This window comes from Sphingobacterium hungaricum, from assembly GCF_015210005.1.
GTDB classification, from domain to species: domain Bacteria; phylum Bacteroidota; class Bacteroidia; order Sphingobacteriales; family Sphingobacteriaceae; genus Sphingobacterium; species Sphingobacterium hungaricum.
The window spans coordinates 2,437,365-2,495,035 of record NZ_MU158698.1; the positions used below are offsets into that span (position 1 = coordinate 2,437,365).

51 protein-coding genes (2 of these 51 cut by a window edge) are annotated in these 57,671 nt (G+C 39.1%); 34 read left to right on the top strand and 17 right to left on the bottom strand.

Features of this window, described 5'->3' with window-relative positions:
- Positions 1 to 1,072: the 3' portion of an MFS transporter gene (locus C4F49_RS13825; RefSeq protein ID WP_196936435.1), read on the top strand. The gene continues 131 nt to the left of window position 1, outside the view; 1,072 of the gene's 1,203 nt are visible here — the last part of the coding sequence; its start codon lies off the left edge, out of view; its stop codon occupies positions 1,070 to 1,072.
- Between the two features lie 46 nt (positions 1,073 to 1,118).
- Here C4F49_RS13825 and C4F49_RS13830 read toward each other — a convergent pair whose 3' ends face one another.
- Positions 1,119 to 1,856, bottom strand: a complete 738-nt coding sequence (locus C4F49_RS13830) for a 3-keto-disaccharide hydrolase (RefSeq protein WP_196936436.1) — start codon at positions 1,854 to 1,856, stop codon at positions 1,119 to 1,121.
- Positions 1,857 to 1,912: 56 nt separating this feature from the next.
- Between C4F49_RS13830 and folB the strand changes: the two genes are divergently transcribed.
- From folB to C4F49_RS13870, 8 genes are all read left to right on the top strand, one after another.
- Positions 1,913 to 2,278, top strand: a complete 366-nt coding sequence (gene folB / locus C4F49_RS13835) for a dihydroneopterin aldolase (protein ID WP_196936437.1) — start codon at positions 1,913 to 1,915, stop codon at positions 2,276 to 2,278.
- Between the two features lie 173 nt (positions 2,279 to 2,451).
- Positions 2,452 to 2,895 (top strand): Hsp20/alpha crystallin family protein, encoded by a 444-nt coding sequence (locus C4F49_RS13840; protein WP_196936438.1) that lies wholly within the window; start codon positions 2,452 to 2,454, stop codon positions 2,893 to 2,895.
- A 161-nt stretch (positions 2,896 to 3,056) separates the two neighbouring features.
- Positions 3,057 to 3,755: a hypothetical protein gene (locus C4F49_RS13845; protein WP_196936439.1), complete on the top strand. Its 699-nt coding sequence runs from the start codon at positions 3,057 to 3,059 to the stop codon at positions 3,753 to 3,755.
- Positions 3,756 to 3,982: 227 nt separating this feature from the next.
- The gene (locus C4F49_RS13850) at positions 3,983 to 6,049 is read left to right on the top strand and encodes a beta-L-arabinofuranosidase domain-containing protein (RefSeq protein ID WP_196936440.1); all 2,067 of its coding nucleotides are present in this window, start codon (positions 3,983 to 3,985) and stop codon (positions 6,047 to 6,049) included.
- 219 nt (positions 6,050 to 6,268) lie between these two features.
- Entirely contained in the window at positions 6,269 to 6,907 is a 639-nt protein-coding gene (locus C4F49_RS13855) for a TetR/AcrR family transcriptional regulator (RefSeq protein WP_196936441.1), read from the top strand.
- A 33-nt stretch (positions 6,908 to 6,940) separates the two neighbouring features.
- Entirely contained in the window at positions 6,941 to 8,290 is a 1,350-nt protein-coding gene (locus C4F49_RS13860) for a TolC family protein (RefSeq protein WP_196936442.1), read from the top strand.
- Between the two features lie 5 nt (positions 8,291 to 8,295).
- Entirely contained in the window at positions 8,296 to 9,348 is a 1,053-nt protein-coding gene (locus C4F49_RS13865; protein WP_196936443.1) for an efflux RND transporter periplasmic adaptor subunit, read from the top strand.
- A gap of 19 nt (positions 9,349 to 9,367) precedes the next feature.
- A complete protein-coding gene (locus tag C4F49_RS13870) occupies positions 9,368 to 12,418 on the top strand; it encodes an efflux RND transporter permease subunit (protein WP_196936444.1) in 3,051 nt (1,016 codons plus the stop codon).
- Between the two features lie 604 nt (positions 12,419 to 13,022).
- Here C4F49_RS13870 and C4F49_RS13875 read toward each other — a convergent pair.
- Positions 13,023 to 14,414 (bottom strand): arginine decarboxylase, encoded by a 1,392-nt coding sequence (locus C4F49_RS13875; protein WP_196936445.1) that lies wholly within the window; start codon positions 14,412 to 14,414, stop codon positions 13,023 to 13,025.
- 109 nt (positions 14,415 to 14,523) lie between these two features.
- Here C4F49_RS13875 and argS point away from each other — a divergent pair, with 109 nt between their 5' ends.
- From argS to C4F49_RS13890, 3 genes are read left to right on the top strand one after another with little or no spacing between them, the layout of a single operon-like run.
- Positions 14,524 to 16,302 (top strand): arginine--tRNA ligase, encoded by a 1,779-nt coding sequence (argS, locus tag C4F49_RS13880; protein ID WP_196936446.1) that lies wholly within the window; start codon positions 14,524 to 14,526, stop codon positions 16,300 to 16,302.
- Between the two features lie 7 nt (positions 16,303 to 16,309).
- Positions 16,310 to 17,383: an oxidoreductase gene (locus C4F49_RS13885; RefSeq protein WP_196936447.1), complete on the top strand. Its 1,074-nt coding sequence runs from the start codon at positions 16,310 to 16,312 to the stop codon at positions 17,381 to 17,383.
- Entirely contained in the window at positions 17,383 to 18,573 is a 1,191-nt protein-coding gene (locus C4F49_RS13890; protein ID WP_196936448.1) for a BaiN/RdsA family NAD(P)/FAD-dependent oxidoreductase, read from the top strand. The genes C4F49_RS13885 and C4F49_RS13890 overlap by 1 nt, the downstream gene beginning before the upstream one ends.
- Before the next feature lie 21 nt (positions 18,574 to 18,594).
- Here C4F49_RS13890 and C4F49_RS13895 read toward each other — a convergent pair whose 3' ends face one another.
- A complete protein-coding gene (locus tag C4F49_RS13895) occupies positions 18,595 to 19,410 on the bottom strand; it encodes a M23 family metallopeptidase (protein ID WP_196936449.1) in 816 nt (271 codons plus the stop codon).
- Between the two features lie 211 nt (positions 19,411 to 19,621).
- Between C4F49_RS13895 and C4F49_RS13900 the strand changes: the two genes are divergently transcribed.
- The 8 genes from C4F49_RS13900 to C4F49_RS13930 all read left to right on the top strand — a co-directional run bounded on the left by C4F49_RS13900 (position 19,622) and on the right by C4F49_RS13930 (position 30,826).
- Complete coding sequence (locus tag C4F49_RS13900) at positions 19,622 to 21,520, top strand: TlpA disulfide reductase family protein (RefSeq protein WP_196936450.1); 1,899 nt, start codon at positions 19,622 to 19,624, stop codon at positions 21,518 to 21,520.
- A 93-nt stretch (positions 21,521 to 21,613) separates the two neighbouring features.
- Complete coding sequence (locus C4F49_RS13905; protein ID WP_196936451.1) at positions 21,614 to 22,198, top strand: RNA polymerase sigma-70 factor; 585 nt, start codon at positions 21,614 to 21,616, stop codon at positions 22,196 to 22,198.
- 140 nt (positions 22,199 to 22,338) lie between these two features.
- The gene (locus C4F49_RS13910) at positions 22,339 to 23,391 is read left to right on the top strand and encodes a FecR family protein (protein WP_196936452.1); all 1,053 of its coding nucleotides are present in this window, start codon (positions 22,339 to 22,341) and stop codon (positions 23,389 to 23,391) included.
- 169 nt (positions 23,392 to 23,560) lie between these two features.
- Positions 23,561 to 26,545: a TonB-dependent receptor domain-containing protein gene (locus C4F49_RS13915; RefSeq protein ID WP_196936453.1), complete on the top strand. Its 2,985-nt coding sequence runs from the start codon at positions 23,561 to 23,563 to the stop codon at positions 26,543 to 26,545.
- Positions 26,546 to 26,675: 130 nt separating this feature from the next.
- Positions 26,676 to 27,527, top strand: a complete 852-nt coding sequence (locus C4F49_RS13920) for a DMT family transporter (RefSeq protein ID WP_196936454.1) — start codon at positions 26,676 to 26,678, stop codon at positions 27,525 to 27,527.
- A gap of 59 nt (positions 27,528 to 27,586) precedes the next feature.
- Positions 27,587 to 28,885, top strand: coding sequence for a CitMHS family transporter (locus C4F49_RS13925; RefSeq protein WP_196936455.1), 1,299 nt, complete (start codon positions 27,587 to 27,589; stop codon positions 28,883 to 28,885).
- 49 nt (positions 28,886 to 28,934) lie between these two features.
- Positions 28,935 to 29,372 carry a phosphoenolpyruvate carboxykinase (ATP) gene (locus C4F49_RS18105; protein ID WP_262894787.1) on the top strand — a complete coding sequence of 146 codons (438 nt, stop codon included), beginning with the start codon at positions 28,935 to 28,937 and terminating at the stop codon, positions 29,370 to 29,372.
- On the top strand, positions 29,333 to 30,826 hold the full coding sequence (locus C4F49_RS13930) for a phosphoenolpyruvate carboxykinase (GTP) (RefSeq protein ID WP_262894788.1): 1,494 nt from the start codon (positions 29,333 to 29,335) through the stop codon (positions 30,824 to 30,826). Before C4F49_RS18105 ends, C4F49_RS13930 begins: the two co-directional genes overlap by 40 nt.
- A gap of 254 nt (positions 30,827 to 31,080) precedes the next feature.
- On the opposite strand, the gene C4F49_RS13935 is transcribed toward C4F49_RS13930, so the two are convergent.
- The 3 genes from C4F49_RS13935 to C4F49_RS13945 all read right to left on the bottom strand — a co-directional run bounded on the left by C4F49_RS13935 (position 31,081) and on the right by C4F49_RS13945 (position 33,785).
- Positions 31,081 to 31,821 (bottom strand): SDR family oxidoreductase, encoded by a 741-nt coding sequence (locus tag C4F49_RS13935; RefSeq protein ID WP_196936456.1) that lies wholly within the window; start codon positions 31,819 to 31,821, stop codon positions 31,081 to 31,083.
- Positions 31,822 to 31,841: 20 nt separating this feature from the next.
- Positions 31,842 to 33,002: an MFS transporter gene (locus C4F49_RS13940; protein ID WP_196936457.1), complete on the bottom strand. Its 1,161-nt coding sequence runs from the start codon at positions 33,000 to 33,002 to the stop codon at positions 31,842 to 31,844.
- A 186-nt stretch (positions 33,003 to 33,188) separates the two neighbouring features.
- Complete coding sequence (locus C4F49_RS13945) at positions 33,189 to 33,785, bottom strand: DUF937 domain-containing protein (RefSeq protein ID WP_196936458.1); 597 nt, start codon at positions 33,783 to 33,785, stop codon at positions 33,189 to 33,191.
- Between the two features lie 78 nt (positions 33,786 to 33,863).
- Here C4F49_RS13945 and C4F49_RS13950 point away from each other — a divergent pair, with 78 nt between their 5' ends.
- The 5 genes from C4F49_RS13950 (at position 33,864) to C4F49_RS13970 (ending at position 37,179) form a co-directional block, all read left to right on the top strand.
- Positions 33,864 to 34,973: a DUF2891 domain-containing protein gene (locus C4F49_RS13950; RefSeq protein ID WP_196936459.1), complete on the top strand. Its 1,110-nt coding sequence runs from the start codon at positions 33,864 to 33,866 to the stop codon at positions 34,971 to 34,973.
- Between the two features lie 211 nt (positions 34,974 to 35,184).
- The gene (locus C4F49_RS13955; protein ID WP_196936460.1) at positions 35,185 to 35,382 is read left to right on the top strand and encodes a hypothetical protein; all 198 of its coding nucleotides are present in this window, start codon (positions 35,185 to 35,187) and stop codon (positions 35,380 to 35,382) included.
- Between the two features lie 795 nt (positions 35,383 to 36,177).
- Positions 36,178 to 36,663, top strand: coding sequence for a CinA family protein (locus tag C4F49_RS13960; RefSeq protein WP_196936461.1), 486 nt, complete (start codon positions 36,178 to 36,180; stop codon positions 36,661 to 36,663).
- 145 nt (positions 36,664 to 36,808) lie between these two features.
- The gene (locus C4F49_RS13965; protein ID WP_196936462.1) at positions 36,809 to 37,018 is read left to right on the top strand and encodes a hypothetical protein; all 210 of its coding nucleotides are present in this window, start codon (positions 36,809 to 36,811) and stop codon (positions 37,016 to 37,018) included.
- Between the two features lie 17 nt (positions 37,019 to 37,035).
- Positions 37,036 to 37,179, top strand: a complete 144-nt coding sequence (locus C4F49_RS13970) for a hypothetical protein (protein ID WP_196936463.1) — start codon at positions 37,036 to 37,038, stop codon at positions 37,177 to 37,179.
- Between the two features lie 172 nt (positions 37,180 to 37,351).
- Here the strand turns inward: C4F49_RS13970 and C4F49_RS13975 are convergent, their stop codons facing one another.
- Genes C4F49_RS13975 through C4F49_RS13990 form a run of 4 tightly spaced genes read right to left on the bottom strand, consistent with a single transcriptional unit; the run spans position 37,352 to position 40,753 of the window.
- Positions 37,352 to 38,584 carry a chloride channel protein gene (locus C4F49_RS13975; RefSeq protein ID WP_196936464.1) on the bottom strand — a complete coding sequence of 411 codons (1,233 nt, stop codon included), beginning with the start codon at positions 38,582 to 38,584 and terminating at the stop codon, positions 37,352 to 37,354.
- Positions 38,585 to 38,621: 37 nt separating this feature from the next.
- On the bottom strand, positions 38,622 to 38,999 hold the full coding sequence (locus C4F49_RS13980) for a DUF423 domain-containing protein (protein ID WP_196936465.1): 378 nt from the start codon (positions 38,997 to 38,999) through the stop codon (positions 38,622 to 38,624).
- Between the two features lie 21 nt (positions 39,000 to 39,020).
- Complete coding sequence (locus tag C4F49_RS13985) at positions 39,021 to 40,139, bottom strand: MBL fold metallo-hydrolase (RefSeq protein ID WP_231388318.1); 1,119 nt, start codon at positions 40,137 to 40,139, stop codon at positions 39,021 to 39,023.
- Between the two features lie 26 nt (positions 40,140 to 40,165).
- Positions 40,166 to 40,753: a PhnA domain-containing protein gene (locus C4F49_RS13990; RefSeq protein WP_231388319.1), complete on the bottom strand. Its 588-nt coding sequence runs from the start codon at positions 40,751 to 40,753 to the stop codon at positions 40,166 to 40,168.
- A 122-nt stretch (positions 40,754 to 40,875) separates the two neighbouring features.
- Between C4F49_RS13990 and ypfJ the strand changes: the two genes are divergently transcribed.
- The gene (gene ypfJ, locus C4F49_RS13995) at positions 40,876 to 41,742 is read left to right on the top strand and encodes a KPN_02809 family neutral zinc metallopeptidase (RefSeq protein WP_196936466.1); all 867 of its coding nucleotides are present in this window, start codon (positions 40,876 to 40,878) and stop codon (positions 41,740 to 41,742) included.
- Here the strand turns inward: ypfJ and C4F49_RS14000 are convergent, their stop codons facing one another.
- The 4 genes from C4F49_RS14000 to gyrA all read right to left on the bottom strand — a co-directional run bounded on the left by C4F49_RS14000 (position 41,743) and on the right by gyrA (position 47,752).
- Positions 41,743 to 42,729 (bottom strand): LuxE/PaaK family acyltransferase, encoded by a 987-nt coding sequence (locus tag C4F49_RS14000; protein WP_196936467.1) that lies wholly within the window; start codon positions 42,727 to 42,729, stop codon positions 41,743 to 41,745. It abuts the gene before it with no gap.
- Between the two features lie 129 nt (positions 42,730 to 42,858).
- Positions 42,859 to 44,025 carry a tetratricopeptide repeat protein gene (locus C4F49_RS14005; RefSeq protein WP_196936468.1) on the bottom strand — a complete coding sequence of 389 codons (1,167 nt, stop codon included), beginning with the start codon at positions 44,023 to 44,025 and terminating at the stop codon, positions 42,859 to 42,861.
- Positions 44,026 to 44,046: 21 nt separating this feature from the next.
- Positions 44,047 to 45,156, bottom strand: a complete 1,110-nt coding sequence (locus C4F49_RS14010; protein ID WP_196936469.1) for a tetratricopeptide repeat protein — start codon at positions 45,154 to 45,156, stop codon at positions 44,047 to 44,049.
- Positions 45,149 to 47,752, bottom strand: coding sequence for a DNA gyrase subunit A (gene gyrA, locus C4F49_RS14015; protein ID WP_196936470.1), 2,604 nt, complete (start codon positions 47,750 to 47,752; stop codon positions 45,149 to 45,151). The genes C4F49_RS14010 and gyrA overlap by 8 nt, the downstream gene beginning before the upstream one ends.
- 331 nt (positions 47,753 to 48,083) lie before the next feature.
- Here gyrA and serC point away from each other — a divergent pair, with 331 nt between their 5' ends.
- The 4 genes from serC (at position 48,084) to lysA (ending at position 52,845) form a co-directional block, all read left to right on the top strand.
- Positions 48,084 to 49,151, top strand: coding sequence for a 3-phosphoserine/phosphohydroxythreonine transaminase (gene serC, locus C4F49_RS14020; protein WP_196936471.1), 1,068 nt, complete (start codon positions 48,084 to 48,086; stop codon positions 49,149 to 49,151).
- A 15-nt stretch (positions 49,152 to 49,166) separates the two neighbouring features.
- A complete protein-coding gene (locus tag C4F49_RS14025) occupies positions 49,167 to 50,114 on the top strand; it encodes a D-2-hydroxyacid dehydrogenase (RefSeq protein WP_196936472.1) in 948 nt (315 codons plus the stop codon).
- Between the two features lie 250 nt (positions 50,115 to 50,364).
- A complete protein-coding gene (locus C4F49_RS14030; RefSeq protein ID WP_196936473.1) occupies positions 50,365 to 51,678 on the top strand; it encodes an aspartate kinase in 1,314 nt (437 codons plus the stop codon).
- Positions 51,679 to 51,690: 12 nt separating this feature from the next.
- Positions 51,691 to 52,845 carry a diaminopimelate decarboxylase gene (lysA, locus tag C4F49_RS14035; protein ID WP_196936474.1) on the top strand — a complete coding sequence of 385 codons (1,155 nt, stop codon included), beginning with the start codon at positions 51,691 to 51,693 and terminating at the stop codon, positions 52,843 to 52,845.
- A gap of 121 nt (positions 52,846 to 52,966) precedes the next feature.
- On the opposite strand, the gene C4F49_RS14040 is transcribed toward lysA, so the two are convergent.
- Positions 52,967 to 53,344, bottom strand: coding sequence for a DUF1304 domain-containing protein (locus C4F49_RS14040; protein WP_196936475.1), 378 nt, complete (start codon positions 53,342 to 53,344; stop codon positions 52,967 to 52,969).
- Positions 53,345 to 53,502: 158 nt separating this feature from the next.
- On the opposite strand from C4F49_RS14040, the gene C4F49_RS14045 reads away from it, so the two are divergent.
- Complete coding sequence (locus C4F49_RS14045) at positions 53,503 to 53,877, top strand: ribosomal maturation YjgA family protein (protein WP_196936476.1); 375 nt, start codon at positions 53,503 to 53,505, stop codon at positions 53,875 to 53,877.
- Positions 53,878 to 54,177: 300 nt separating this feature from the next.
- Here C4F49_RS14045 and ku read toward each other — a convergent pair whose 3' ends face one another.
- Positions 54,178 to 54,936, bottom strand: coding sequence for a non-homologous end joining protein Ku (gene ku, locus C4F49_RS14050; protein ID WP_196936477.1), 759 nt, complete (start codon positions 54,934 to 54,936; stop codon positions 54,178 to 54,180).
- A 126-nt stretch (positions 54,937 to 55,062) separates the two neighbouring features.
- Positions 55,063 to 55,917 (bottom strand): AraC family transcriptional regulator, encoded by an 855-nt coding sequence (locus C4F49_RS14055; RefSeq protein WP_196936478.1) that lies wholly within the window; start codon positions 55,915 to 55,917, stop codon positions 55,063 to 55,065.
- Positions 55,918 to 56,059: 142 nt separating this feature from the next.
- Here C4F49_RS14055 and fucP point away from each other — a divergent pair, with 142 nt between their 5' ends.
- The 3 genes in view from fucP to C4F49_RS14070 are tightly spaced (at most 6 nt apart) and all read left to right on the top strand, a layout consistent with a single transcriptional unit that may run on beyond the window.
- The gene (gene fucP / locus C4F49_RS14060; protein WP_196936479.1) at positions 56,060 to 57,319 is read left to right on the top strand and encodes an L-fucose:H+ symporter permease; all 1,260 of its coding nucleotides are present in this window, start codon (positions 56,060 to 56,062) and stop codon (positions 57,317 to 57,319) included.
- A gap of 6 nt (positions 57,320 to 57,325) precedes the next feature.
- On the top strand, positions 57,326 to 57,655 hold the full coding sequence (locus C4F49_RS14065; protein ID WP_196936480.1) for an L-rhamnose mutarotase: 330 nt from the start codon (positions 57,326 to 57,328) through the stop codon (positions 57,653 to 57,655).
- 1 nt (position 57,656) lies between these two features.
- A protein-coding gene (locus tag C4F49_RS14070; RefSeq protein ID WP_196936481.1) for a UxaA family hydrolase crosses the window boundary here: on the top strand, positions 57,657 to 57,671 show its start. The gene runs 1,650 nt beyond the window's last position; the window shows 15 of its 1,665 coding nt (coding positions 1-15); its start codon is at positions 57,657 to 57,659; its stop codon lies beyond the right edge, outside the window.

Genomic DNA, 57,671 nt, shown 5'->3' on the forward strand with positions numbered 1-57,671 from the left:
AGATTCCTTTGAATTAAGTTTCTTTAAGATCGGAGTGATCACGTTCGTGTTTCAGCTGGCATCATCAATATTTCAGCCGGTAGTTGGTTATTTTTCGGATAAACGCCCCATGCCTTACGGATTGGCGATCGGTATGCTGTTTTCATTTATGGGAATCGTGTTGCTGTCGCAAGCCTGGACTTTCGAATTGGTATTAGTTTCTGTGGCTTTGATCGGCACAGGTTCATCCATTTTTCATCCGGAAGCATCCAAAATTACCTTTCTAGCTTCAGGAGGTCGAAGAAGTTTCGCGCAATCTGTTTTTCAGGTTGGAGGAAATCTAGGAAGCGCCTTGGGTCCTCTGTTAGCTGCATTGATTATCGCTCCCTACGGGCAGGGAAATATCCTGTGGTTTGGCTTGATTGCTTTTGTCGCCGTTATAATTTTGTTTAAAATCGGAAATTGGTATAAGCCAAAAGCTTTACGGATTCGCGTATTGAAAAGGCAGAATGTTGTAGCAGCTTCGGAGAAGTCAGATTTGCCCAGAAGAACGGTTGTGTTCGGAATTATCATTTTGTTAACCTTGATTTTTTCAAAATTCGTGTACACGGCAGGAATTACGAGCTACTATACTTTTTATTTGATTGATAAATTTGACGTAACGGTTCAAGATTCTCAGATTTACTTATTCATCTATCTTTTTGCGGTAGCATCAGGAACATTGATTGGAGGTGCGTTAGGTGACCGCTTTGGGCGGAAGAAAATTATCTGGATGTCTATTTTGGGCGCGGTTCCATTTGCGTTAGCTTTGCCTCATCTGAATTTGATCTGGACGATAATTTTCAGCGGATGTATCGGCTTTATTATCTCCTCTGCGTTTCCGGCGATTATTGTCTATGCAACGGAACTTTTGCCAGGAAAAGTTGGAACGATATCAGGTCTGTTTTATGGATTTGCATTCGGGATTGCAGGCCTTGGCTCCGCATTACTGGGTCAAGTTGCCGATAACACAAGCATTGAGTATGTATTTCGCTTGTGTGCTTATTTGCCTTTGCTGGGTTTCGTGGCTTTGTTGCTGCCGAAAGCAAAGTAAAAAAAATGTAGAGAAACATCGCATGTTTCTCTACAGAAGATTTTCTTTATAAAGGTCTGATCCAAATATTTCTATAGTGAACCAAATCTCCATGGTCTTGAAGCTGAATAGGCCCTGTGCTCTGCGCTTTTAGTTTCGGAAGTCCGATATATTCTGTCGTTCCTTCAATTTGCGTATTGTTCTGCACTAAAACCCCATTGTGTAAAACCGTTACCGTTCCTTTACCGACTAATTGTTTGTCAGCATTAAAACGTGGCGCTTTGAAAATAATATCATAGCTGTGCCAGCCGTCTGAGCCTGAGCGAACTTCAACCAATGGAGGGCGTTGTTTGTATAAACTTCCCGCTTGGCCGTTCACGTAAGTTGGGTTATCGTTATTGTCCAGAACTTGAATTTCATACAGTCCTTGGATCAGCACACCGCTATTCCCGCGCCCTTGTCCTTCGCCCTTGATGACTTCTGGACTTTTCCATTCAATATGCAATTGGAAATCCTCGAAATTTTCTTTCGTCTGTATATCTCCAGATCCTGGCTTTACTGTGAAAATGCCATTCTCTACTGTCCATGGAGCAGCTTCGCCTTTTGTTTTTGTCGAAGTCCATTCGGCAAGATTCTTACCGTCGAACAAAACTTTTGCATCACTTGGCGCTACTTGGGATGCGGCTTGAACAACGCGAGGTTTTGGTTCATAAAACTCCGTGTCAGCAGGTTGAAATTTTGTCTGAGCCGATAAAGAAAAACAGCTGATAGCTGAAATGCTGAATAAGATTGATTTTATTTTCATGGTCTAAATTTACGTTATACAATTATAATGAATATTTTTATAGCATATTAAAGTTTATGGCTACAATTACCCAAACAGTTTCCTTAGTTGATGCACGTTTTTTCTCTCCGATCGGTTTTTATCCTGAAGAGCAAATTTTAGGAAATGAATTTTTCGTTACTGTTTCCGTCAGTTTTCCTTTTGTCAATGAAGAGACCGAGGAGCTTACGAACACCCTGAATTACGAGAAGTTGTATGAGGTCGTTTCAAAAGTCATGAGTCCTAAACGAAAATTGTTGGAATCTGCAGCAGAAGAAATTCTGAAGGCGATCATTTCGCTGCAACCTACATGCCAGCGGGCGCATGTAAAAATAAAAAAATCAAATCCGCCTTTTGGTGGAGATCTGAGCTCTTCCCAAGTGGAGCTCCATTATGAAAATTGATGCCTTTTTTGCATTCAACATGATTTTAGTCAAGACATTTAGTCAGCTTAAAATAGATTAGACTGTCGTTTTGTCGCTTTTAAGTTTCTTTTTTGATTTGGTATGCCGATTGATTTAGGTTATTCATTAATAATTAAAAAGAAAAATTTAAAAATTTAAAGGAGAGCATAATCATGGCATTAATTAAATTCCCAACAAAAACAGTAAACACAGACAGTGTTAATCCATTTGTAAACAGTGTGTTTGATAATTTATTTAACGATTCGTTTATCACCGATCGTTTGGTGACTCGCGTTCCTGCGGTAAACATTACGGAGACTCAGGATTCGTTTTCAATCGAATTAGCGGCTCCGGGTTTGCAAAAATCGGATTTCAAAATCAATGTGGACAAAAACGTATTAACAATCTCGGTGGAGAAGAAAGACGAAGCTGTTGTCGAAGAAAAATTGTACAGTAAAAAAGAGTACAGCTATACTTCGTTCACACGTTCATTTTCTTTACCAGATTCAGTAAATTATAGCAACATCGACGCATCATACATCGATGGTGTGTTAGCTGTAACAGTGGGCAAAAAAGAAGAAGCAATTATTGCAAAAAGGTTGATAGAGGTTAAGTAAGGTTAGTTTTTTGTTTTTATAGTTGTGAAGCCTCTGCATTCGTGCAGGGGCTTTTTTTGTTTCTTTAGATTCTGTTGAAGCATCTGACTTGCATTTATTCAAGACTTTAAGAAAACAACCACACCCACTTATACGTTTAGATGCTAAGACTATAAATTGCCATGAACAAAATTCTATTAGTTGCCTTGTTAAGTGTTGTCGTGAGCTGTGAAAATAAAAAAACATCATCACAAAAAGTTGATTCCTCGAAAGTATATACCTATGACTTCCAATCTGATTCCATAAATCCGATCGATGTAAGCGCTTATTATTCAAATGAAGAGTTTAAATTGGAGAAACAATTGATTCCAATCAACAAGGAAGAGTTTGATAAAGACTCGGCTGATTTTACTAATAATTTTATATCAAAGCCTGATTTATTGAAAGACCGCGATTCTTTGGCATTGCCGTATGGCACTATAAAATTTATTAAGCGGAAGCAACGCGACCGAGATGATTTCACAGATTATCGGTATATGGGATTTGCGCCTAATTTAGATAGTCACTTACTTAGTATCGACTTGTATGACGGTTCTTATACGCTTATCCTAAATGATAAACTGTATACATACGGGGTGGTCGATGGCGAACCTATCTTTTCCTTAGACAATAAGAACTTTGCCACATTCAGGAATGATGAAGGGCACTCTTCCTCATTAACGCTTTATGCGATATCAGAACAATCCTTCAGCTTCGAAAAATTCCTATGGTCGGATGAACACCTGATTGAGTCTGTTTTCTGGAATAGCGAAAATAAACTAGTCATTAGTTTACTAGCTATTGAAAGCGGAGCAACAACTTATTATAAAATCAACATCTAAAATCTTTGCTTTTTAACGCCCAAGAATCTCTTTGGCTACAATCTGTAATCGAGAAATAGCAACAATACTTCTTCCAGTTTATCCAATCCCATTTTGATAAGCTTGATAATATCTGTAGTTTTATGGAAGTAGTTTTGTTGATGGAAACATGCAATGCATATGTTTAAATAAATGCTTAAACCTACAGCCTGACCGTCACTGATTTTTCTATATCCTATTTTTACGCTATGAAAAAGTACCACCTTCTGTTAATTAGTCTATCGCTTACTTTTCTTTGCAAGGCGCAAACCCAAAATCGGAGTCCATTGATTGAGAAACCATATTTGGAATTGCCGTTGGGACAGATTAAAGCGAAAGGATGGTTAGAAGAACAGCTTATACGGATGAGGGATGGGCTGACGGGTAATCTTGATGAGCGATACGAGGCCGTTATCGGTTCGCGGAATGGTTGGTTAGGTGGCGATGGCGATGCATGGGAACGCGGACCTTATTGGGTCGATGGGCTTGTGCCTCTGGCATATATCTTAAATGATCAGCAACTGATCAATAAAGCAAAACCTTGGATTGAATGGACATTAACCAATCAGCGCGAAGATGGCTACATCGGGCCGAAACCGCTGAAAGAGAAAAGTAAATCCGAGCCTGGTATTCAAAAGGAACCGGTTGAAGATTGGTGGCCAAGAATGGTGATGCTGAAAGTGTTGATGCAATACCATGAAGCGACAAAAGATCCCCGAGTGATTTCCGTGTTGACGAACTACTTCCGCTATCAGCTTGAGGAATTGCCCGAAACGCCTTTAGATCAATGGTCTTTTTGGGCAAATAGAAGGGGAGCCGACAACCTGATGGTTGTATATTGGCTTTACAACCTTACGGGGGACCAGTTTCTGCTGGATTTAGGGCATTTGATTTATAAACAGACCTTTCCATTTCAAACGGTTTTCACGAACTCCCATAGCCTGAAGCCGACAGGGGTTGATCACCTTTATCCATACAATGTGTCCAATCGCTATCCTTTTAATCAGGAATTGATCAAAAATATGCATGTTGGGCAACAACAAAGTTTTCATTGTGTTAACCTCGCGCAAGGAATCAAGACGCCGGTTATTTATTATCAGCAGTCACCAGATCCGGCATTTATTTCTTCCGTGAAGCAAGCTTTTGCCGACATCGATATTTTTCATGGGCAAGCCCAAGGCATGTTTGGTGGCGACGAACCGATGCATGGAAATGCACCTACACAAGGTGTGGAGTTCTGTTCGGTGGTGGAAATGATGTATTCGTTAGAAAGCATGTTGCCGATAACTGCTGATGTCGCTTTTGCCGATCATTTGGAAAAGATTGCATTTAATGCATTGCCTACACAGGCCACGGATGATTTCAATCATCGGCAATATTTTCAGACCGCTAATCAAGTGCTGATTTCAAAAGCTAACCGCAACTTCTATGAGGACCATGCGCATCAGGGTACAGATCAATGTTTCGGCTTGCTGACAGGTTATCCATGTTGCACAAGCAACATGCATCAAGGATGGCCAAAGTTCGTTCAGAATCTTTGGTACCAAACAGCCGATGGTGGTGTTGCAGCTTTGGTCTATGCGCCGAACGAACTGACTACACGATTGCCTAACGGCCAGCAAGTACATATTTCGGAGGAAACGAATTATCCATTTGAGGAATCGATTCGCTTTAGAATTAGCCTTGACAAGGAATCCGCATTCCCTTTACATCTTCGTATTCCTTCATGGGCTAAGCAAGCGCAGGTTTTTATCAATGGTGAATTGCAAAGCATCGAACTGAAGCATGGAACGATTGCCAAGATAAACAGGAATTGGAAAGATGGCGATCAGGTTGAGTTGCTCTTGCCGATGAAAATTACGACTAGCCGCTGGGCGGAAATGTCGGTAGCGGTTGAAAGAGGGCCGCTTATTTATGCGTTGAAAGTGGAAGAGGAATGGAGTAAGGTCGCTGATAAGCAATTTGATGACTACTACGAAGTATATCCCAAAAGCGATTGGAACTATGGATTGATTGATCAAGCTTTAAAAAATCCCGAAGCTGGTTTTGAAGTTGTTATTTCAAATAATACTACGGACTATCCCTGGAACCATGAGAATACGCCTATTCTTTTAAAAACAAAAGCGAAGAAAACTCCCTCTTGGAAATTGTATAACCATGCCGCTGGTCCGCTTCCTCTTCCATTTCCTGAAACAGAAGGCGAGGCTGTGGATGTTGTGCTGATACCTTATGGAAGCTCAACGCTACGGATTTCCCAATTTCCGGTAGTACGCTAAGATTTCGCTGTCGCTGGATCGAAAAGGCTAGGATTGGTCTAGCCTTGAATTTTGCTATTTTAATGGGTTATTTAATACCACCAGAACATTTTTAGTTAAGCTATATTTTAGATCGTATTGTTTACTGAGTAGCCAATAGCAATTTTCAATTGTCATCAATTTGTCTTTATTCGAAATAATCTAAATTTACTTAACACTGTTAATTACTTTTGTCCTGTTATGGGAATAAAAGAAAGAAAGCAAAAACATAAAGAAGATCTTCGTTCTAAAATTTTAGAGGCAGCAAAAGAATTATTTGTGAAGGAAGGTTTCGAGGCAACTTCAATACGTAAGATTGCCGCCAAGATTGAATTTAGCCCAACAACCATTTACCTATACTATAAAGATAAGAATGACATTGCCTACGCCTTGCATCAAGAAGGCTTTAGTCTCTTGCGGACGCAATTTCTGCCATTGATGCATGTAGAATCAGCATTTGAACGATTAAAAGCGATCGGCAAAGCTTATATTGATTTTGGTTTTAAAAACCCTGATTACTACTTTGTTATGTTTATGCTAAAGGATCCGATGGATTTTGTTAATCAGAATTGCGGCGACGAATGGGAAGAAGGAGAGCGCGTGTTTGATTTTCTTGAACAAACAATCGTCGACTGTCAAGCCGAAGGCTATTTTAAAGATATGGATAAAGAACTCATGGCCGTAAATGCCTGGACCTCTGTGCACGGTATGGTTTCCTTGTACTTGATGGGACATTTGAAAAAAGTCGCGGAAGTAAAAAACCTGCAGATCGAGAACGAAAACCTGATCGAAGAATCATTCAAGTTGTATATAGACCTCTTGGCTAGGACCAAACAATAAAAAATTTTTGTCAAAAAATAAACACTGTTAATAATGAGAACAGCATTAATAATTTTAAGTTTTTTAGCTCTTTTTCTTCTGCCGGAAAAAAGCCGAGCCCAGCAAGTGGATGATTATATCCAATTGGGTTTAAAAAATAACCTCGTGTTGGCGGAGAAGAACCTCAGTTTGGATAAAGCCTTGAATGGATTAAAAATGGCGAAGAATATGTATTTGCCGACCATTGGTTTTGATTTCACCTATACGCATGCTGATGGCGGAAGGAGCATTGATTTACCGGTTGGTGATATGCTTAATCCGGTATACAACACACTGAATCAGATCACGCAGTCGAATGCTTTCCCCAACATTGCCAACGAGCAAATTACTTTTCTTCCGAAACATTATTACGATGCGAAAATTAGGACAAGCATGCCATTGTTTAACGCTGACATCAAGAACAATAAGGCTATTAAAGAGCAGGTCGTCACGCTTGGCCAAAAGGAAATCGAGATTTATAAACGGGAACTGGTCAAAGACATCAAAGAAGGCTATTATACCTATATGAGCGCTGCGGATGCCGTGGCTATCCATGAATCAGGATTGCAATTGGCTCGAGAAAGCAAGCGTGTAAATGAAAAATTGTTGGATGCAGGAAAAGGGCTTCCAGCTTATGTCATTCGAGCCGATGCTGAAATTGCGCAAGGCGAAGCGAAAATAGTCGAAGCAAAACAGCAACAACAGAATGCGAAACTGTATTTCAATTCCCTATTGAATCGAGATCCTCAGGATGCAATTGAACTTGACTCGACGCTTTTATCGAATAAAACTACCGTTCCGGATTTGAATTCTACATTCGCGGAACGCGAAGAACTGGATGCGCTGGAGACCAATATCCATATCCAGGAATTATTGGTTAAAATGGACAAGCAGGTCTTTTTGCCAAAATTAAATGCTTTCGTGGACTTGGGTTCACAGGCAGAACAGATGCGTGTGAACAGCCAGTCGCAATATTACCTTGTCGGCGCGCAGTTGTCCATCCCTATATTTGCGGGCAACCGAAATAAACTGAAGATTCAGGAAAGCGAAATTTCAGTTGCTGAAGCAAGGAATAAATTGGATCAAGCCAAACAGCAGCTGCAGCTTGCCGTTCAGGTAGCTAGCAACGATGTGATTGCAGCGCATCGGAACTATGAATCATCGAAAATTCAGGTGAATGCAGCCGCAACTTACCAAAGGCTGATCCAGCGCGGTTTTAATGAAGGGGTCAATACCTATATCGAAACCATTGACGCGCGCAATCAATACACTTCTGCTCGTTTAGCTAACAATATTTCTACGTATCGCTTATTAGTTGCCCTAGCTAAGCTAGAGCGCGAGAGCGCTGCTTATCCTTTAGATTAATCACTATGAAAACTACACTTTATTTATTTGGTATTTTATCAGTTTGTACTGTTTTTCTTGCCGCATGTGGTCATTCGGACACGAAATCCGCTATCGTAGTTCCCGATACCATTCCGGTTACGCTGATGGCCATGGAAAATACCTTAGCCAACAACCAGGTTCAGGCAACGGGCGTTTTTACAACTGATGATGAAACGCTTTTAGGCTTCAAAAACGGAGGCGTCATCAATAAGATTTATGTCAAAGAAGGTGATGCGGTTCGCAAAGGACAATTATTGGCTACCGTCAACCGGAATGAGGTCGATGCTAAAGGCGCACAAGCCAAGTTGGGCGTAGAAAAAGCACAGCGTGACTATGACCGCGTCCGAAAATTATACCTCGATAGCGTTGCCACGTTGGAACAAATGCAAAATGCCAAAACGGCTTTGGATTTTGCGAAGCAAGACCTAAATACCGTGGGCTATAACCAGGCTTATTCGCAGATTCATGCTTCCGTCAGCGGTTATGTATTAGCAAAACTGGCGAATGAAGGTCAAGTCGTCGGGCCTGGAACTCCTGTGCTTCAGATCAATGGCGCAAGCAATGCAAATTGGATGCTGAAAGTTGGCGTCAGCGACCGCCAATGGAATCAGATTCAGAACGGTGACTTGGCGACGATTCAGTCCGATGGCTTAAATGCAGCAGTCGAAGCCTATGTTTTTAAAAAATCGGAAGGCTTAGATCCACAATCGGGAACATTTTCTATTTTCTTGAAACTAAAGGATAAACCGGAAAATAAATTGGCATCTGGAATGTTTGGCAAGGCAACCATTCAGACGAAGGTCAACAAAAGTGAATTCATCAAGCTTCCTTACGAATCCTTATTGGATGCTAACGCGAATGAAGGCTATATCTTCATTACCGAAGATGGGAAAACAGCCAAAAAAGTAAAGGTGCAGGTTAAGGCAATCGAACATAATGATGTGTTGATCGAAGCAAATTTACCGCAAAGCCAAGGCATTATCGTTTCTGGAAGTCCGTATTTGATGGATGGATCATTTATAAAAATAACTAAATAACTCACTCATCCCAAAGCACATGAACTTAATTAGTTATCCTATAAAGAACTATCAATTTACCCTAATTATGGTATTGATGGTGATGGTCGTCGCTTTTTCGACCGTGATGACCATGCCTCGGGCAGAAGATCCTGACACGCAACCACCGACATTTCCGGTTATTGTTGTCCATCCGGGCACCACGCCTGCGGATATGGAGCAGCTGGTTGTAAAACCGTTGGAAGCGCGCTTCAATAGCCTCGACAACATCAAGAAAATCAAGACCACAATCAACAATGGATTAGCTTTTATTTTTGTAGAGTACGAATATGAATCTGATTACCAAGAGAAATACCAAGAGCTTGTTCAGGAATTAACGGCCGCTCGTTCAGAATTGCCTCCCAACATCTATCGAGCGGAAGTGCGCAAGATTGAACCTTCCAATGTAAGTGTATTGCAGTTGGCGCTCCTTTCGGAGAATGCTTCGGAAACGACCATGAAAAAGCTGTCGGATGAATTGAAGTCCGATTTGGAAAAGGTTAAATCCTTAAAGAACGTGGAAGTTTCCGGATTGCCGGATCAACTGGTTCGCATCGACCTGAATCAGGCTAAATTGGCAGAACTGCATATCCCGATGAACCAAGTGGTACAAGCAATCCAAAATGAAAATCAAAATATTCCCGGAGGAGCAGTTCTGGCGGGCGATAAAACCTATAGCGTAACCACCAGTGGCAATTACAAAAGCATTGAAGAAATCGGAAATACGATTATTTCAAGCGCTCAAGGCAAAAACGTCGTGTTGAAAGAAGTTGCGGAAGTCTATCCGACATTTGCGGCAGACAATCATGTCACTCGCCTGAATGGGTATCAGGCGGTTTTGGTCAATGCTTCGCAAAAAGAAGGCTTGAACATTACCGAAACGCAGCAACAATACCAAAAGGTGTTGGATAAATTCGAACAAAAATTGCCTGCGAATGTGCAACTAGTTAAAAATTTCGATCAGGCAGATAATGTCAATAGCCGCTTATCGGGTTTGGGGATTGATTTTCTGATTGCCATAACGCTTGTTCTGATTACCCTATTGCCTTTGGGCACGCGCGCTTCGCTGGTCGTGATGATCGCGATTCCTTTGTCGCTCGGATTAGGATTGATTGCGATGAATTTATTGGGCTATTCACTAAATCAGCTGAGTATTGTTGGTTTTGTTGTCGCTTTAGGATTGGTTGTGGATGATAGCATTGTCGTGGTTGAGAATATCGAGCGCTGGATGCGGGATGGGTTTTCGCGCGTGGAAGCAGCGGTGAAAGGTACGCAACAGATTGCGCTAGCGGTATTGGGATGTACCGCGGCTCTGGTGATTGCGTTTATCCCTTTAATGTTTATGCCTGAGATGGCTGGAGATTTTATCCGCAGTTTGCCTACGGCCGTGATTGCTTCGGTGATTGGCTCTTTATTCGTTGCCATTTTGGTTGTACCTTTCTTGGCGAGCAGGATTTTAAAACCTCATGAACAGGAGGGAGGAAACGCCATTTTACGGGGTATGCAGAAAGTAATCCATGGAACGTATGCGGTTTGGCTAGACAAAGCGCTGATGCGTCCGAGGTTTACCCTGCTGATTGCCTTGCTGATATTTATTGGTTCGGCCGCCTTGATCCCCGTGATTGGCTTCAGTCTTTTTCCGGCATCGGAGAAGCCACAATTTATGATCCATATCAAAGCTCCTTTGCAGGGCAATATCTTACTGACAGATAGCATCACAAAAAATATTGAAACGGAACTGGAGAAGATTCCCGAAGTCAAATACTTTACGAGTAATGTTGGAAAAGGAAATCCGCGGATTTATTACAACATGCAACAGGCGAATGAAAGCGCGGACTATGCCGAAATATTTGTCCAGCTCAACGAAAGCGTCAAAGCAAAAGAAAAAGTTAGGATTATCGAGGAGCTGCGCAAAAAATGGACTCCCTATTTAGGAGCGAAGGTGGAAGTGCGTGATTTCGAACAGGGAATTCCTGTGATTTCTCCGGTTGAAGTGCGTGTGTTCGGTGAAAATCTGGATACGCTGCAGGTACTCGCTTCTCGGGTTGAGCAGTTGTTGACTGCTACCGAAGGAACGGCTTATGTCAATAATCCGGTGAAGAATAACAAAACTGATCTGAAAGTGGCGATCAACACGGAAAAGGCGATGGCCTTGGGCGTGCCCAATACAGCCATCGATCAAACCGTTCGTGTCGCTTTGGCGGGTTATTCCGTAGGCACGTTTACGGATCCCAATTCCGAAGATAATGAATACGATATTCAGGTGACTGTGCCTCGCGGCAATTTGCCTAAACTGGATATTTTCGATGGGATTTTTGTCAATAACCTAGCCGGGACAGCCATTCCGCTTGCGCAATTGGCGAGCTTGGAGTTTGAATCCTCTCCTTCGACCATCTATCATGAAGATAAGAACAGGGTGGTTGCTGTGAATTCATTTGTTGCCAAAGGCTATACAAATGATAAAGTCATTCAGGATGTGATAAAACAGATGGATGAATTTAATTTTCCAGCAGGGTATTCGTACCGAATGGGTGGCGAAGTGGAAAGCCGCGAAGCGACTTTTGGAGGATTCGGAACGATTATTATTATCACCGTGTTTCTGTTTATAGCTGTACTGGTTCTGGAATTCAAAACGCTGAAAAGTACATTGATTGTGCTGTCGGTTATTCCGTTGGGGATTGTGGGTGCGGTATTGGCTCTTTTAGTTACAGGCAATACGCTATCTTTTGTAGCTACAGTTGGATTGATTGCCCTGGCAGGAATCGAAGTAAAGAATACCATCTTGCTGGTTGATTTTACCAATCAGTTGCGCAAGGAGGGAATGGAACTCAATGAGGCAATAGAACAAGCCGGAGAAATTCGTTTTCTGCCAATTATTTTAACGACGTTGACGGCGATAGGTGGATTGTTGCCGATTGCTTGGTCATCCAATCCGTTGATTTCACCTTTGGCCATCGTAATGATCGGCGGTTTGATCAGTTCGACTTTATTGTCAAGGATAGTGACTCCCGTGGTCTACAAATTATTGCCACCAAAAATCCATGAATTGTAGTCCGACGACAGATTCAATTGGCAACAAAGCAGAAAAGCCAATTTGCTAGAATAAAAAAATCTAAATTCCCCCTTAGCCCCGAAGGGGGAACCTTAAGGAAATTATTTATGTGATCGGAAACTTTCTGAGACCCTTCCGAAACTTTCTGAGAGCCTTCCGAAACTTTTTTTTTTGCCCCCAAAATGTCATGGAATTGAGCCGAAAAATGTTGAGAGTAAGCAAAAAAAAGGAGAGAACCTGTCCAAATTTTTAACTATTTTTCAAGATAAATCCGCATTTATTGGTATTTAAACCTATATTTTTGCCTATGTGCAGGATGTCAAGTTTGGGTAAGGAAAATTGATGCTGACTTGTTTTTAGGTCAATAAAAAACAGTATTTTATTGTCATTTAAATGTCATGGTTTTGTCATGAAAGAATTGTTGAGCCTAATTCTTCAAACTCAGATATAAGCAGTCTCCATTTTTAGGGACTGCTTATAAATTTTTAGAACATTCAAAATGTAGGATAGCAGGTTTTTTGAATTTTGAATTTTCACTTTTGAATTAATTCTAAGTAATCCCCCTTGCCGGTTTTTTACTTTTGAATTTTTACTTTTGAATTTTTTATTGGTACCCCAATAATTTCATTACCTGCTTAGAATTCTGTTCCTCACCAAATACTTCATAGTTAAACGTTTCATCGCGGTTACGGCGAATCAGCACATGTTTTGGTGAAGGCAATAGGCAATGATGTATTCCGCCATAGCCGCTCAATACATCTTGATAAGCTCCCGTATGGAAGAATCCGATATATTGGACTTTACGTGTTTTAGGCATAAATACCGAGTTCATATGCGCTTCCTGGTTGTAATAATCTTGGCCATCGCATGTGATTCCACCGATATTTACCTTCTCGTATTCCGAATCCCAGTTGTTGATCGGCAACAGAATATATTTCTGGTTCAACGCCCACACATCAGGTAGATTTGTGATAAAAGAGCCATCGATCATAAACCATTTTTCACGGTCATTTTGTTGCTTTCTGCCCAATACTTTATATAAAATTCCAGAAGCCTCAGCAACTGTATATTTTCCGAATTCCGTAATGATATCAGGTTCCATCACTTCGTGATGCGCACAGATTTGCTTAATGCGGTTAACGATTTCATTGACCATGTATTCGTAATCGAAATCATGTACCAAAGAATCTTTAAACGGCATCCCACCACCGATATCCAAGGTATCCAAATCAGGATTGATTTTCTTGAATTTACAGTATAATGTCACGTATTTTTCCAATTCATTCCAGTAATACGGCGTATCCGAAATACCAGAATTAATAAAGAAGTGTAAAAGCTTAACTTTAAAGTTTGGGTTCGTAGAAATCTTGTTGTTGTAAAAATCAATCACATCTTCCTGGCGAACACCTAGGCGCGAAGTATAGAATTGCGAGTCCGGTTGTTCTTCCGCCGCGATGCGAATGCCTAAATTACAAGGCTCATCCAGCTCTACTTCATCATCATACAAATTGAATTCTTCCTTATTATCCAAAACGGGGATAATGTTCTTGAATCCATCATGCAACATATCGATGATATAGGTCTTGTACTGATAGGTCTTAAACCCATTACAGATTACGGTAATGTCTTTGTTTACCGTTCCCTGACGTTCCAACGATTCAATCATAGGCATATCAAATGCGGATGACGTTTCCAAGTGGATGTCATTCTTCAGCGCTTCTTCCACAATGTGCTTGAAGTGCGAAGACTTGGTACAATAACAATACTTGTAAGACCCACGATAATCATGCTTCAAAATTGCTGTTTGAAACAATATTTTCGCTTGTTGGATCTTTTTGCTGACGATAGGTAGATAAGTGAATCGTAGGGGCGTGCCATACGTTTCTATCATTTCCATCAGATTTAAATCGTGGAAGTACAATTCGTCATCGATGATTTCGAATCCGTCTTGTGGAAAACCAACACTTAAGTCAAGAAATTCCTGATAGCTCTGCATTTTTTATTATTTTTGGCAAAGATAGACTTTCGTATTGAATACCTATATAGCTTAAGCTATAAATTTTACATTCAGTATGAGGGATTTATAAAAATTACTTATTTATTACATGGCGAATTCTATTCAACAGAAGCTTATTCAATCGACGATCGAAGCTGTAAAAAGCCTTTATCAAGCAGAAATATCAACTGAACAACTAACTTTTCAAGATACACGCAAGGAATTTGAAGGACAGATCACCTTGGTGGTTTTTCCGATTACCCGTTTCTCAAAAAAGTCTCCAGAGCAGACAGCGACAGATTTAGGCACTTATTTAAAAGAGCAGATTCAAGAGATTGTGGATTTCAATGTCGTCAAAGGATTTCTGAACATCAGTCTTTCGGATGCGTATTGGATTTCGTTGTTGAACGATGAAATTGCTGATGAACAATTTGGTCAGCTTCCAGCAAATGGAAAACGCGTAATGGTAGAATATTCGTCACCGAATACAAATAAGCCTCTGCATTTAGGGCATGTTCGTAACAACCTATTGGGCTATTCTGTCGCGGAAATATTAAAAGCGAATGGTTTTGACGTTGTCAAAGCAAATTTAGTCAACGATCGTGGAATTCATATCTGCAAATCTATGCTCGCTTGGCAGAAGTTTGGCGAAGGCGAAACACCGGAATCTTCTGGGTTGAAAGGTGATCATTTGGTCGGGAAATATTATGTTGTCTTCGACAAGGAATATAAAAAACAGATCGACGAATTAAAAGAAGCTGGCAAGACCGAAGAAGAAGCGAAGAAACAGGCTCCTTTGATTTTGGAAGCACAGGAAATGTTGCAGAAATGGGAGGCCGGCGATGAAGCAGTGATTTCATTGTGGAAGGAAATGAATGCCTGGGTGTATGCTGGATTTTCGGAAACCTACAAACAGATGGGTGTTGATTTTGATAAATTTTATTATGAGTCGGACACCTACTTGCTAGGTAAAGATATTATTCAAGAAGGATTGGATAACGGCGTGTTTTTCAAGAAAGAAGATAATTCAGTCTGGATTGATTTAACCGCCGAAGGATTAGACCAAAAATTGGTTTTGAGAGGCGATGGAACATCCGTTTACATCACACAGGATTTGGGCACAGCCCAATTAAAGTACGATGAATTTAAAATGGATGAATCCATTTACGTCGTCGGAAACGAACAAGATTACCACTTTAAGGTCTTATTCTTGATCTTAAAGAAATTGGGTAAAACTTGGGCAGATGGATTATTTCATTTGTCGTACGGAATGGTGGATTTGCCATCAGGGAAAATGAAGTCGCGAGAAGGAACAGTGGTCGATGCTGATGATTTGATGTCCGAAATGTTGGAAACAGCAAAAGTTCGTACCGAAGAACTAGGTAAAACAGAAGGTTTAGATAACAAATCTAAAGTTCAATTATACAATATGATAGGAATGGGCGCTTTGAAATATTTCTTATTGAAAGTTGACCCTAAAAAACGTTTGCTATTTGACCCGAATGAATCCGTCGATTTCCAAGGACATACTGGACCTTTTATCCAATACACGCATGCGCGGATCAAATCTGTCTTATCTAAAGCAGGGGCAAACGGTTCTAAAGTTGCACCAGGAAGCCTATCAGTTTATGAACGCGATTTAATCCAAACACTTGGAAACTTCCCTGTTATTTTGGCTTTGGCAGCAAAAGAGTTTAGTCCCGCACAAATTGCCAATTACGTCTATGAGTTAGCGAAGCTATACAACAAGTTCTACCACGAAGAGAGCATCCTAAAAGCTGAAGTGGAAGAAGTGAAGAACTTTAGGCTTCAATTGTCCGCTGCGACCGCAAAGGTCATTGCGCAAAGCATGAACCTATTGGGTATCCAAGTGCCTGAAAGAATGTAATCATACCATGAAGAAAATTAAAGTAGGACTAATTGGCTTTTCAATAGGCGGACAAGTATTCCATGCGCCCTTTATCGCAGGCAATCCAGCATTGGAATTGTATAAAGTGACCGCTCGTAAAGAGGAGCAACAAATGCTATTGGCTTCGAGATACCCAACAGCTATTGCAGTAGCATCAGCTGATGATATTTTCAACGATCCGGAAGTGGATTTGGTGGTGGTAGCTACGTCCAATGACATGCATTATCCATTTACTAAACAGGCGTTAGAATCTGGAAAACATGTGGTTGTGGAAAAGCCTTTTACCAATACTACAACGGAAGCCGATGAACTGATCGCTTTAGCAAAGGAAAAAAATCTGCTATTGACGGTTCATCATAATGCCCGTTTTCATTCTGATTTTAAGACTGTGAAAGCTGTGCTGGCTAGCGAAAAACTTGGGCCGGTAGTGAATTATGAAGCGCGTTACGATCGATTTAGGAATTTCCTTCGAAAGGGAGCTTGGCGCGAAGAAAATCTTCCTGGCTCGGGCATACATTACGATTTAGGTGCGCATTTATTGGATCAGGCTTTGCAATTATTTGGTCGTCCAAAAGCTATCTTTGCTGATCTTCGAGTACAGCGAGAAGGAGCAAAGGCTATAGATGATTTTGAATTCATTCTTTCTTATCCACATACCAAAGTGATTTTAAGAGGGCAGATGCTAGCCAAAATTCCTACGCCTCGTTTTGCGATCTATGGATGGAATGGCTGTTTTGTCAAACAGGGAACTGATCCTCAAGAGGAATTATTGCGCGCTGGCGCATTGCCTCATGAGCATGCCGACTGGGGAAAAGAGAATGAGAAAATCTACGGACAATTGAGTTTGCTGGTTGATGGCGTGGACGTCGAAGAAACTGTTGTTTCCGAAATCGGAAGCGGTCAGGATTTTTATAACAACATTGTTGAAGTATTGAACAATAAACAAGAACTGATCGTGAAGCCAGAGCAAGCGCGTGACGTAATTCGTTTATTGGAATTGGCTGAGCAATCTTGGAAAGAACAACGAACGATTGCGATCGAAAATCAATTGATTTCCTAATGCAGTATGATGCATTGATTATTGGTGGAGGCGCATGCGGATTAATGTGTGCTGTGCAGGCGGGTTTGTTGGGAAAGAAAACACTCCTGATCGAACGCAATGCACAAGTAGGAGCCAAAATCTTAATTTCAGGTGGCGGAAGATGTAATTATACCAATCTCGGCACGACTTCGGCCAATTTTATTTCCGATGACCTTTCGCTTTTGGATACCGTTTTCGAACAGTGGACCGTTGCCGATACCTTAAACTTTTTTGAATCCAATGGAATTTTTGGCGAAGAGAAAACATTGGGACAATTATTTCCAAAAACAAATAAAGCCAAAGACATTGTTGCTGTATTTACCAAATTGCTTTACCAAAGCAAACAGGATATTTGGTTAAATTCTTTGGTTAAATCGATTGTTAAAGAAAATGATTTCTTCAATGTAGAAGTAGAGACGGCAAAAGGTATTCAGACTTTACAAGCCAAAAAGGTTGTGTTAGCTAGCGGAGGTTTACCCATACAAAAATTAGGAGCATCTGACTTTGCCTTGCGAGTCGCTAAGCAATTCGGGCATTCCATCGTTCAAACGGCTCCCGCTTTAGTCCCATTAACAATAACTGGTAAGCATGCAGATTGGTATGCATCCTTGTCCGGCAACTCTGTTTTCGCTCAGGTTTACAACAAGCAGATTTCATTTGAAGAAAATATTCTTTTCACGCATTGGGGATTAAGCGGTCCTTCGATTTTGCAGATTTCAAGCTATTGGCGAGCAGGCGAGGAGATTACAATTGATTTATTGCCAAAATTTAAACTCGAAGACATCATTAAGCAAGAGCGCAATCAAGGCGGTAAACGCATGATTTCACAAATTCTGAATGATTATTTCACCAAGAAAATGGTCGATGCTTTGGGGCAATTTTTGCCGATCTCGGTGAAAGTCGCTTCGCTAAGCAAAGCTGATGCAAAATTAATTGTTGAGACCATACACGCGTTTAAAGTGAAGCCTGCGGGCGATAAGGGGTACGAGAAGGCTGAAGTTATGCGTGGTGGCGTATCTACAAGAGAATTGAACGCAACATCGTTAGAAAGCTTGAAAATGCCTGGTTTGTATTTTGGAGGCGAAGCAGTCGATGTGACCGGTTGGTTAGGTGGCTACAATTTTCAGTGGGCGTGGGCATCTGCGACTGCTATTGCGCGGGACATTTAGTTTATTGCTTAAACAGGTTGCTTAATAATCTCTTAAATAGCTTTTTCCTTCATCCAATACACTTACAAGACTTCCGTCATTTAGTTTAAATTTCGTTTCGAAACTTCGTACAGCATCAAATCCTCCAAAAAAGCAGACAAAATGCAGGTGAGGTCCAGAAGACCATCCTGTATTCCCGCTTAAGGCGATTACATCGCCCCGATTAATGACCTCACCTACTTTGCATCGTGCGCCATTGTAATTAATATGGACATAGCTCGCAAAAGATCCGTCATTGTGGAGCACAGTGATGTAGTTGTTGAATTTTTTGCATTCCTCCTGAGGACAAGATTTTGTGTTATGCTGTACAACTTCGACTACGGTACCTTCACGGGCAGCCAATATTTCTGTTCCGATAGGCATCGTAAAATCCAAAGCAAACTCATTCTTGTGCGACAGATTTCCATTGTATCCTTGACTCACTTTAAATGAGTTTCCCTTTTTGTAGGGTAAATCATAAACCACAGCATTGGTTTTCACATCTAAAAGTACATCGCCTTTGGTTGTTTTGGTCGTGTAAGAGAATGAATTTTTTAGGCGAGGGTTCTGAACGGTGAGATTGCCAATTTTATACCGCTTAGTTTTTGCTGGCAAGACGAATATCGAGTAATTGTCATTGTCGAATGCAAGATTTGTCAACTTAAATTGTAGAAGCAGCGATTGGGGATAAATTGCATCATTATCCACATATACTGAATAACCTTTTTGGGCCTGTTCAGTATAAATGTTTAATTCTTGTGCATTTGTAGCGCAAACGCTACAAATAAAAAAAAAGATAAAAGTGTGCAAAGTTCTCATGATCAGGTATTAATAGCACGGTTAATAGGGTTTTTCTATCCGACAATTTACATGTTTTTTTTGATTTTTAAAAAAAAATAATATAACATAATTCAAGCGTGATTGTTGGTTTCTCTTAAGACAATTTATTTCTTAAAATTTAATGTCCAAATTCTTGCTTATTCCATTAAAATAGAATAATTTTATTCTACTAATTATAAATTACATACAAATGAATTCTCTAAAATTATTATTTGTGTTGCTTATAACTATCTCAATAGCGAAAGCACAGGCTGTCAAATTTTCTTCAGATCAGCCAGAAGCAGGCACTAAAGTTAGTTTCACCTATGATCCAGCAGGTACAGCCCTTAAAGATCAAGAAAATATTACTTGTAGGCTTTACACTTTTTATTCAACAGCTAACCCGGTGGGTAAAGCCATTGATTTAGTAAAAGATGGCTCAATTTATAAAGGCGAGTTTAACTCCGCTGACAGTACAACCTTGATAGGCTTGCGATTTTCGAATGATGATGATTTTGATGGTTACATTTTGCAATTTACCAAGCAAAGCAAGGTACTACCAGAAACCTATTTGAATGAAGGAAATTTATTGGGACTCAACGGTAGATATTATTTAGGAATTCCCTTGGATCAACCTAGAGGTTTGGCTCTTTACAAAAAAGCTTTTGAATTGAAACCAGAACTAAAAGAGAAGAATTTGCAGAGTTACCTTTCTTTGGAATTACAGGTTGATCAAGAAACAGGAACCACCCTTATTAATGAAAACCTATCGCGCTTATCTAAAATTGAAAATCCCTCAGAAAAGGATCTAAGTTTGAGTTTGAATTTATACAATCAATTGAAGAAAGAAGCAGAAGCAGATTCAGTAGGCAAGATTATTTTAAATAAATATCCTAATGGAAAATATGCTTACAATGAAGCGTTCAGAGATTTCTACAAAGAAGCTGATCCTTTGGTCAGGGAGCAGAAAGCTACCGAATTGATTTCAAAATTTAATTTAAATGATGGAACAGAAGAAAATGCAGATAAGCTAAGCATGATCAATTCATTATTAGCTAGTTCATTTTCTGAAGCTCAGAATAATGAAAAATTCGAATTTTATGCAAACAAGATTGATGACAAATTGACTAGAGCAAGTTTATACAATCAAAATGCATGGCCTTCTGCAGAAGAAAACAGAAATGTAGATTTCGCGTCAAAAATCTCAAAAGAATCACTTGATTTAGTTGAACAAGCTAAAAATGATGAAGTTCCTACACGATTTAGCAACAGGGATGAGTACATTAAAAATCTGAATTCGACATATGGCATGTATGCTGATACCTATGCCTTATTGCTTTACCGACAAGGTAATTTTAAAGATGCTTTGGCGATGCAGGAAAAAGCAATCGCAAACTTTACGAGAGAGGATCCAGAGATTCTGACTAGGCGTGTAATTTATCTTGTAAAGAATGCTGAATACGAAAAGGCATTCAACGAAGCGGAGCGTCTGACAAAAGAAGGTATGGGGTCAGACACATTGAAAAGTGAATTAAAGGATTTGTATGTAATCCTGAAAAAAGAAGGTTCTTTTGAAACGTATTGGGCAGGAGTTGAAAACATTGCTAAAGAAAAGAAAAATGCTGAGCTAATGCAAAAAATGATCAATATTACTGCTCCAGCATTTTCGCTTAATAACCTTAAGGGAGAAAAAGTTAGTCTATCAGATTTCAAAGGCAAAATGGTTGTTCTGGATTATTGGGCAACTTGGTGTGGTCCATGTATTGCATCATTTCCCGGAATGCAAAAAGCTATTGCAAAGTATGCTGACAATCCAAATGTTGTCTTTTTGTTTGTGAACACATGGGAAGATTTAGAAGGAAGAGAGACGAAAGTCGACGAATTTATTACGAAAAATAAATACAGTTTTAACGTTTTATATGACACGCCTAATGTCAAAGATCCAGACACTTTTGATGTAGTCTCGGCCTATAAAGTATCTGGAATACCTACAAAATTTTTCATCGATGGAGAAGGGAACATTCGATACAAATCAGTAGGCTTCTCGGGTTCTGATGATGGGGTGGTTAAGGAAATCGATGCTTTAGTAGATTTATTGGTAAAGAAATAGAACATAAAATAATTAATACCTAGTATACTTTCTAAGCAGAATCAACTAATTTCCAGTTTGTTGATTCCGCTTAACTTACTTTTTTACAGATTTATGGATTACAAATTGCTCTCAAATGAAATTTTATCTAAGCTTTTAAAAGCGGATGATGAAATTGCTTTTAAAGAGATTTATAGTAGGTATTGGAAGCTGTTATTTCAAACGGCTTATTATCGCTTGGGTTCTAAAGAAACTGCAAAAGAGCTTGTCCAAAATGTTTTCTTAAATCTTTGGGAAAAAAGAAATGTCCTAATCATTGACAAACTTGAAAACTACCTTCAGATTACCATTAAAAATAGAGTAATCAATTACATAGAAACATCCATTGTACAGCGGAAATATCAAGAGCATGTTGTCTCCAGTTACGATGACCGAACAATGGAAACAGAATCGACAGTTCAATACAACGAACTCTATTTTGCTTTAGAAAAAGCACTTTCTGAACTTCCAGTCAAAACAAGGGAAGTATTTCAATTGAGCAGATTTGAAAAGTTATCTGTCAAGGAAATTGCAATTCAGATGAATCTTTCCGAGAAAGCGGTTGAATACCACATCACCTCTTCACTAAAGGCTTTACGGTTTAAATTAAAAGATTTTATGGTCGCATGTTTTATTCTAGGAAGTTATCATAATTTCTAGTATCACTCCCTCATCTTCGCTAATTATCATAAATAAAATAACTGATTTACAGTTAAATAACAATAATTAGAAAAAAAATCATTTTTTATTTAGGGATTATCCTAGGAAGCCTGTCTTACTATTAATAACCAAGTATAGACATGAACAGGGATTCCTTTAAACAACTATTAAAAGGATATGTTTCGGGTACTGCCACTGATGAAGAGCGAGCGCTAATCGATCATTGGTATGAATTACTTTATAACGATTCTTTTAGGTCATTAGACGATTCAGAATTATCTGCTGTGGAGCAAGAGATGTGGGAACATATCGAACGTGAATCCAAACTATCTGACACTCCTTTGATTCCGATTAGAAGACCATTGCATACCATCGTGTTAAGGTGGGTTGCCGCTGTTGCTGTATTTGCTATGCTAGGATTTAGTATCTATGCTTTGGTCAATCAAGATGCGGTTTCTTTACCTTATCAAATCGCTAAAAAAAGCCAACACTTGGATGAGATAATTAATGATAGCGAGGAAACTAAGTCAATCACATTAGCGGATGGTTCTACGGTAGTTTTAAAAGCATTTTCGCGTTTGGCTTTCCCTGCGCAATTTTCAGAAAGAAAAAGGGAAGTTTATTTAGAAGGCGAAGCGTTTTTCGATGTTGCCAAAAATCCTTCAAAACCGTTTGTCGTTCATGCCGGAAATTTGCTTACCCAAGTATTGGGGACCAGCTTTGATATTCAATCCGATAATGAGATTGGCAAAATGGTTGTATCGGTTAAGACTGGAAAGGTCATGGTATCGGAAGATGCAGATTACCTTCCTTTAAACAAAGAGCAGAAGAAAAGTAATGGAACTATTATCACACCGAATCAACAAATTGTTTATGATGTGAAAAATCGGAATTTTATTACACAGCTAGTTGAAAATCCTGAGCCACTTCAATCGGACACAGCTAAGCTCGATTTCTCTCCGTCAAATTTTGATTTTGATGATGAAAAACTAGTCAATGTCTTTGAAAAAATAGGAAAGACCTATGGCATCGATATTCTGGTTGAGAATGAAAATAGTTATAATGAAAAATTTACAGGTGATATCTCCAAACAATCACTTTACGATATGCTAAATCTAATTTGCCTATCTACTAACCACGAGTATGAAATTAAAGGAACCAAAATTTTAATTAAAAATCGAACCTCAAACTAACAAATTTATAAACGAAAAATAAAAAATTATGATTAAAGAATACTTCTCATCAGGATAAATCCGAAAAATATAAAGTCGGCAATAGTACCAGTATTACCGACTCTCAATCTGCTCAGTAGCAGGTTGGTTTTTGTCTGCACATTTTACACAATCAAAAACAATTAAAGTTATGAAAAATTTTCTATTGCTGGATGAAATTACATTTTGCATGAAATTAATTACCATACAAGTTTTTCTCTTTGCCACATTTACCTTTGTTGCTCTTGCCAAAAGCGCGGATGCACAGGGCGTTTTAGATAAAAAAATTAGTCTGAACGCACACAATGAAGAAGTGAAAACTGTCATTTCAGAAATAAACCGAAAAACTGAGGTTGAATTTATTTTTAGTTCGACTTCCATACAGACTGACCGCAAGGTATCCATAAAGGCAGTCGATAAGAAAATCAAGGATATTTTGGATGAATTGTTCGGCTCCAATAATGTGGCCTACAAAGTCGTTAACAATCAAGTCTTGTTGTACAAAACAACCAGTGCTGGGAAGGAAATCCCAGCTGAAGCTGAGACGAAACAGAAGGCAAATCCGATTACCGGGATTGTTACGAATGCACAAGATGGAGAACCCCTAGCAGGAGCTTCGATTACGATTAAAGGACAGAAGACGGGTGCAAGTTCGGATGCTGATGGTAAATTTTCCATTGACGCAAAACCAGGCGATGTACTTGTTATATCCCTATTAGGTTACACCACGCAGGAAATCACCGTGGGCGCTGCATCCAATTATGCAATTAAGTTGGTCACAAGCTTTGCTAGCGTGGATGTCATATCTGTTGTTGGATCTCGCGGTAGACCTCGTACAGATGTTGAACGCCCTGTTCCTGTTGATGTATTTTCTGCCGAAGATATCCAAAAAACAGGTCAGACGGAATTGGGTCAGATGATCCATTATTCTGCGCCATCATTTAATTCTACAAAATATGGAATCAGTAATGTGACATCCTATGTGGATCCTGCAACATTGCGCGGTCTAGGACCTGATCAAACTTTGGTCTTGATCAATGGAAAACGCCGCCACCAATCTGCAGCACTAAACGTAAATAACGTTGTCGGACGCGGAACAGTTGGAACGGATTTGAACGTAATTCCTTCTGCGGCTATCGAACGTGTTGAGATTTTGAGAGATGGCGCTGCCGCACAATATGGTTCTGATGCGATTGCCGGAATTGTGAACCTTCAATTAAGAAGAAATGATTCGGGCGGACAATACTCTGCGCATTATGGATTAACAAAAGAAGGAGATGGAAAAACCTATGAACAAAGCGTGAATTTTGGTTTGCCTTTAGGAAAAAATGGTGGTTTCTTTAATACCACATTGCAGATGCACCATAATGACCCTACTGATCGTTCAGAACCATATACAGGAACCGTGTATAGCTCTGATCCGGTAGTCGAAGCTGAAATGATCGAAGCGAGAAATTTCAATCGCCAAATTGAAGATACTAAATATGGGATAGCTAAAAACACAAATGGAATTGCTTTCTACAACGCTGAAATTCCGTTAAAAAATGATTGGGCTATTTATTCTTTTGGAGGCTATTCGTATAAAGATATTACTGCATATGGCTTTTTCCGCCCACCATCCAATACAAAAAGAAGAGTTTTGGAAATTTTTCCAAATGGTTATTCTCCAGTATTTCCGGCAAAATTACAGGATTTCAGTAACGCTATAGGAGTAAAAAGAACTTTGCTTGATGGATGGAGCATGGATTTCAGCAATACATTTGGAAGAAATCACATTGCATTATATTCTGAAAATACGGTAAACCCATCTTATGGACAAGCTTCTCCGACAGAGTTTTTTGGTGGAAATCTGATCTTTAGCCAAAACAGTACAAACGTTGATTTTTATAAGCCATTCAAGGTTGGCAATTTAAAATCATTTGATGTTTCGTTTGGCGCAGAAGGTCGGCTAGAACATTATAAAATCAACCAAGGTGATGATGCTTCATGGATGGTGGGTCCCTTAACAGGAACGGACGTTGGTGCGAGTGGCCGTGAAGGTTTCTCTGTGAATAATGCGGTGAGTAGAAATCGCAGCAACATCGGTATATATGGAGATTTAGAAACCGATATTAATGATGCTTTATTGCTTGGTGCAGCATTGCGCTTTGAAAATTACAGTGATTTTGGAAGCAATTTATCAGGTAAATTATCTGCTCGCTATAAGATTGGAGAGTACTTTTCATTGCGTGGTTCAATCAACAAAGGTTTCAGAGCGCCATCTATGCATCAATTGTATTACAGCAGCGATGCGGATGCGCAATGGCTGACTATTGATGGTGTCTTCGATTCTTACCCTGTTGGCCATTTAAGAAATGATAATCCATATGTCCAAGCAGCGGGTGTTGGAGCGTTGAAACCGGAAACTTCTATGGATTACAATTTGGGAGCAACACTGAATTTCAAAAATAAATTTGTTTTGACCGTTGATGCATATCAAATCGATATCAAAGATAAAATTGTAATATCTTCTCAATTGGATGCAACGAGCGATGAACTATCTCCAATTTTCTCGGGTTCAGGATATGCCCTTGTGCAGTTTTTCTCTAACGCAATAGATACCAGAACTAAAGGTTTAGACATTGTGTCAACATATAACCAGAATTTGGGACTAGAAAGCGATTTGAGCATTAGTGCTGCCTTGATGTTTAATGAAACGAAAGTAAGGGGAGAAATTCGTACTCCTGCACCGCTCGCATCTGTTGGCAGCAAGCTTATAGATCGTTCGATGATTGGACTTATCGAAGTTGCACAGCCAAAAAGTAAGGTGATCTTATCCGCAAATTATAGCTATAAAATGATTGAAGCGATGGTACGTGGTACTTATTTTGGAGAAGTTTCTGTCTTGCAAAATGATGCTGCTGCAAATCAAGATCAAACATTTGGTGCAAAAATCTTGACTGACGTTTCCTTATCTTGGAATATCACGAAGAGAATCGGTTGGACTTTAGGAGCAAACAATGTTGGAAATGTGTATCCAGATCGCATCGCGTTCCCTTCATTGACTGGATCTGGACAGACTCCATATACTCGTTTTACCAATCAGTTTGGTTTTATGGGCGCTTATTACTACACGGCGGTACGTGTAGGTTTCTAAGCCCAAGATTAAGAATGTTCCTGCTTTTCATATGTATAGTTTTATGTTTTAAAAAAGAAGGGAGGGGTGAAATTCCCCTCTCTTTCTAAAAAGTAGAACAGATGTACGAAATTGTTAATCAAAAAAACTGATGAACAAGATTATTTTCAGCAAGGGTGTTCAGTATATGATTATAAGTGCATTATGTTTTACAATTATGCAGTCACTCATAAAATTCATGCCCAAATTCAGCAGTTTTCATCACGTCTTTTTTAGATCGATAGTGGGCTGGATTTTGTGTGTTCTTGTTTTAAGTTATCAGCATGTTTCGTTAAAGGGCAAAAATAGCAAACTGCTTATCTATCGAGGAATTATCGGAACTGTATCGATGGTTTCGTTCTTTTATATTTTAACTAAAATTCCCTTCGGTTCTGCAGTAGCGTTCAAATACCTTTCACCCATATTTACTGCGATATTCGCGGTTTTGATTTTAAAAGAAAGAATCAGACCCTTACAATGGTTCTGTTTCTTTATCTCGTTCATTGGCATCATTCTTTTGAAGGGTTTCGATACCCGGATTGCCTTTTTTGATGTTTGCATAGGTTTAATCGCTGCCGTATCTGGCGGATTGCTCTATATCGTAATCCGTAAAATAGGCGATGATGATCACCCATTTGTGATTCTTCATTATTTTATGCTGATCTCCATTTTTGCCAGCAGCATCGCTGTAATTCCGAATTGGATTACGCCAACATTGACCGACTGGATTTGGTTTTTGCTTATCGGAGGAATTGGTTTTATTGCACAATTGTTTTTTACCAGTTCGGTGCAGGATCCAGGAAACCAAGTTAGTTTTTTAGCCGTGTTGCGTTATTTGGAAGTTGTATTCGCACTGATTGTTGGATACTATTTTTTCCAAGAAACCTATACGCTTCAAAGTTTTGTGGGCATATTTTTAATTTTTGGGGGATTGATTTTATCATTTACGTTAAAACCAAAATAAAAGATTAAAACATGGCACAACCTCATTTACATTCATTTTTTAATTAAATACTAGACTATATGTTAGCAGTACTCGGTTTTTCAATGATTATTGTTTTTATGTACCTCATCATGAGCGGAAGGCTTTATGCGCTGACTGCTTTGATTGTGATACCTATTATTTTTGCCCTGTTAGGAGGTTTCGGAACATCTATCGGACCGATGATGCTTGATGGTGTCAAATCCATTGCACCTACGGGCATTATGCTCATTTTTGCGATTTTATATTTTTCCATCATGACTGATGCGGGCTTATTCGAGCCGCTTATCAAAAAAATATTGCATGTGGTTAAAGGAGATCCTTTAAAAGTTGTGATTGGTACAGCCTTGCTCGCCTTGTGTGTATCCTTAGACGGGGATGGCGCGACAACGTATATTATTGTTGTTTCAGCGATGTTGCCTTTGTACAAAAGATTAGGGATTAATCCTTTGATTCTTACTGCGATGTGCATGCTAGCGGGGGGGGTGATGAATATTCTTCCTTGGGGCGGCCCTACAGCAAGAGCCATTACATCGTTGAATTTAGATACTTCACAGGTATTTACGCCATTGATTCCGGTCATGGGATTCGGTGCATTATGGGTGTTGTTCGTGGCTTGGCATTTTGGCAAAAGAGAAAAGAAACGTTTGGGGATTATCAATTTCGAACAGCAAGAGCGTATCGAGGAAAGCATCGAACGAGAAAATAAATCCACAGCACGTCCTAAATTAATTTGGGTAAATCTTGCATTAACCATTGGGCTTATGGTTTGTTTGGTAATGAATGTGTTGCCGCTTTCGGTTTTGTTTATGATTGCTTTTTGTGTTGCATTAATTATCAATTATCCTTCCTTAAACGATCAGCGCGACCGAATTAATGAACATGCAGGCAATGCGTTGTCCGTCGCTTCGATGGTTTTCGCAGCTGGAATATTTACAGGTATCCTGACTGGAACAAAAATGGTCGATGCCATGGCAGGAAGCCTGGTATCCATTGTACCGGAGTCCCTAGGACCCAACTTCTCCATTATCACCGCATTCACAAGTTTGCCATTTACGTTTTTTATGAACAATGATTCCTATTATTTTGGAATACTGCCTATTCTCGCAAAAGCGGCGGCAGCCTATGATATTGGCAGTGCGGAGATGGCAAGAGCTTCTTTATTGGGACAACCGGTTCATTTATTGAGTCCTTTGGTACCTTCAACTTATTTGTTGACAGGAATGGCTGGGGTTGACTTTGGAGATCATCAGCGGTTTACGCTGAAGTGGGCGATAGGCACATCCGTAGTGATGATTATTTTTTCTATACTATTAGGAGTTATGCATTTGCACCTTTAACGGAGGTTTATTAAATAGTTTTTGGATATGTTTTAAATTTTTTGGCTTAATGGAATCAAAAGAAAATAAAAAATTGACTGAAAATCAATTGTTTCCGACTAACAATGCTGATTTGATACAATGGGTTCATGAAGTTGCTTCCATCTGTACGCCCGAACGCATTTATTGGTGCGACGGTTCTAAAAAAGAATACAATACTTTGTGCAAGCAATTGGTAGATAAAGGGATTTTCTACAAGTTGAATGAAGAAAAATGGCCTAATAGTTACGCCTGTTTTACAGATCCGAGCGATGTGGCGCGTGTAGAAGATTCGACTTACATTTGCAGCCGCCGTAGGGAAGATGCTGGTCCGACTAACAATTGGATGGATCCCTCGGAAATGGAAGAAACATTGTCTAAATTATTGCAAGGAAGCATGAAAGGAAGGACAATGTACGTGATTCCTTATTGCATGGGGCCTATTGGATCTCCATTATCCAAAAAATAGGAATCCAGATTACCGATAGCGAATATGTGGTTGTCAATATGCATATCATGACCCGAATGGGCAAAAAAGTACTTAAATCGCTGAAAGAAGATACTGATTTTATCAAATGCCTGCACAGTTCAGGAGCACCGCTAGAACCAGATGATTTGGATAATAAATGGCCTTGCAATCCCTACCTTAAATACATTGTCCATTTTCCGGAAGAACAAAAAATCATTTCCTATGGTTCGGGATATGGTGGAAACGCATTGCTCGGCAAAAAATGCTTGGCACTGCGCATTGCTTCAGCCGCGGCAAAACAACAGAGCTGGCTGGCTGAACATATGCTGATACTCGGGGTTGAAGATCCACAAGGAAACAAAACCTATGTTGCAGCCGCGTTTCCGTCGGCTTGCGGAAAAACTAATTTTGCAATGCTAATTCCGCCAGAAGAAATCGACGGCTGGAAGGTAACGACCATCGGTGATGATATTGCATGGATTAAACCTGGGAATGACGGCTATCTGTATGCTATAAATCCTGAATACGGATACTTCGGCGTTGCGCCAGGAACCAGTGAGAAGACCAATCCCAACGCAATGGCAACAATTCGACGCAATAGCATATTTACAAATGTGGGCTTGACGCCGGACGGCGATGTATGGTGGGAGGGACTCACCGAAAAGCCACCTGAACATATCATTAACTGGCAAGGTTTGAGACATGATCCTTATAGCGGAAAACCTGTAGCTCATCCAAATTCTAGGTTTACTTCTCCTGCTTCGCAATGCCCGTCCATTGATCCTGAATGGGAAAATCCTAAAGGTGTGCGCATCAGTGCATTTATTTTCGGTGGTCGTAGAGAATCCACGATTCCGCTTGTTTATCAAACCTTCAATTGGAATTTTGGAGTGTATATGGCGAGTACCATGGGATCGGAAACGACGGCAGCTGCTTTTGGTGAACAAGGAAGGATTCGAAGAGATCCTTTTGCGATGCTGCCTTTTTGTGGATATCACATTGGGGATTACTTTAATCATTGGTTGGAGATGGGAAGGCGTTTGCCTGACGCACCGAGAATCTTCGCGGTGAATTGGTTTAGGAAGGATAAAGAAGGGAATTTTATATGGCCAGGATTCAAAGAGAATATGCGCGTGCTGAAATGGATTATAGAGCGTGTGAATGGACATGCAACTGCTGTTGAAAGCCCGATTGGATGGGTTCCTCGTTATCGAGATCTAGACTGGCGGGGCTTAAATTTCTCGCAGCAGCGCTATAGGGAAATTATGGAAATAGATCGCGAAGCTTGGAAAGCCGAATTATTGAGCCATGAGGAGCTATTTACCAAAATTTACGATAAGCTTCCAAAGGAATTTATCTTCGTAAGAGAATTGCTGTTGTCGGCACTTTGGCGCTCTCCAGAACATTGGGGGTTACAGCCGGAACGACAAGAAACTGTGGCGGAGATATCGTAATAGTAGACTGCGTCAAGGAAATTCTAAAAATCTTTTAAATCAGGGACGATTTGACTAGAAGGATGAGCCAATTATTATTGGCGTGGGGTAATTTTTAACAGCATTCAGCCTGTTCAATTTTGAAAACAACATTTGATGTTACACAAACAAAAGTTTTTAAAGCGAATAGGCTGTTTTTAAATACTGTATGTTATTTCTTTTCGAACTATTTAGTTTCCTTGCGCAGCAATAAAAAAATAAACTGTAATTTTTGCTTAAGCCATGCCACCATTGGCACCAATATTTTGTGCGTTAATCCATTTCGCTTCATCACTTGCTAAGAAAACAACGATTTCCGCAATATCAACAGGTTCTGCAATTCGGCCAAATGGATTCATCGATGCCAAACGATCTACCGTTTCTTGCGATTTTCCTTCCATAAATAAGGCTGTGTTAGTCGGTCCTGGAGAAATGGAGTTCACGTTGATTCCGCGATGTCCGATTTCTTTGGAAAATACGCGTGTCAATTGTTCTACAGCTGATTTGGTCGCCACATAAGCTCCATAAGTCGGCAACATCAAGCGATTGACCGAAGTCGAAAAATTAATAATGCTTCCGTTGTCATTCAATTTCGTTGCCGCTTCGCGCAATGTATTGAAAACACCTTTCACATTAATATCAAATTGCCTTGCATAGTCTTCATCCGTAGTATCTTTAATCAATTTATTGATCATAATACCGGCATTATTGACCAAAACATCAATCTTGCCAAAATGTGCAATAGCTTGATCAAAAAGAAATTTTACATCTTCTGATTTGCTTACATCCGCTTGAATGGCAATTGCCTCTCCATTGTTTTCTAGGATTGATTTTACTACCTCTTCGGCATCTGCTCTGCTTCCTGAAAAGTTAACGATTACTTTAGCGCCATTTTCTGCAAGTTTTTTGGCAACTTCTGCTCCAATTCCTTTTGAAGCACCAGTCACAAGAACGACTTTTTTTGCTAATTTTTTCATACCCAATTAATAAATAAGAATTAACGGTTCATGTTTTTATAAACCACTTTCACTAAGAAAACATAGGCCAAAATTGCACCGAAAGTAGCCATCACAACTCCGATCAGCGACGGATAATTATAAGCATAGCCATAAGCAATCGGAATTGCTCCAAGATAAGCACCCAAAGAATTTCCAATATTAAAACTTGCTTGTCCGCCAGCTGCTGCAAAAGTTTCAGCACCTTTGGCATTTGTGATTAACATCATCTGCAAAGGAGAACCGATACTAAATGAAATCATTCCCGTAATAAAAGCCATCGGATAAGCAAAGGATGGAATATCGGCCGTAAAGAAAACGACCACTAAACAAATCGCCATCGCGCTAAAGCTACTAATTGCCGCTTTTGAAGGCGATATGGTATCCGCTAATTTTCCACCTAAAATATTTCCAACAAACATTCCAAATCCCACAAGTACCATAATAAACGGCACCCTGTCGGCAGGCAATTTGGATACTTCTGTCACCATTGGCGCGATGTAACTGATCCATGCAAATAAACCGCCGGTTCCAATCGCAATAACTGCAACCATTAACCAAGCTTGCCAAGTCGTAAAATACGATATCTGTTTGCGGATGTTGTTATTTTTATTCACTTCAAAATTTGGCATCCATAACCAGATAGCAACGAATGTCAACAATCCCAATAAGCTAATCACACCATAAGTAATCCGCCAAGTATAATGGTGGCCGATATAGGTACCTAAAGGAACTCCAGCTAAGTTAGCAATCGTCATTCCGGTAAACATCATGGCGATAGCCTGCGCTTCTTTACCCGGTTTTGCTAATCGCGCAGCAACCACAGAACCGACACCAAAAAAAGCACCGTGCGGCAATCCTGCAACAAAACGAGATACGAGTAATGTAAATCGATCTGGAGCGAATGCAAATAAGCCATTGAAGACGAAAAACAACAGCATTAAAAATAATAATATATGTTTCGGAGAATATTTCGAAGTAAAAGCGACAAGCGTTGGCGCTCCGACCACAACACCCAGCGCATACAGCGCAATCAGGTTACTCGCTTCTGGAATGGTCATTCCCACATCTTTTGCAATATCGGGTAAAATACCCATCATGGTGAATTCGGTCATGCCAATAGCAAGACCACCACATGCCAATGCGATTAGTCCTTTATTCATTTCTTTATGTTAGTTGATTTGCCCAAAAAAATTATTGGCAAAGGTACTTAATTTATCTTTAGCGATAAGAAATTTAATGTGTGTAAATAGTACAATAAGCTGCCCATAAATAAAAAACCACAAAGACTAATTTCTTTGTGGTTTTCCTCCCGTTCGCATCGGTTGCGAACGGACTTTTTCTAATTTTTATTTAAACATTCCTGTGATTTTATCCAAAATGCTTCCTTTAGAGGAGGAGTCTTTGTCCTTATTAAAGAAATCGCCAACTAAATCTCCCAAGCCTCCGAAAGAAGAATTGCTATCTGAAGTTCCCGACTTTCCGCCATTCAAAATATTCCCAATCAAGTCGCCGATACCCGTACCGCCACTTCCGTTTTTCTGTTTGCCGATATAGCCCATGACAATAGGAGCGAGTATAGCCAAGATGCCGGCAATTTTGCCTTTGTCTAATCCCGATTTTTCCGACAGGTCATTTTCCACAGAATCTTTGTTCTTGCCAAAGATATTCTGAACAATTTTTCCATTGTCTTCATCATCTTCTGCTGGAAGCTGATTGTCCAATTGATCCAAAACTTCTCCGGTATGCTTCGTTTGCACGGCATTGTCAATGCTTTGCGCTTTTTCTTCTTTTTTCGAAGCATTGTATTTTAATGCGGCGATCATCAAAGGAACTGCGGCAGCAATGATCCATTTAGTCTTGTTGCTGTCAATACCTGTTTTGCTGGAAATGTTATTGGCCACCTTTGAACCAATACCTCCTGAAATTAAGTCCGATATGTTCATCTCGTTGTTTTTAGAAATAACAAAAATTTTATAAATAAGTTTAAAAAGCAGTATATTAATTGCAGAAAAATAAATTATATGCAATTCAATCTATCAAGGATTATCTATTCAATCATTTTATTCGGTATGATTTCCTGCCAATCCAACCAAAAAGACAAGCCAAAAGATTCAGTGCCGGTGACTTCCTATAAGCTAGACCGATCTTTAGCTAAAAAAATATTTGCGATGCCTGTGCATTGCATTCCCGTGGAATACCCCAACAAACTAGGGCAAACAATTGGCAGTGCTGCCGATCTAAAAACACCGAAAGCTTTGCGCCCGATATTTTACGGATGCTATGATTGGCATTCTTCCGTACATGGCTATTGGTCGGTGATTAAATTATTGAAAGCCTATCCCGATTTAGATTCTATTGGCGAAGTAAGAACTTTATTAAACCAACATCTGACGAAAGAAAATGGTTTGGTTGAAAAAGCCTTCTTTGAAGATAAAAATAACTTGGGTTTTGAGCGCACGTATGGTTGGGCATGGTTATTTAAGGTGCAAGAAGAATTGTCAACTTGGGAAAATGAGGATGCGAAGCAATGGAAATCGGCATTGGATCCGCTGACGGATTTGTTGGTCAAGCGATACATCGATTATTTGCCAAAATTGGTCTACCCAATCCGTTCCGGACAGCATGATAATTCTGCATTTGGCTTATCCTTATCCCTAGATTATGCCCGGAGAGTCGGGAATAAGGAATTTGAATCCAGCATTGTGGAACATTCAAAAAGGTTATTTGAGCAGGACAAAGGTTGCCCATTGGCTTACGAGCCAAGCGGTTCTGACTTTTTATCGCCTTGCTTAGAAGAAGCATTTTTGATGAGCAAAATAATGGATGCGCCTGCTTTTGAGAAGTGGTTTGCTGATTTCTTGCCAGAATTTACGCGTGCTGACTATACTCTTGAGCCTGGAAAAGTAAAAGATCGCACGGATGGGAAATTAGTGCATCTCGATGGCTTGAATTATAGCCGTGCGGCTTGTCTTTATGGCATCGCGAAAAAACTACCCGTAACTGAAAATGAACATTTGCAACGAATTGCATCTGAACACATTGCTTATTCGCTTCCAAACCTTTCTAAAGAAGATGATTATATGGGCAGCCATTGGTTAGGTACATTCGCTTTGTATGCGTTGGATAATTAAATAATTCAAAATTCAAAAGTAAAAAGTTGAAAATTCAAAAGTAAGAAGGGCAGGTGCGTAGATAGAGTGAAGGGCTTTAGTAATTGATATAAAGATTACGCTGGTGCGAGACGTTGAGTTGAACCTAAACATAGGAAATTCTATACAATCGTAAAACATTGTTGGAAGTAGCCTGTTTTGTAGGTAGAGAACAACACTAAACCGAAAAACTATGGCTATTAAGAAAGAAAGTGATCAAGTCGGGATTATCAATAAAGACGAACAACCTAAAAAGAAAAAGACGATTACCTCAGTCATTGAAAAACGAGATAAGAAGCAGGAAGGGGATGGCGAAGCAGGGGTAGATCCTCAGAAAGAACAGCTAAACGATATGCCTGATTTCCATACGCATCCTAAAGGAAAAAAGTAAAAATTCAGAAAGGCTTTCCGCAATAGTTCCCTCTTCGGGGGTAAGGGGGACTTAGCTCTGCGAAACTCTGTGTATAGCCTTTCCAAATTCAAAAGACCGCAGAGGACACTGAGAAGGCGCAAAAGACACGGAGGATAATTCAAAATTCAAAAGTGAAAATTCAAAAAAGAGCAAGCACTTTCAATGTTTTAAGATCTAACTCTGCGAAACTCTGTGATATCCTCTGCGAAACTCTGTGTATAGCCTTTCCAAATTCAAAAGACCGCAGAGGACACTGAGAAGGCGCAAAAGACACGGAGGATAATTCAAAATTCAAAAGTGAAAATTCAAAAATTTAGCAAGGCTTTCTACAATTGTTCCCCCTTCGGGCGTAATGGAACCTAGCTCTGCGAAACTCTGCGATATCCTCTGTGGAACTCTGTGTATAGCCTTTCCAATTTCAAAAAACCGAGAAAAATTCAAAATTCAAAAATACAGAAAGACATTCCGCAATAGTTCCCCCTTCGGGTGTTAGGGGAATTAAACGCGTGCGCTAGCGACCAGAAAGGTTTTTTGAATTTTTACTTTTGAATTTTTACTTTTGAATTTTTACTTTTTACTTTGAAAAGCTTTTTACTTTGAAAAGCTTTTTACTTTGAAAAGTTACTTTCTCCTAAATCAAACATTTTTTCAAAATTGCTGTTTAGTACTAAGAAACAACTTAAAACCTATTTCCTTAAATTAAATTATTATGAACCAAATGTGTTTGATTGGGACATAAAACCATCTATACTGTTGAACTTTTATTTGAAAAACATGGATATTCATACAGAAAAGCTCGCGTATTGCGGGACCTATTTTAAAGCAAAGGGACTAAAACTGGTATTAGCTGAAAGCATGACTGCCGGATTTTTGGGACTTCTATTTAGTTTAGAAAAATATTCCGGAGATTATTTCTTAGGTTCTATCGTCTGCTACCATGATGATATGAAAAAGCAGATTTTAAATATTGATGACCAAATCTTACATAATTACGGTGGCGTTTCGGCTGAAGTAACCAATGCGATGATAAAAGGGCTTGAACGGAAATACAGTCCTGACATCGCGATTGCTGTTACGGGTTTTGCTTCTGAATGTAAGGAAACGAGTGATGTAGCGCCTGTCGGAACAGTATATGTCGATATCTTTTTTGAGAACATGGGCTTATCTAAAAAATGTCAGTACAATGGTTCGCCTCAAGAAATTATTCAGAAAACAGCACATGAAATTATCGAAGATTTATACGAAATGATTCATCAGTAAGTGTTTTATTTTCAGTCATTTATGAGATTACGCCATTTTTCTTCAGAAATTCTTAAAACAGCTAATTCAAATTTAATCAAACAATTAGCATAATCTGACTGTTTTAATTATATATCTTATTTTATCAACTAAAACTATAAGAACTATGAAAACTACGAAATTAATACTGATGTTGGCAGTTGGCTGCTTCTTCACCTTGGCAGCTTGCAATAATCCAGATGCAAACAAAACGGACGGTGAGCCTACTGCGCTACCTCCTACGAATGGAGACGAAACACGTTATAATTTGAATCAATCTGACACAATCGCAACTCCGATTGATACGAATCAAGTTGATACTTCAAGCAATAGATAACCACAAATTTTAAGCATATGGCAGAAGATGAAGAAGAAGTTCCAAAAAAAGTTGTGGAAGAACCAAATGATGAGCCAGCAGGATATACCGTTCATTGGACCATTTTTATTACAATAGTGGTATTGGGTATTCTGTATTTCTTTATCTTTTATGATAAATAATTTGAACATAAAGATTAAGAAAAAGGTTTGCTTTTCTTTCACATCTAGAGACAGAAGAATTTTTATTAATTAGACATAATTATATAGTGTTCTTACATATCGAAGCCTCCAAAGATTTTAACTGTTGGAGGCTTTTTATGTCATTGCGTTTCGCAATGAGGGATTTCAATTTCTAGTTCTTGCTCAGAGAAAAGTAGTAAGGCAGTCGATGGCGTTGCCGATAAATTCCGTAGCTTGTAGAGACATAGTAAGCCACAAAGCATGCTGCCGCAAAATAAAGCGTGGGTTCCATTCCGAAGAGTTCAATGCCCATAATCGTGCAGGCCAATGGTGTTTTTGTGCAAGCGGCGAAAACGGCAACAAAGCCCAATCCTGCCAATAAATCCATCGGCAAAGGAATAAATAGGAATAACGCATTTCCTAAAGTCGCGCCAATAAAAAAGAGGGGCGTAACTTCCCCACCTTTAAAACCTGCCCGAAGGCACAAAGTCGTTAAAATTATTTTGATCAAGAAATCATAAGTGGGCAATTGAACAGCAAATGCTTCTTTAATTGTTGGAATGCCCAAGCCGATGTATTTGCTGGTGCCCAAAGCGTATACTGACAGAATAATAATCAGTCCTCCAATAATCGGAGCGATATAAGGATTTGCAAAATAACCGAAAGCTTTTTTAAATAACTTTCCAAAGTACACAAACAGCATCGCCGCTAAGCCGAATAAAACTCCAGCTCCAAGCGCATAGGCCAATGTTTTTAACCATTCACCAGGTAAATTGCTGATAGCGGAATAACTTGTGTGATGCGCATTCCAGACTAAACAAACCTGATTGGCCAAAAAGGATGTTAGCAAAATCGGAACGATAGCTTTCCATCGAAATTTGCCAGCGCGAACGACTTCTAAAGCGAAGATTGTTCCGGCCCAAGGCGTTCCGAATAAGGAAGCAAATCCTGATGCGATGCCAATTAATACTAGGGTTCGTTTTTCTTCTTTTGTAAATGAAAATAAGCGAATGAATTGGTTTGAGATAGAAGCTCCATATTGAATGGCTGTTCCTTCACGTCCGACCGAAGCTCCAAATAAATGGCTCACTAATGTACTGAATAAAATCATTGGCGCCATGCGCAATGGAATATTCGTGTAACTATTGCTATAGGCTTCAAGAACTAAATCATTTCCCTTTTCCGTTCCTTTTCCCCATTTCTTGTAAGCGAAAACCATCAACATTCCCGCCAAGGGAAGAAATCCGATAATCCATAGATGCGCTTCTCTATAACTGCCCACCCAATCTAAGGCAAACAGAAAAAATGCAGATACAGTTCCGACCAGCGCCCCAGTAATTAAGCATATCAATATCCATTTGAATAGGTATTCAGTCAAAAAGCTTTTGATGGATGCTGTCTTCACGGGCTAAGTAAAATAGCTAGGATTGATAAGTATGCAATTAATTGATAAATGCAATCAATAGGGCGACCCATCCGATGATAAGCAATAATCCGCCAAGAGGAGTAATCGGCCCTAGAAATTTTAAGTTTTTCTTCCAATAGTCGGCAAAGGATAATCCATAAATGCTAAACGAAAATAGGATTGTTCCGATAGTAATGCAATAGTAGGCAACTCGATAAGCTTGCATATCGAAATTTCCATTAAAACCGATTACCAGTAAAGTTAGCGCACCATAAAATTGATAGCGCACGCCCACTTCAAAGGACGCTAGTTTTTCCTCAGGGAGAAATTTCTTAAATAAATGCGCCCCAAAAGCACCTAGGATAATTCCAAGTATTCCGAAAAGTGCTCCGCTTATTAATACAATTTCATTCATTATCTACTTGCTAAATTTTAATTAATTTTTTCCGACCCACCATTGCTCGAAGAGCTGATTTTGATTCAAATAAACCACTTCGCCGATTTTCGGTGTAATCAAAGGTACTTGTTTTAAATTTGCTTCTTTGCTGACGCGAATTAATGGTTCATCCCATGGATGCAAAGCCAATGAAAATTTTGAGGAATGTACGGGAAAGAATTTCGTTGCATTCAAATCTTGACTTGCTTGTACGACTTCTTCCGGCATCATGTGAATATATTTCCAGCTTTTGTTGTATTGTCCATTTTCTAAGATGGCCAAATCAAAAGGTCCGTATTGCTCGCCAATTTGTTTAAAATGAGTATCGTATCCCGAATCACCTCCTAAGAATAATTTAGCCGTTGGGGTTTGTAAGACGTAGGAAGCCCATAAGGTATTGTTTCTTGTTAATAACCTGCCGGAAAAATGTCTTGCTGGCGTAGCTGTGATTTTGAAACTTGGAGATAAGTCCGCACTTTCATGCCAGTAAAGTTCGGTTATTACTTTAGGGTCATAACCCCACAGTTCAAAATGCGAACCTACGCCTAATCCAGTAATCACTTGTTTGACTTTGTTTTTTAAGCCAAGAATAGTCTTGTAGTCCAGATGGTCCCAATGGTCATGTGAAATAACGAGGTAATCGATTTCTGGCATATCATCAACTCCGTAAGTATTCGCGCCAGCGAAAGCTTTGACCGATCCCGGTAGAGGAGAAGCAGCGCCGCTAAATACAGGGTCAATTAAAAATCGCTTGCCATCGAGTTGAAGATAATAAGAAGAATGTCCAAACCATACTAACAGGTTGCTGTCCAATGGCAGGCTGTGTAAATCAGTCTGGATATGTGGGATTTCATCCGTTGGCTCGTTGCGTTTTTCTTTGCCAAACAGGAAGTTTTTAAGCACATTGAAATAGTTGTCGTCTTCTGAAAGTGACGGCGTTACGGATAAATTATCGAATGCTCCGTTTTTGTAGGTTGCTGTTCCCGACATTCGCTCCAAGCGAAGACCTGAAGGAACTTGACCCATTTGCTCTTGTCTAGTAAAAAAGTAATAGACAACAAAAAGTATGACAACTAATGATAAAATAATGTACATGGTGCGTTTTAAATTTCTTGACATGCAAATTGGAAAATAAGTGAATAAATTTATCCTTTTCTTAAATATTTAGTGAGAATAACGATGGTTTGTCCTTCTACCTTGCCTTCGATCTGTTCGGTATTATCGTGAACTAAATGGATGTTTTTGACCACTGTACCCAATTTAGCATTGATGGATGAGCCTTTAACATCCAATGTTTTGATCAGAACGACAGTGTCACCTTCAACCAATCGCATTCCATTGCTATCTTGATGAAAATCCACAGTTCCTTCTTGTTCATGATCTCCTGTTTTCTTTGCCCAGTCCAGCGTTTCTTCGTCCAGATATAAAATGTCCAAACTATCTGAAGCCCAGCTTTCATTTCTCAAACGGCTCAACATGCGCCAAGCAACGACTTGGACAGGAGCAAACGGTGACCACATGGTTTCGGATAAGTTGCGCCAGTGTGAAGGATCTAATTGCTCTTTTTTATCAACTTGATCGATACAAGCTTTGCATAATAAAATCGTTGTATCGGCATTAATTTGCGTTTCTGGAGGTACTTCGTAAATAGAAAGTGTATCGGTCGATCGGCATAATTCACATTGGTTTTCGCTGCGCGCGAATAATTCTTTTTCCAATAACAAGTTGCTCATTGCGTATTTAAAATTTTAATGGCGCAAGATAAAACTAAAAAAATACATTTTTGTTTGTATAATATCAATTAATTAAATACTAATTAATTTTGCTAAATTGAAGGACATTTAACATTAACATTATGAAGTGGCAACAAGGCGATAGAAGAGGCAATATTGATGACCGACGCGGTTCGTCGGGAGGTCAGCGAATAGCATTTGGCGGAATTGGCGGTATAGTAATCTTATTGATTGCATGGATGTGCGGTGCGGATCCATCTTTATTATTGAACCAGATCGCTACAGAACAAACAACCCAGGTCAATGAGCAGGGCGAATATCAATCTACGCCGGAAGAAGATCGATTGATGGATTTCTCAGATGTGGTTTTGACGAGCACCTATCAAGTCTGGTCTGAATTATTTAAGCAACAAGGAAAAACATACACAGATACCAAACTGGTTGTTTATACCGGCGGAACGCAGACACAAGGTTGTGGACAAGGTTTGGCGCAGTATGGGCCTTTCTATTGTCCGGCGGATCAAACGGTGTATTTGGATTTATCTTTTAATCGGGAGCTATCCACAAAGTTTGGTGCCAAAGGTGAATTTGCATTGGCTTATGTGATTGCACATGAAGTTGGGCATCATATTCAAAATCTTTTGGGCGTAATGGAGCAGACGAATGCCATGCGTCAGCGCATGAGCGAAACGGAATACAATAAAATTTCGGTGATGACCGAATTGCAAGCCGATTTCTATGCTGGAGTTTGGGCGCATTATGCAAATGAATATTCAAAGGTAGAATTGGAATATAACGATATCCTAGAAGGGATGCGCGCTGCAGAAGCTGTTGGTGATGATCATATTCAGGAAAGTGCTCAAGGATATTCGAATCCAGAAAGCTTTACGCATGGAACTTCTGAACAACGGGCTTATTGGTTTAAGAAAGGATATGATACCGGCGATATGAATGCAGGAAATACATTCAATGACCGAAGCTTGCAATAATTATTGAACAAGTAAATTACATCCTCGGATATCAGACTGATCAAAACGGCCTAAGATTTCAAATGTATTTTCCGAATGGAATTTACCTAAATCTTGGGTCGCTATAAACGAGCAAGAGTTATAGTTTGCCAAATCAATCACGTTGATTGCACCCGTTTTCTTATGCTCGTCTAACAAAGTTAATGGGTCATTGGTATCTCTCAATACAATCTTCATCCAGTTAGGGCATGAAAAAATTCCATAACCTGAAGAGTAGGCTTGGGATAATAATTCCGTCATTCCGTATTCGGAATGAATGGTTTCCACATTAAATCCTGTTGACAACAAAGCATGCAGTTCCTCTCGGATCATTTCTTTGCGCTTGCCTTTCATTCCTCCTGTTTCCATCACAATCAATTCCGGAAAATCTAATTGATACTGTTCGATAAAGTCGAGTAGGGCGTAGGTTACGCCGATCAAGATGGTTTTCTTTTTCGAAGATTTTAAGGAAATCAATGTATCATAAAGTTCCTGATGGTTATAGAGGAAATAACCGCTTTCCTGTTGAGCAGAATGTTTGATCAAATCGTCGACCATGTAAATCAATGAGGAACCCGAACGTTCGAGATAGGATGGAAGCAGCGCTAAGATAACTAAGTCTTTGGGCTGTCTATAAAATTGTTGAAAAGCTAATCTAAAGCTTTGTTCATAGACAGAAACATCTTCCACAAAATGCTGGCTTGTAATTTGTCCAGTCGTTCCTGAACTCGTGAAAATCACCTCTGCCTGTGCATGTTCAGGAAGGACTTTCTGTGATTTAAAAAGTTCGATCGGTAGAAAAGGGATTTCGCGATAATGCTGAACGGAATCTATCGGACGATTGATAAGGTTTAAATATTCGCCATATACCGAAATATTTTTCGCCTGATATTGAAATATAGCCAGTGCTTGTGCATTAAATTCTTCTTCCGATGAAATAGAAAATATATCGTCTTTGTTCAGCCTCATATGATCCTCCAAAGATACGAAGAAAGAAGAATTAGCATGGCTTTAAAAAACGTATTTATCGATTTATTATAAATAACAAAAGGCTTTCCGATTCGGAAAGCCTTTCTTTTATAAGTTTATTCAATTTACTTAAAAAGCATCTATTTTAGCTTGGATTTCAACTGATTTAGCTTCGTTTTGTGTAAAGTCATAGAAGTTTTTCAAACGTTTTAAATGTTCAACTTCAGTAGGCTCTAATTCTGCACTTTTCAACAAATAAGGTTCAGCAGCAAGAATTTCTTTTCTGATTTCATCTACTTTTTTGTTGTAATCATTTGTCGATAATGTTTTGTCCTCATTTAGGTTAAACAATTTATCTCTTGTTGCATTCATGATGTTCACTGCTGCATTTACATTTGCCTCTAAGAAATTAGGATCAATCTCAACTGCTTTTTTAAATGCTGCTAATGCTTCAACTTCTTTGTTATCCGCATTATAAGCTACACCAAGGTAGTATTGCAAGAATTTGTTTGTCGGATCTTTTGCAATTTGAGCCTCAATCTGAGAAATGATTTTAGATGCATTTCCAGCAGATAAATTTAATTCGATGTTCTGAATAGCTGCGTCGTTGTTATCTGGAAGCAATTCTACTGCTTTCGCAGCAAATACAAGCGCATTAGCTGTATCTTGAGCAGATAAGTACAATTTTGGTAAATCAACTACTACTGATTTATACTCTGGGTAATCTGGGTAGTCTAAAATTTGCGTATATTTTTTGATTGCATTTTCATAATCCTTGTTTTGGATTGCTGCGATTCCAGAATAGTAGATTAGCGTAGTGTCGGTAGGAGCATAAGCTAAAGCACCGTCAAAAGCTTTGTAAGCAGATACGAAATCTTGTTTATCCCATGCTTCTTTTCCTTTGTTGTAGCTATTAGCAAGTAAAATCTGACCAGCAACTTTAATGTTATCTGCATTTTTCTTATCTGTATCTAATTCTGTTGCTTTCGCAATACCTGCAACCGCTTTTTGTTCGTAATCTTCGCTTTTTTCTAGATTAGCCAAATTCGCATAGATAATGCTGTAATAAGTCCAAACTTCTGGATTAGCACTAGTTTTCTCATGAACGATAGCTTCGTCGATTGCTTCTTTCGCCGCCGTAAGGCCTGATTTTCCTAATTCTGCAGTTCCAGCTTCGCTAAATTTCTGAAAAGTTTCAAGATTAGTTTTAGCTTTTCTAAGGTTAGCTACCTGAGCAAAAGAATTTGTGCTTGCCGCAATAAATAAAACGAATAAAAAAGAATGTATATACTTCATACCTATTTTAAATTATATTAATTAATTATTTGAAAGTTGATTTAATAATAAATTTACTCTGTCCAATTGAGCATCGTCATCAGCTGTTTTATAATACAGCGCTAAAGATTTCAATGCATTGATGTCGTAAGGACGTATTTCGTTTGCCTTTAATAAATAGTTCTGCGCATTGTATTGTGCTTCCTGATTCATAGTATCTTTCAGAAACTGGTCTAATGCCAACAAACCTAATGCCAAATTAGACTCGTAGTTGTTTGGATCCAGCTGTACAACCTTCTGATAATAGGTTTTCGCTTGAACCAGATTATTCTCAGATTCATTTGCATAACCTGCCAGGTAATTCAGATTGATGTTTTCTGGCTCGAATTTGATGGCTTGATCAATTACAGGAACAATTGCATTGTACGATTCATTTGCCGCATACTCTTCAATCAGCTGGAACAAAATTGCCTTGTTATTCGGAAACTTTGTGTTGGCCGTTTCAAGTGTAGTCAACGCTTTTTGCTCTTCACCTTGCATTTTATATACGTCGGCTAATTCCAAATGCTGGCTTGCGGTGCTGTTTCCTCTATTGATAATTTCTGTATAGTATTTGACAGCATCAGCTAGTTTACCAGATTTAACAGCTAATAGAGCGAGATTGTACGTTACATCCTCACCTTTAATCGCCAATTTATTTACCGATTCAAAATATCCGTAAGAAGCTGCGTAATCTTTCGCTTCTAATGCTTTGTTTGCTTTGTAAATAAATGCGGCTGCTAAATTCTGTTTGATGTAAGATACCTCAGCGATGTAGTTCTCTAAATCGCGAGGTTTTAATTTATTTAGCGCATCTCTAGCTATGAAGATAGGATCGCGATCCGTTTTAATTTTTCGTGTTGAATCTGCATAAGCCAAAGAACTATAAATCATAGAACGCATGACGATATTTCTTGAGTTTGTACTATCCCTTTTGGTTTTGTAGGACTCATCAATAAATTTCTTTGCGTTTTCCAGATTCTTTACATCACCTGTTTGGGAGTACAAAGCAAAACTATTCGAAGCCTCCTTATAATTGGATTGCGCGCTAGTTTTGTTGCTTATTCCTAAAGCAAGTAGAGTAAAAACAAAAATTAAAAAATGATTATTCATCGCTATCGTTGTTTTCAATTTGATCGGTTGATTCTTCATCAGAGACAGTACCAGTTGATTCTTCATCAGAGACAGTACCAGTTGATTCATCCGTTTCAGAAGTTAATTCTTCTTCAATTTCTTCTTCACGATCTACTTTGGTAATGGATGCGATTTCATCATTACCTTTTAAAGTAATCAATCGAACGCCTTGTGTTGCTCTACCCATTACACGCAAAGTATCAACTCCAATACGGATAACAATTCCAGATTTATTAATAATCATTAAATCATCTGCATCTGTTACGTCTTTGATGGCAACTAATTCACCTGTTTTATCGGTTACGTTGATTGTTTTAACCCCTTTACCACCTCTGTTGGTTACACGGTAATCTTCAATGTCCGTCCGTTTTCCGTAGCCTTTTTCTGAAACTACAAGGATAGTTGCATCAGTACTGTTTACACTAATCATGCCAACAACTTCATCTTTTTCGTGCGCTAATGTGATACCACGTACCCCAGTAGCCGTTCTGCCCATTGGACGAACCTTAGATTCATTGAAACGGATCGCTCTTCCTGAACGTAAAGCAACTACGATTTCACTTTCGCCATTCGTTAAGTTTGCTTCGATCAGCTGATCGCCATCATTAATGTTGATTGCATTGATACCATTTGCTCTTGGACGCGAATAAGCTTCTAAAGAAGTTTTCTTAATCGTTCCTTTTTTAGTACACATAATGATGAAGTTGTTTTCCAAGTAATCTTGGTCTTTCAAGTTCTTCACCTTAATAAATGCTTTGATTTTTTCGTCTTTGGGAACGTTGATGATGTTCTGCAATGCACGTCCGCGGGAAGTACGGCTTCCTTCAGGGATTTCGAATGCGCGCAACCAGAAACAGCGTCCAGCTTCGGTAAACAATAACAAATAGTTATGCGCGGAAGCAGTAATAATGTGTTCTGTGAAATCTTCGTCGCGTGTGCTAGACCCAATAGAACCTTTGCCACCACGTCCTTGACGGCGGTATTCAGATAATGGTGTACGTTTTACGTAACTGTTATGGGAGATTGTAATAACGATTTCTTCATCATCAATAAAATCTTCCATGGTCATGTCTTCCGCAGAATGTACAACAACCGAACGGCGTTCGTCACCATATTTGTCTCTGACTTCGACTAATTCATCTTTGATGATTTTCATCCGAAGACTTTCGTCAGCCAATACTTCTTTTAAATAGTCAATGGTTTTCATTAACTCAGCGTATTCTTCTTTAATTTTATCACGTTCCAGTCCTGTTAAACGACGAAGCGTCATATCTAGGATTGCACGGGCTTGAATGTCTGATAAAGAGAAGCGCTCCATTAAGCCTACGCGAGCATCTTCAGGTGTATCCGAACTACGGATTAATTTAATCACCTCATCTAAATGATCTAAAGCAATTAAATATCCTTCTAAAATGTGCGCTCTTTTTTCAGCTTCAGCTAATTCATATTTTGTACGACGGATAACAACTTCATGTCTATGTTCCACGAATTCGTGAATCATATCTTTTAAGTTCATCAACATCGGACGGCCTTTTACCAAGGCAATGTTATTAACAGAGAATGAGGTTTGTAAAGCTGTGTACTTGTATAGATTATTTAACACAACATTTGCATTCGCTTCGCGTTTGATATCATAAACGATACGGAAACCGTCACGATCCGATTCATCGCGAATGGCAGAAATACCTTCGATTTTCTTCTCATTGACTAATTCAGCTGTACGCTCAATCATGTTCGCTTTATTGACCTGATAAGGTATTTCGGTCACGATAATGCATTCACGCCCAGATTTCAAGGTTTCGATTTCTGCTTTACCGCGCATCACAATTCTTCCGCGACCCGTTTCAAAAGCATCTTTTACACCATTAAAACCATAGATAATACCTCCTGTAGGAAAATCTGGAGCTTTTACAAATTGCATTAACTCAGAAATCTCGATTTCCCGATTATCAATGTAAGCAATCGTTCCGTTGACAACCTCGGTCAAATTATGTGGAGCCATATTGGTAGCCATACCTACGGCAATACCAGAAGCACCATTCACTAACAAATTAGGGATACGAGTAGGCAGAACAGTTGGTTCTTGAAGCGAGTCATCAAAGTTTAGCTGGAAGTCAACGGTATCTTTGTTGATATCCGATAACATCTCTTCAGCAATCTTTTTTAATCTTGCCTCTGTGTAACGCATTGCTGCTGGAGGATCTCCATCGACTGAGCCGTAGTTACCCTGCCCGTCGACCATCGGATAACGTAAGCTCCAATCTTGAGCCATACGAACCATCGCGTCGTATACAGAAGAGTCACCATGTGGGTGATACTTACCTAAAACATCACCGACGATACGTGCGGATTTCTTGTACGCTTTACCAGATGTAACACCTAAATCAAGCATACCATATAATACGCGTCTATGTACGGGTTTCAAACCATCTCGAGCATCAGGTAGAGCACGAGAGACAATCACTGACATCGAATAATCGATGTACGCTGATTTCATCTGGTCTTCTATATTAATAGGAATAATCCTGTCAAAAGCAGGAACTAAATTGTTTTCATTTTCTGTTTCTTCAGCCATATTTATTTGGTATCAATCAAACTAGCGATTCACGGGTGGGAATTTTCCACACGTCGCATGCGAAGATACGACTTTTTTTACTGTTTGGCGATAATTATGCGTACGAAAATCGATTGTCAAACAGCTTGAATCAACGAGAATTATCTTAAAAGTTAAGTGGTTACATGTCTGTGTTTTGTGTAAAATTTTCAGTAATAAGACAGTATAATTACATGATTTATAATAAATCTTTGGTTTGGATTAAAATTTTATAAATATTATTTTAACTTTGTGCTTTAAAAAAAACTTAGGTTTTCTTATAAACACAATAAAGGGATTAAAATCAGTATAAATGAAACATAATTTTGGTGCAGGGCCGTGTATTTTGCCTAAGGAAGTCTTCCAAGAAGCTTCGCAGGCAGTTTTAGACTTCGATAATACCGGTTTATCCATTTTAGAAATTTCGCATCGTTCGAAAGAATTTGAAGCGGTCGTAATCGAAACAGAGCGATTGGTTAGGGAATTATTAAATGTTCCTCATGGCTATTCGGTTTTGTTTTTACAAGGAGGAGCAAGTCAGCAATTTGCGATGGTTCCTATGAATATCTTACCAGAAGGAGCGAAGGCAGCTTATTTAGATACCGGTGTATGGGCGTCTAAAGCAGCAAAAGAAGCTAAGAAAGTAGGGCAGGTAGAAGTTGTGGCATCGTCAAGCGACCGCAATTACTGCTACGTGCCTAAAGGCTACGAAATACCTTCTGACGCAGCATATTTTCATTTTACATCAAACAACACGATATACGGTACAGAAGTTTTTGAAACACCTAAAGCGTCTATTCCAATCGTTGTGGATATGTCTTCGGATATTTTAAGCAGAAATATCAACGTGGCTGATTACGATTTAATCTATGCGGGCGCTCAAAAAAATATGGGTCCAGCTGGAGTAACTTTAGTGATCATTAAGGATGATTTGTTTGGGAAATCTGGACGTACTTTACCGACAATTTTCGGATACGAAGCACATGCGAAAGCAGGTTCAATGTACAATACGCCCCCAGTATTTTCAATCTACGTATCGATGCTAAACCTACGCTGGTTAAAAGCGAAAGGCGGCATCGCTGTGATCGAACAAGAAAATATTGTTAAAGCTCGTACATTGTATGATGAGATTGAGCGCAATCCATATTTCAGAGGTACGGCTGATGTGGCGGATCGTTCACGCATGAATGTGACTTTTGTCATGGATACACCAGAATTGGAAGCGGAATTTTTAGCTTTAGCAAAAGAGCGCAACTTGATTGGGATTAAAGGTCATCGTTCCGTGGGTGGATTTAGAGCGTCAATCTATAATGCATTAAGCATTGGCTCAATCAATGCTTTGGTCGATGCGATGCAAGAATTTGAAGAAGGTAAAAAATAATTTTAGTCTGAATACATGAGAATTTTAGCTAATGACGGAATTGATCCGTTAGGTAAAAAAATATTGGAAGATGCAGGTTTCGAAGTGGACGTGAATCACATTCCACAAGAAGAATTGCCTGTAAAATTAAATGCTTACGATGCCATTACTGTTCGCAGTGCAACGAAAGTTAGAAAAGATTTAATCGACCTATGTCCAAACTTGAAAGTGATAGGACGAGGTGGAGTTGGGATGGATAATATCGATGTGGATTATGCACGTTCGAAAGGAATTGCTGTAATCAATACACCGGCAGCATCTTCGTTGTCCGTTGCCGAATTGGTATTTGCGCATTTGTTAAATGGCGTGCGTTTCGTTTATGATGCGAATCGTAAAATGCCTACAGAAGGCGGAACAAATTTCGCAGCTTTGAAAAAAGCTTATGCAAATGGAATCGAACTTCGCGGTAAAACGTTAGGTGTTGTAGGTTTTGGGCGCATCGGAAGAGAAACCGCTAAAATTGGTTTGGGATTGGGAATGAATGTTGTGTATTCTGATCTTTTCGAAGGTCCGGAAGCATTGACTTTGAGTCTTTCTCAAGGAGTGACTGTTGATGTGCCAATCAAACAAGTAAAAGTAGAAGACCTATTGAAGGTTTCTGATTTTATTTCTTTGCATGTTCCGTTTACAGATCGTCCGATTATCGGAGTAGATGAATTCCCAACATTGAAAGATGGCGTTGCTTTAGTCAATGCTTCTAGAGGTGGCGTAATTGATGAACTGGAATTAGTCAAAGCTTTGGATTCAGGCAAGGTATCCTTTGCAGCATTAGATGTTTTTGATAACGAACCTACGCCTCGCGCGGAGATTTTGAGCCACCCTCGCATTTCATTGACGCCTCATATTGGCGCAGCCACAAATGAAGCACAGGAGCGAATCGGTGCTGAACTAGCAAATTTATTGATCGATGCACTGAAGAAGTAATTCTTCCGCATAACTTATTATGCGGCACAGAAGCTTAAATGCATTTGTGCCGCTTTTTTTTGTTTAAGCATTTCGACATCGAAGGATTTAAGACTGAAATAATTTACAAAAGATAAAAAAACAAACAAGCGGATATAGAAAATGATTTAGCTGACTGATCGATAAAGCATCATTTAAATTCATTTAAAGCATAAAATGCGTCGGGATTTTTCTATATTCAAAAACTTTTTAAAAAAGCGTACTAATTAACATGAAAATTTTAAAATTTGGTGGGACATCAGTAGGGAGCGCAGAGCGCATCAAAGCCTTACTGGACATTGTCAATCCTCAGGAAGAACAGATCGTTGTGCTTTCCGCAGTTTCGGGAACAACGAATGCATTGGTTGAAATCTCTCAGGCATTTCTTTTAGGTAAGAAGGACGAGGCCATTACATTGATTAAGAAGCTTAAAGACTCGTATGAGGCATTGCTGCAAGAATTGTTTACCACTGAAGAGGGTTTGAAGAATGGACATCAATTGATCGATTATCATTTTAACCTGATCGCTTCTTTATCCAATGAATTATTTACGCCAGTAGAAGAAAAGATTACTTTGGCTCAGGGAGAATTGATATCAACAGCCTTATTTTATTTTCATTTAAAAGAAATCGGGGTCCCTGCCGTTTTATTGCCTGCACTTGATTTTATGAAAATCGATGAGGACAACGAGCCGATCGTTCCTTATATCGGAGAGAAATTAACAGCAGTATTAAACGAACATCCAGGCAATACGTTATTTATTACGCAAGGATATATCTGCCGAAATTCTTTTGGCGAAATCGATAACCTTCGCCGAGGCGGATCGGACTACACAGCTTCGCTGATTGGTTCTGCTATTCAGGCTGAAGAAATCCAGATATGGACGGATATCGACGGAATGCACAACAATGATCCTCGCGTTGTGAAAAACACAACGCCTATTGCTCATTTGAGTTTCGACGAAGCTGCAGAGCTTGCCTATTTCGGCGCTAAGATTTTGCATCCACAAAGTGTATTTCCAGCGCAAAAATACAATGTGCCTGTACGTTTGTTGAATACAATGGATCCTCAGGCTGCAGGAACTTTAATCAGCGAAAATGGTGGACAAAAGGGAGCTATTCGCGCGATAGCTGCAAAAGATGGCATTACGGCAATCCATATTCACTCGACACGCATGTTGTTGGCGTATGGTTTCTTGCGTAGGGTGTTCGAGATTTTCGAACGCTATAAAACGCCGATCGATATGATTACGACTTCTGAAGTTGCGATATCCCTGACGATTGACGATACCCGTAACCTGGAAGATATTATTAAGGAGGTCAATGATTTCGGTAAAGTAAGCGTTGATCAAGATCAGACTATTGTTTGTGTAGTCGGTGATTTTGGAGCAAATACTCACGGCTATGCTGCTCGCGTACTAGATGCTGTAAAACATTTGCCAGTACGCATGATATCGTATGGCGGATCGGATTATAACGTTTCTTTATTGTTGGATACTGAACATAAAGTAGAAGCTTTGCGCTCACTACATAACCGTTTGTTTTAAGAAAAGATTTAGATGACATTAACAAAAGAAGAAGTAGAACAGCTAGCGCAACTGGGCACACCAGCATACTATTATGATCTACCCTTATTAGAACAAACTTTAGATGCTGCAAAAACTGCAGCAGAAAAACGTAATTTCCACGTTCATTATGCTTTGAAGGCTAATTTTAATGAACGATTGCTGTCCTTGATCCAATCCAAAGGCTTTGGTGCAGACTGTGTGAGCGGAAATGAAGTACAAAAATCGATTGACTTGGGCTTTGCGCCCGATAAAATTACATTTGCAGGCGTAGGAAAAGCAGATAAGGAAATATTAACTGCTTTACGTCATGATATTTTCGCATTCAATGTTGAATCGATCGAAGAGTTGGAAGTGATCAATTCATTAGCAGGCGAAGTCGGCGTGAAAGCCAATGTATCGCTCCGTATCAATCCAAATGTTGATGCGCACACGCATCACTACATTACAACGGGTCTGGACGAAAACAAATTCGGCGTGCCGAATTCGGAATTGGAAATTGCAGCTTCTATTTTGAGGAAATGTGAAAACCTGACATTGGTCGGATTGCACTTTCATATCGGTTCACAAATCGTCGACCTAAATGTTTTCAAAAGCCTTTGTGTGAAAGTGAATGAGTGGAAAAATTGGTTTGAAGAACGCGGAACGACGATCAAAGTATTAAATGTTGGCGGAGGATTAGGCATCGATTACCACAATCCGGATACCAATGCTATTCCCGACTTTGAAGCATACTTCGAAATATTTGATAAATTCTTGGAACGCACTCCTAAACAAGAAGTGCATTTTGAATTAGGAAGAGCTTTGGTAGCACAATGCGGGACACTGTTAAGTAGAGTACTGTTTACAAAGAGCGGCATTAAGAAAAATTTTCTAATTCTCGACGCAGGAATGACTGAATTGATGCGCCCAGCTTTGTATCAAGCTTTTCATAAAATTGAACGTGTGGGGGATGTGGAAGGTGCTGAATCGCTGAATTATGATGTTGTCGGCCCAATCTGCGAAAGTTCAGATTGTTTCGGCAAAGAAGTATTGCTTCCTAAAAGTAAACGAGGAGACTTAATTGCAATCCGAAGCGCTGGCGCTTATGGTGAGGTAATGGCTTCGAAATATAACCTCAGAGAAGAAATTAGGTATTTGTATAAGTAAAATTAAAAAGTAAAAATTAAAAAAACTTTGTGATTTTTTAGGAAAAGGATATTGGTTTAAGAGCTAATATCCTTTTTTTATGAATGGAATATTTTTAGTAGCGATAAATAATAAAGCTCAACTATCTCGCCAACAAAACCAACACCAACGCAATAATTGCTGGCAAAGCCTGGGTGAAAAATATTTTCTTTGATGCTGTTATAGCACCATATAAGCCTGCAACAACTACACAGCTTAAGAAAAATATTGCCACATTATTTTGCCAAATGGGGTTTTCAATAAAGAAACTCCAAATCAATCCTGCCGAGAGAAAGCCATTGTATAGTCCCTGATTCGCGGCTAAACCTTTTGTTGGTTTAAAAAGTTCATCAGGTAGCGCACCTTTAAAAGTTTTCTTTCCCAACGTTTCCCAGGCAAACATTTCCATATACAAAATATACAAGTGTTCTACCGCGACGATTCCAGTAAATATTTTAGCAAATAAGGGGAGTAGTTCCATTGATTTTTATTTTGAATACTAAAGATAGCGTAATTTGTCTTAATAGATGTCCTGAATGTAAAATCTAGTTAAACTATTTATCGAACGTTTTCAATTTTCTTCACAACGTTTATAGATAAATTACATTTATAACTTTTATCTTTAAAAGATAAATTATTATGCTAAAATTCACTATAACCTACTTCTTGCTAGCCGTGATTCTATTCGTTATTGAACTGATTATTGCGTTATACGTCCATGATGATTTTATACGTCCTTATTTCGGCGATTTTTTGGTGGTTATTTTGCTGTATTGCTTTATTAAAAGTTTTTTGAACTTACCAGTTTTGCCGGTGGCAATTTTTGTTTTATTATTTGCGTATTTTATTGAGTTTTTGCAATCAATCAATTTTATCAACTGGCTGGGGCTTGAAAATTCTGAATGGGCAAAAATGTTGCTTGGTAATTCTTTCTCGTGGGTTGATATGTTCTGGTACACAGCTGGAATCGCATCTGTGATTTTAGTTGAATATTTGATAAAAAAGAGGATTTAAAGATATTTAATTTTAAGATTTCAGACAATAGATTTGAGATGTGGGAATTTCTATGACGAAAATTTTATTGAAGAGAATTAACTATTATTACATTGATGAAACGGAAGAGTTGATTTCTAAGGTTTTAATAACGTGGAGATTCTTCACTTCGTATCAGAATGACAAGTACAATTCATTAATAAGATCTTTCCTCAATAACCTATTCTAACTATCCGTAAACCCTTCTAAATTAGCATAGCAATTATTATGCTATATAATTTTTTTACTTTTTACTTTTTACTTTTGAATTTTTACTTATCATTATCCCAAACTCGCTTTTAATTTCGCTAATAACTCGGAAGCTTTTGTATTCTCTTTGTCGACGTTGAGCTTACGGATTGAAGCCCGTTTACCTTTGGATTTTTGCTTAATGATTTTCAATAGTTCGGTTGCATATTCATTTTTATAACCGGAAATATCAAAATCCGAACTATGTTGCTTGATCAGAGAGACGGCCATATCCATTTCACCTTTGGAGATTTTGGCATTTGGAATATTCAGGTCGCTGAAATCTCGGATTTCCTCTTCAAAACGCAATTTATTGAGCAATAACATGCCTTCATACGGTCTGATAATCGCTAAGTTTTCTGTTGTACGCATTACGAAAGTTCCGAGTCCGACCATCTTAGTTTTTTCAAGCGCTTTGCGCAGCAAAGAATACGCTTTTTCACCGCCTTTCTGAACTTCGAGGTAATAGGGCGTATCGAAGTAAATGCTGTCAATATCATCTTCTTTGACGAATGTTTGGAGATCAATGCTCTTAGTTTTCTCTGGCAAGGCTTCTTCGAAATCAGCATCTTCCAAAACGACATATTTATCTTTCAGCAAGTAACCTTTAACAATATTATCCCACTCGACTTCTTTGCCGGTCTTTTCATTGACGCGCTTGAATTTGATATTCGATTGGTCTTTGCGATCCAGCATATCCAAATCCAATTGGCTATTTTGAATCGCGCTAAATATTTTGATTGGAATATTGACCAACCCAAAGCCAATAGTTCCTGTCCATATTGCTCTCATACTAAAATTAACAAAGATGTAATAGGTTTGTTTAGTTGATGAGGCGGTTAGAACAAATTACTCTATTCGAATTACTCTTTTAGATAAAGAAATTGATTTTATGATGAAGGTTTTCCCAGTATTATTTTACCCCCAATTCCTATATTCCATAGGTGTCTTACCTGTGATTTTCTTAAAAGCTTTATGAAAGCTCACGAAATTATTAAATCCGCAATCAAAACTCATTTCTTTAATCGAAACCGAACTTTCTTTTAATTGTTTGCAAGCCGTAGCGATGCGGATTTCGGTTAAGAATTCCAATAAGGTTTTTCCAGTTTTGACTTTGAAATAGCGACAAAACGAATTGGGTGTCATGCCAGCTTCTGTAGCAAGGTCATTTAATTTAATCGGGTTTTTATAAGATACACGAATGTAATCCATAATCTTATTCATGCGATCGTAATCGTCCAGCTGATTCAGAAATGCATAATTTTCGCTGACGAGTACATCCATCGAAAGATCAGAAGCACAATAATCCAGAATATCCAATAAAGCCGTAACTTGTTTAATCCCTTTATAGTCAAATAAATTTTCAAAAAACTTCCGGATGGTCTTATCTGTTCGCCGAAACAACAACCCTTTTTTCGCATGTTGCAATAAGTTGGAAATGGATTGGCATTCAGACAACTGAAGAAACGAATCACCGCAAAAGTTTGGCAAAAAATGGATGACGTTGATGTCCGCTTTGCTCTCTTCATCCAGCACATATTCTTCATCGAATAACCAATAATGGGGTAGGTTGCTTCCGATCAGAAAAACATCCCCATTGGAAAATTCTCGGATGCAATCTCCTATAAATACGGTGCCCGAACCCTTGTTGATTTGTATAAACTCGATTTCCTCATGGTAATGCCAAATGTTGTGGTATTGAGGTCTCGTGTCATGCCTTCGGGTATAGATTTGTTTGGAAGCGTGAGAATGGCTTAATCGCTGAATCTGCATCTGTACTTACATATTTATTCTAATCGTTAGATAAAAGTACAAATTATAAGGTAAAATAGTTTACTACTTAGGTAAAATAGTTCAATCCTTGCGTCAAAAATCTTGTTAATTTTAACCTAACAATTATAAGCATGTACAATTTATGACACAAACAAAAAGCTATACGATGGCGATTGTATTGATTACGTCGTTATTTTTCTTTTGGGGATTTATTCATAATCTAGATCCTATATTGATTCCGCATTTGCGAAATGCCTTTAGTTTAACAACCTTACAAGCATCTTTAGTCGATTCAGCAGTCTTTATCGCTTATTTTCTTTTGGCCATTCCTGCCGGAATGATCATAAAAAAATATGGCTACAAAGCTGGGATTCTAATTGGCTTACTGATTTTTGCCATTGGATGTTTCCTTTTTGTGCCTGCGGCAAATACAATTAGTTATCCGTTTTTCCTTGCTGCGTTGTTTATCGTTGCGTGTGGCCTGACCATTTTGGAAACGGCTGCAAATCCTTACATGACCGTGTTGGGCGATCCAAAAAAGGCGACCCAACGTTTGAATTTTGCACAGTCATTTAATGGTTTGGCAGCATTTATTGCACCGATTATCGGGGGAAAATACATATTGACTGAAGAACCGCTTTCTGCAGATCAAATAGCTGATTTAAGCGAACAGGCTAGAACGGCTTACATTCAGGCTGAAACTGCGGCAGTCAAAGCACCCTATGTGATTCTTGGAGTTATTATTCTGTTGGTCGCTGTACTGTTTTATTTCACAAGATTGCCAGACATCAAAGACAAGGATGAGAAGCCTCAAGGTGGTTTTTTCCACGCTTGGAAACATAAAAATGTAAAATGGGCGGTCATTGCACAATTCTTCTATGTCGGCGCTCAAGTTTGCGTGTTGAGCTTTTTAGTGCTGTATGCAACAGATATCGCTGGTATTTCAAATAAAGATGCGGGTTGGTATGCCGGAGCTGCAGGATTTGCATTTATGATTGGCCGTTTTATCGGCACATTCTTTATGCAGTACATCAAGCCGTCCAAATTGCTGTTAATTTATGCAGTAATCGCAAGTGCATTGACCATTTACGTGATGTTTGGCTCAGGAGTGAATACCTTATATGCCTTGATTGGCATCGCATTCTTTATGTCGATTATGTTCCCGACGATTTTTGCGACAGGGGTTGAAGGCATTGGTTCCGACACAAAATCGGCTTCCAGTCTGATCGTGATGGCTATTGTTGGTGGCGCGATTATTCCTCCAATTTTAGGTTTGATAGCGGATAAGACCGGCAATCTGCAATTTGGTTATGCAATAGTTTTGCTATGTTTTATCGTGGTGGCAATCTTTGCCATAAACACAAAGAACATTGCCGTGGAGAAAACAGAAACTTTACACTAATTAGTAATGAAGAGATATAGTTTAGCATTGGATTTGGTCAATGACCCGGTATTGATTGCCAAATACGAAGATTATCACCAAGCCATTTGGCCTGAAATCAAACAATCGATTTTGGATGCAGGAGTAGTGAATATGGAAATCTATCGATTTGAAAACCGGTTGTTTATGATTATGGAGGTGAATGATGAGTTTAGTTTTGAAAAGAAAGGACAGCTTGATGCAGAAAATGAAAAAGTGCAAGAATGGGAGCAGCTGATGTGGAAATACCAATCGGCGATTCCAGGAGCAAAAGAAGGAGAGAAGTGGGTAATTATGGATAAAATATTTCAGTTATAATATGGATAAGAACAGA

Bases quoted from the DNA above. Each gene is read 5' to 3' on its own strand.
- C4F49_RS13980 (WP_196936465.1), bottom strand. From the start codon at position 38,999: ATGAATGAAATTGTATTAATAAGCGGAGCACTTTTCGGAATACTTGGA.
- C4F49_RS13910 (WP_196936452.1), top strand. From the start codon at position 22,339: ATGAACAGGGATTCCTTTAAACAACTATTAAAAGGATATGTTTCGGGT.
- C4F49_RS13955 (WP_196936460.1), top strand. From the start codon at position 35,185: ATGGCTATTAAGAAAGAAAGTGATCAAGTCGGGATTATCAATAAAGAC.
- C4F49_RS13885 (WP_196936447.1), top strand. From the start codon at position 16,310: ATGAAGAAAATTAAAGTAGGACTAATTGGCTTTTCAATAGGCGGACAA.
- C4F49_RS14000 (WP_196936467.1), bottom strand. From the start codon at position 42,729: ATGAGGCTGAACAAAGACGATATATTTTCTATTTCATCGGAAGAAGAA.
- C4F49_RS14030 (WP_196936473.1), top strand. From the start codon at position 50,365: ATGAAAATTTTAAAATTTGGTGGGACATCAGTAGGGAGCGCAGAGCGC.
- C4F49_RS14010 (WP_196936469.1), bottom strand. From the start codon at position 45,156: ATGAATAATCATTTTTTAATTTTTGTTTTTACTCTACTTGCTTTAGGA.
- C4F49_RS13850 (WP_196936440.1), top strand. From the start codon at position 3,983: ATGAAAAAGTACCACCTTCTGTTAATTAGTCTATCGCTTACTTTTCTT.
- C4F49_RS14005 (WP_196936468.1), bottom strand. From the start codon at position 44,025: ATGAAGTATATACATTCTTTTTTATTCGTTTTATTTATTGCGGCAAGC.
- serC (WP_196936471.1), top strand. From the start codon at position 48,084: ATGAAACATAATTTTGGTGCAGGGCCGTGTATTTTGCCTAAGGAAGTC.
- ypfJ (WP_196936466.1), top strand. From the start codon at position 40,876: ATGAAGTGGCAACAAGGCGATAGAAGAGGCAATATTGATGACCGACGC.
- C4F49_RS13925 (WP_196936455.1), top strand. From the start codon at position 27,587: ATGTTAGCAGTACTCGGTTTTTCAATGATTATTGTTTTTATGTACCTC.
- C4F49_RS13905 (WP_196936451.1), top strand. From the start codon at position 21,614: ATGGATTACAAATTGCTCTCAAATGAAATTTTATCTAAGCTTTTAAAA.
- C4F49_RS13830 (WP_196936436.1), bottom strand. From the start codon at position 1,856: ATGAAAATAAAATCAATCTTATTCAGCATTTCAGCTATCAGCTGTTTT.
- C4F49_RS13875 (WP_196936445.1), bottom strand. From the start codon at position 14,414: ATGCAGAGCTATCAGGAATTTCTTGACTTAAGTGTTGGTTTTCCACAA.
- C4F49_RS13900 (WP_196936450.1), top strand. From the start codon at position 19,622: ATGAATTCTCTAAAATTATTATTTGTGTTGCTTATAACTATCTCAATA.
- ku (WP_196936477.1), bottom strand. From the start codon at position 54,936: ATGAGAGCAATATGGACAGGAACTATTGGCTTTGGGTTGGTCAATATT.
- C4F49_RS13960 (WP_196936461.1), top strand. From the start codon at position 36,178: ATGGATATTCATACAGAAAAGCTCGCGTATTGCGGGACCTATTTTAAA.
- C4F49_RS13870 (WP_196936444.1), top strand. From the start codon at position 9,368: ATGAACTTAATTAGTTATCCTATAAAGAACTATCAATTTACCCTAATT.
- C4F49_RS14045 (WP_196936476.1), top strand. From the start codon at position 53,503: ATGCTAAAATTCACTATAACCTACTTCTTGCTAGCCGTGATTCTATTC.
- C4F49_RS13935 (WP_196936456.1), bottom strand. From the start codon at position 31,821: ATGAAAAAATTAGCAAAAAAAGTCGTTCTTGTGACTGGTGCTTCAAAA.
- C4F49_RS13950 (WP_196936459.1), top strand. From the start codon at position 33,864: ATGCAATTCAATCTATCAAGGATTATCTATTCAATCATTTTATTCGGT.
- C4F49_RS13855 (WP_196936441.1), top strand. From the start codon at position 6,269: ATGGGAATAAAAGAAAGAAAGCAAAAACATAAAGAAGATCTTCGTTCT.
- C4F49_RS13965 (WP_196936462.1), top strand. From the start codon at position 36,809: ATGAAAACTACGAAATTAATACTGATGTTGGCAGTTGGCTGCTTCTTC.
- C4F49_RS13985 (WP_231388318.1), bottom strand. From the start codon at position 40,139: ATGTCAAGAAATTTAAAACGCACCATGTACATTATTTTATCATTAGTT.
- C4F49_RS14025 (WP_196936472.1), top strand. From the start codon at position 49,167: ATGAGAATTTTAGCTAATGACGGAATTGATCCGTTAGGTAAAAAAATA.
- C4F49_RS13890 (WP_196936448.1), top strand. From the start codon at position 17,383: ATGCAGTATGATGCATTGATTATTGGTGGAGGCGCATGCGGATTAATG.
- C4F49_RS13895 (WP_196936449.1), bottom strand. From the start codon at position 19,410: ATGAGAACTTTGCACACTTTTATCTTTTTTTTTATTTGTAGCGTTTGC.
- C4F49_RS13845 (WP_196936439.1), top strand. From the start codon at position 3,057: ATGAACAAAATTCTATTAGTTGCCTTGTTAAGTGTTGTCGTGAGCTGT.
- C4F49_RS18105 (WP_262894787.1), top strand. From the start codon at position 28,935: ATGGAATCAAAAGAAAATAAAAAATTGACTGAAAATCAATTGTTTCCG.
- C4F49_RS13920 (WP_196936454.1), top strand. From the start codon at position 26,676: ATGAACAAGATTATTTTCAGCAAGGGTGTTCAGTATATGATTATAAGT.
- C4F49_RS13915 (WP_196936453.1), top strand. From the start codon at position 23,561: ATGAAAAATTTTCTATTGCTGGATGAAATTACATTTTGCATGAAATTA.
- gyrA (WP_196936470.1), bottom strand. From the start codon at position 47,752: ATGGCTGAAGAAACAGAAAATGAAAACAATTTAGTTCCTGCTTTTGAC.
- C4F49_RS13945 (WP_196936458.1), bottom strand. From the start codon at position 33,785: ATGAACATATCGGACTTAATTTCAGGAGGTATTGGTTCAAAGGTGGCC.
- C4F49_RS13860 (WP_196936442.1), top strand. From the start codon at position 6,941: ATGAGAACAGCATTAATAATTTTAAGTTTTTTAGCTCTTTTTCTTCTG.
- folB (WP_196936437.1), top strand. From the start codon at position 1,913: ATGGCTACAATTACCCAAACAGTTTCCTTAGTTGATGCACGTTTTTTC.
- C4F49_RS14040 (WP_196936475.1), bottom strand. From the start codon at position 53,344: ATGGAACTACTCCCCTTATTTGCTAAAATATTTACTGGAATCGTCGCG.
- C4F49_RS13970 (WP_196936463.1), top strand. From the start codon at position 37,036: ATGGCAGAAGATGAAGAAGAAGTTCCAAAAAAAGTTGTGGAAGAACCA.
- C4F49_RS13865 (WP_196936443.1), top strand. From the start codon at position 8,296: ATGAAAACTACACTTTATTTATTTGGTATTTTATCAGTTTGTACTGTT.
- lysA (WP_196936474.1), top strand. From the start codon at position 51,691: ATGACATTAACAAAAGAAGAAGTAGAACAGCTAGCGCAACTGGGCACA.
- C4F49_RS13840 (WP_196936438.1), top strand. From the start codon at position 2,452: ATGGCATTAATTAAATTCCCAACAAAAACAGTAAACACAGACAGTGTT.
- C4F49_RS13940 (WP_196936457.1), bottom strand. From the start codon at position 33,002: ATGAATAAAGGACTAATCGCATTGGCATGTGGTGGTCTTGCTATTGGC.
- C4F49_RS14065 (WP_196936480.1), top strand. From the start codon at position 57,326: ATGAAGAGATATAGTTTAGCATTGGATTTGGTCAATGACCCGGTATTG.
- argS (WP_196936446.1), top strand. From the start codon at position 14,524: ATGGCGAATTCTATTCAACAGAAGCTTATTCAATCGACGATCGAAGCT.
- C4F49_RS13990 (WP_231388319.1), bottom strand. From the start codon at position 40,753: ATGAGCAACTTGTTATTGGAAAAAGAATTATTCGCGCGCAGCGAAAAC.
- fucP (WP_196936479.1), top strand. From the start codon at position 56,060: ATGACACAAACAAAAAGCTATACGATGGCGATTGTATTGATTACGTCG.
- C4F49_RS14055 (WP_196936478.1), bottom strand. From the start codon at position 55,917: ATGCAGATTCAGCGATTAAGCCATTCTCACGCTTCCAAACAAATCTAT.